The organism is Corynebacterium striatum ATCC 6940 (assembly GCF_000159135.1).
Classification (GTDB): Bacteria; Actinomycetota; Actinomycetes; order Mycobacteriales; family Mycobacteriaceae; genus Corynebacterium; species Corynebacterium striatum.
In genome coordinates, this window is record NZ_GG667521.1 from 60,459 (window position 1) to 108,837 (window position 48,379).

General features: G+C 60.4%; 37 protein-coding genes (1 of these 37 running past the window's edge). 22 read left to right on the forward strand and 15 right to left on the reverse strand.

All coding sequences use genetic code 11. The features are described 5' to 3' along the window. The 15 genes from HMPREF0308_RS05395 to HMPREF0308_RS05455 form a co-directional block, all read left to right on the forward strand. Positions 1-487: the 3' portion of a phosphatase PAP2 family protein gene (locus HMPREF0308_RS05395; protein WP_005529478.1), read on the forward strand. It extends 41 nt beyond the left edge of the window; only the last 487 of its 528 coding nucleotides appear in the window; its start codon lies beyond the left edge, outside the window; its stop codon occupies positions 485-487. Then, a complete protein-coding gene (locus HMPREF0308_RS05400) occupies positions 484-1,479 on the forward strand; it encodes a decaprenyl-phosphate phosphoribosyltransferase (RefSeq protein WP_005529480.1) in 996 nt (331 codons plus the stop codon). The genes HMPREF0308_RS05395 and HMPREF0308_RS05400 overlap by 4 nt, the downstream gene beginning before the upstream one ends. A gap of 57 nt (positions 1,480-1,536) precedes the next feature. Further along, a complete protein-coding gene (locus HMPREF0308_RS05405; protein WP_034657116.1) occupies positions 1,537-3,285 on the forward strand; it encodes an arabinofuranosyltransferase AftB family protein in 1,749 nt (582 codons plus the stop codon). 225 nt (positions 3,286-3,510) lie between these two features. Beyond that, entirely contained in the window at positions 3,511-4,533 is a 1,023-nt protein-coding gene (locus tag HMPREF0308_RS05410; RefSeq protein ID WP_005529483.1) for an alpha/beta hydrolase, read from the forward strand. A 228-nt stretch (positions 4,534-4,761) separates the two neighbouring features. Then, positions 4,762-6,729 (forward strand): alpha/beta hydrolase-fold protein, encoded by a 1,968-nt coding sequence (locus HMPREF0308_RS05415; RefSeq protein WP_005529485.1) that lies wholly within the window; start codon positions 4,762-4,764, stop codon positions 6,727-6,729. Between the two features lie 2 nt (positions 6,730-6,731). Next, a complete protein-coding gene (locus HMPREF0308_RS05420) occupies positions 6,732-7,241 on the forward strand; it encodes a DUF732 domain-containing protein (protein ID WP_005529487.1) in 510 nt (169 codons plus the stop codon). A 15-nt stretch (positions 7,242-7,256) separates the two neighbouring features. Then, positions 7,257-8,186, forward strand: coding sequence for a cutinase family protein (locus HMPREF0308_RS05425; RefSeq protein WP_005529489.1), 930 nt, complete (start codon positions 7,257-7,259; stop codon positions 8,184-8,186). Between the two features lie 87 nt (positions 8,187-8,273). Continuing rightward, positions 8,274-10,124, forward strand: coding sequence for a FadD32-like long-chain-fatty-acid--AMP ligase (locus tag HMPREF0308_RS05430; protein ID WP_005529491.1), 1,851 nt, complete (start codon positions 8,274-8,276; stop codon positions 10,122-10,124). Positions 10,125-10,322: 198 nt separating this feature from the next. After that, positions 10,323-15,083 carry a type I polyketide synthase gene (locus HMPREF0308_RS05435; protein ID WP_005529493.1) on the forward strand — a complete coding sequence of 1,587 codons (4,761 nt, stop codon included), beginning with the start codon at positions 10,323-10,325 and terminating at the stop codon, positions 15,081-15,083. Beyond that, positions 15,083-16,630: an acyl-CoA carboxylase subunit beta gene (locus HMPREF0308_RS05440; RefSeq protein WP_005529495.1), complete on the forward strand. Its 1,548-nt coding sequence runs from the start codon at positions 15,083-15,085 to the stop codon at positions 16,628-16,630. The genes HMPREF0308_RS05435 and HMPREF0308_RS05440 overlap by 1 nt, the downstream gene beginning before the upstream one ends. Positions 16,631-17,140: 510 nt before the next feature. Next, positions 17,141-17,449: a DUF362 domain-containing protein gene (locus HMPREF0308_RS14445; RefSeq protein ID WP_080548614.1), complete on the forward strand. Its 309-nt coding sequence runs from the start codon at positions 17,141-17,143 to the stop codon at positions 17,447-17,449. A 91-nt stretch (positions 17,450-17,540) separates the two neighbouring features. Continuing rightward, positions 17,541-18,995, forward strand: coding sequence for a hypothetical protein (locus tag HMPREF0308_RS13620; RefSeq protein WP_005529497.1), 1,455 nt, complete (start codon positions 17,541-17,543; stop codon positions 18,993-18,995). Then, the gene (locus HMPREF0308_RS05445) at positions 18,985-20,175 is read left to right on the forward strand and encodes an MFS transporter (protein ID WP_005529499.1); all 1,191 of its coding nucleotides are present in this window, start codon (positions 18,985-18,987) and stop codon (positions 20,173-20,175) included. The genes HMPREF0308_RS13620 and HMPREF0308_RS05445 overlap by 11 nt, the downstream gene beginning before the upstream one ends. A 64-nt stretch (positions 20,176-20,239) precedes the next feature. Next, positions 20,240-22,594, forward strand: coding sequence for an ATP-grasp domain-containing protein (locus HMPREF0308_RS12985; RefSeq protein WP_049146804.1), 2,355 nt, complete (start codon positions 20,240-20,242; stop codon positions 22,592-22,594). A gap of 61 nt (positions 22,595-22,655) precedes the next feature. Continuing rightward, positions 22,656-23,714: an ATP-grasp domain-containing protein gene (locus tag HMPREF0308_RS05455; RefSeq protein ID WP_005529503.1), complete on the forward strand. Its 1,059-nt coding sequence runs from the start codon at positions 22,656-22,658 to the stop codon at positions 23,712-23,714. Here HMPREF0308_RS05455 and HMPREF0308_RS05460 read toward each other — a convergent pair. The 5 genes from HMPREF0308_RS05460 to trmB are packed head-to-tail and all read right to left on the reverse strand — an operon-like array spanning position 23,711 to position 28,743. Beyond that, positions 23,711-24,058, reverse strand: a complete 348-nt coding sequence (locus HMPREF0308_RS05460) for a DUF3054 domain-containing protein (protein ID WP_005529505.1) — start codon at positions 24,056-24,058, stop codon at positions 23,711-23,713. The two genes, HMPREF0308_RS05455 and HMPREF0308_RS05460, sit on opposite strands and share 4 nt — an antisense overlap. Next, entirely contained in the window at positions 24,059-25,069 is a 1,011-nt protein-coding gene (locus HMPREF0308_RS05465; RefSeq protein ID WP_005529507.1) for a lysylphosphatidylglycerol synthase transmembrane domain-containing protein, read from the reverse strand. It abuts the gene before it with no gap. Next, positions 25,066-27,363, reverse strand: coding sequence for an MMPL family transporter (locus tag HMPREF0308_RS05470; protein WP_005529508.1), 2,298 nt, complete (start codon positions 27,361-27,363; stop codon positions 25,066-25,068). The genes HMPREF0308_RS05465 and HMPREF0308_RS05470 overlap by 4 nt, the downstream gene beginning before the upstream one ends. Before the next feature lie 7 nt (positions 27,364-27,370). Then, positions 27,371-27,967, reverse strand: coding sequence for an NYN domain-containing protein (locus HMPREF0308_RS05475; RefSeq protein WP_005529510.1), 597 nt, complete (start codon positions 27,965-27,967; stop codon positions 27,371-27,373). Further along, the gene (gene trmB, locus HMPREF0308_RS05480; RefSeq protein ID WP_005529512.1) at positions 27,967-28,743 is read right to left on the reverse strand and encodes a tRNA (guanosine(46)-N7)-methyltransferase TrmB; all 777 of its coding nucleotides are present in this window, start codon (positions 28,741-28,743) and stop codon (positions 27,967-27,969) included. Before trmB ends, HMPREF0308_RS05475 begins: the two co-directional genes overlap by 1 nt. Before the next feature lie 407 nt (positions 28,744-29,150). Between trmB and HMPREF0308_RS05485 the strand changes: the two genes are divergently transcribed. Further along, positions 29,151-30,968, forward strand: a complete 1,818-nt coding sequence (locus tag HMPREF0308_RS05485; RefSeq protein WP_005529514.1) for a phosphoenolpyruvate carboxykinase (GTP) — start codon at positions 29,151-29,153, stop codon at positions 30,966-30,968. Between the two features lie 70 nt (positions 30,969-31,038). Here HMPREF0308_RS05485 and HMPREF0308_RS05490 read toward each other — a convergent pair whose 3' ends face one another. Then, positions 31,039-31,779: a class I SAM-dependent methyltransferase gene (locus HMPREF0308_RS05490; RefSeq protein ID WP_005529516.1), complete on the reverse strand. Its 741-nt coding sequence runs from the start codon at positions 31,777-31,779 to the stop codon at positions 31,039-31,041. Positions 31,780-31,803: 24 nt separating this feature from the next. On the opposite strand from HMPREF0308_RS05490, the gene HMPREF0308_RS05495 reads away from it, so the two are divergent. Continuing rightward, complete coding sequence (locus HMPREF0308_RS05495; protein WP_005529519.1) at positions 31,804-32,901, forward strand: glycosyltransferase family 4 protein; 1,098 nt, start codon at positions 31,804-31,806, stop codon at positions 32,899-32,901. Here HMPREF0308_RS05495 and HMPREF0308_RS05500 read toward each other — a convergent pair. Next, positions 32,828-34,297 carry an MmpA family trehalose lipid delivery protein gene (locus HMPREF0308_RS05500; protein ID WP_005529521.1) on the reverse strand — a complete coding sequence of 490 codons (1,470 nt, stop codon included), beginning with the start codon at positions 34,295-34,297 and terminating at the stop codon, positions 32,828-32,830. The two genes, HMPREF0308_RS05495 and HMPREF0308_RS05500, sit on opposite strands and share 74 nt — an antisense overlap. Next, positions 34,284-35,378, reverse strand: coding sequence for a PorA family protein (locus tag HMPREF0308_RS05505; RefSeq protein WP_169305111.1), 1,095 nt, complete (start codon positions 35,376-35,378; stop codon positions 34,284-34,286). Before HMPREF0308_RS05505 ends, HMPREF0308_RS05500 begins: the two co-directional genes overlap by 14 nt. A gap of 106 nt (positions 35,379-35,484) precedes the next feature. Here HMPREF0308_RS05505 and HMPREF0308_RS05510 point away from each other — a divergent pair, with 106 nt between their 5' ends. Further along, entirely contained in the window at positions 35,485-36,615 is a 1,131-nt protein-coding gene (locus HMPREF0308_RS05510) for an acyltransferase family protein (RefSeq protein WP_005529525.1), read from the forward strand. Here HMPREF0308_RS05510 and HMPREF0308_RS05515 read toward each other — a convergent pair. From HMPREF0308_RS05515 to HMPREF0308_RS05525, 3 genes are read right to left on the reverse strand one after another with little or no spacing between them, the layout of a single operon-like run. Further along, on the reverse strand, positions 36,510-39,707 hold the full coding sequence (locus HMPREF0308_RS05515) for an alpha-(1->3)-arabinofuranosyltransferase domain-containing protein (protein WP_005529527.1): 3,198 nt from the start codon (positions 39,705-39,707) through the stop codon (positions 36,510-36,512). The genes HMPREF0308_RS05510 and HMPREF0308_RS05515 overlap by 106 nt on opposite strands. A 1-nt stretch (position 39,708) precedes the next feature. Then, the gene (locus HMPREF0308_RS05520; protein ID WP_005529528.1) at positions 39,709-39,906 is read right to left on the reverse strand and encodes a DUF2613 domain-containing protein; all 198 of its coding nucleotides are present in this window, start codon (positions 39,904-39,906) and stop codon (positions 39,709-39,711) included. A 60-nt stretch (positions 39,907-39,966) separates the two neighbouring features. Beyond that, positions 39,967-40,476, reverse strand: a complete 510-nt coding sequence (locus HMPREF0308_RS05525; RefSeq protein ID WP_034657125.1) for a universal stress protein — start codon at positions 40,474-40,476, stop codon at positions 39,967-39,969. A gap of 59 nt (positions 40,477-40,535) precedes the next feature. Between HMPREF0308_RS05525 and HMPREF0308_RS05530 the strand changes: the two genes are divergently transcribed. From HMPREF0308_RS05530 to HMPREF0308_RS05540, 3 genes are read left to right on the forward strand one after another with little or no spacing between them, the layout of a single operon-like run. After that, entirely contained in the window at positions 40,536-41,696 is a 1,161-nt protein-coding gene (locus HMPREF0308_RS05530) for a glycoside hydrolase family 3 N-terminal domain-containing protein (RefSeq protein WP_050765415.1), read from the forward strand. Positions 41,697-41,744: 48 nt separating this feature from the next. Next, positions 41,745-43,433 (forward strand): VanW family protein, encoded by a 1,689-nt coding sequence (locus tag HMPREF0308_RS05535; protein ID WP_005529533.1) that lies wholly within the window; start codon positions 41,745-41,747, stop codon positions 43,431-43,433. 13 nt (positions 43,434-43,446) lie between these two features. Continuing rightward, entirely contained in the window at positions 43,447-43,764 is a 318-nt protein-coding gene (locus HMPREF0308_RS05540; protein ID WP_005529535.1) for a hypothetical protein, read from the forward strand. Positions 43,765-44,114: 350 nt separating this feature from the next. On the opposite strand, the gene HMPREF0308_RS05545 is transcribed toward HMPREF0308_RS05540, so the two are convergent. Genes HMPREF0308_RS05545 through HMPREF0308_RS05560 form a run of 4 tightly spaced genes read right to left on the reverse strand, consistent with a single transcriptional unit; the run spans position 44,115 to position 47,719 of the window. Beyond that, positions 44,115-44,738 (reverse strand): response regulator transcription factor, encoded by a 624-nt coding sequence (locus HMPREF0308_RS05545; RefSeq protein ID WP_005529537.1) that lies wholly within the window; start codon positions 44,736-44,738, stop codon positions 44,115-44,117. Further along, positions 44,738-45,883, reverse strand: coding sequence for a sensor histidine kinase (locus HMPREF0308_RS05550; RefSeq protein WP_236251892.1), 1,146 nt, complete (start codon positions 45,881-45,883; stop codon positions 44,738-44,740). Before HMPREF0308_RS05550 ends, HMPREF0308_RS05545 begins: the two co-directional genes overlap by 1 nt. Before the next feature lie 31 nt (positions 45,884-45,914). Continuing rightward, the gene (locus HMPREF0308_RS05555) at positions 45,915-46,775 is read right to left on the reverse strand and encodes an ABC transporter permease (protein ID WP_034657048.1); all 861 of its coding nucleotides are present in this window, start codon (positions 46,773-46,775) and stop codon (positions 45,915-45,917) included. Then, positions 46,772-47,719, reverse strand: a complete 948-nt coding sequence (locus HMPREF0308_RS05560; RefSeq protein ID WP_005529542.1) for an ABC transporter ATP-binding protein — start codon at positions 47,717-47,719, stop codon at positions 46,772-46,774. Before HMPREF0308_RS05560 ends, HMPREF0308_RS05555 begins: the two co-directional genes overlap by 4 nt. Positions 47,720-47,960: 241 nt before the next feature. Between HMPREF0308_RS05560 and HMPREF0308_RS05565 the strand changes: the two genes are divergently transcribed. Continuing rightward, the gene (locus tag HMPREF0308_RS05565) at positions 47,961-48,179 is read left to right on the forward strand and encodes a hypothetical protein (RefSeq protein ID WP_005529544.1); all 219 of its coding nucleotides are present in this window, start codon (positions 47,961-47,963) and stop codon (positions 48,177-48,179) included. Positions 48,180-48,379: the final 200 nt, after the last annotated feature.

The window sequence follows — 48,379 nt, forward strand, 5'->3', positions numbered from 1 at the left end:
AAGCATCCAGAACGCAGCTTTCGACGTCCCTGGAGTTGTACCTGCCGCCCGCGGCTTGAGCCACCTTGGCGAGCACGCCCTCGGCTGGATGGGTGCTTCCGCAGTGATGTACGCGGTCAACCATGATGACAAGGCGCGGCGTCGCCAGTGGGCATACGTAGGCGTGGGTGCATTTACAGCCCACGCGGCGAGCGTTGTAATCAAGCGCATCGTGCGCCGCAAGCGCCCTGACTACCCCTACGTTCGCGTCGGCGTGGGCACCCCGTCCAAGCTGTCGTTTCCGTCCTCGCACTCGACGTCGACAACCGCGTTCCTCGTGGGCGTCGCACACCTAACCGGCAATCCGTTGCCGCTCCTTGGTGTGCCTGTGATGATGGCTTCGCGTATGGTGCTCGGAGTGCATTACCCAACGGATACCGCGGTTGGAGCTGCGATCGGTGCAGTCACCGCAGAGGCATTAACCCGCTATGAAAGGAAGACCGCGTGAGCGAGACACACCACGAAGACGGTTCGCAGCGGGTATTCCACTCTGAACCGCATACCTCAGGCATCGACACCGGCCGCAAGCGTAAGCCGCCGAAGAACCTCGTCGACGGAATGATCAAGGCGCTGCGCCCAAAGCAGTGGGTTAAAAACGTCCTCGTCCTCGCCGCTCCAGCAGCAGCGGGTGCGGACGCACTGTTCCATTCGCGCGTGCTTCTCGACGTCCTCCTTGCCTTCATCGTCTTCTGCATGGGCGCGTCCTCGATTTACCTCATCAATGACGCTCGCGACGTCGAGGCTGACCGGGCTCACCCGACCAAGCGCTTCCGTCCCATCGCGGCCGGCGTGCTGCCGGTGGGCCTGGCGTATGCGATGGCAGCGCTGCTCATTGTCGGTTCCATCGGCTTGTCCTTCTTGGCCACCGCTGGCCCACAGCTGGCAATCGTGATGGCTGTGTACATCGCTTTGCAGCTGGGCTACTGCTTTGGCTGGAAGCACATGCCGGTCATCGACATCGCGCTGGTTTCCTCCGGCTTCATGTTGCGCACAATGGCCGGTGGCGTGGCAGCGGGCATCGTGCTTTCCCAGTGGTTCCTGTTGGTGGCGGCATTCGGTTCGCTGTTCATGGCTTCCGGTAAGCGTTACTCGGAGATTCTTTTGGCCGAGCGCACTGGTGCGAAGATCCGTAAGTCCCTCGAGGGCTATACGCCGACCTACCTACGCTTTGTCTGGACCCTTGCGGCTACCGCTTTGGTTATGTCCTACTCGCTGTGGGGCTTCCAGCTTTCCAACGCCGCTGATGGCCCAGCTGGCGTCTGGTACCAGGTTTCGATGGTTCCATTTACGATTGCCGTGCTGCGCTATGCTGCCGACGTCGACCGCGGCAATGGCGGCGCACCTGATGAAATCGCGCTCGAGGATCGTGCCTTGCAAGTACTCGCCCTTTTGTGGCTGGCTTGTATCGCAATGGCGGTTTATATTATCCCAATGTTTTAACGCCGTGAGCGCCGCGAATACGGTCAAATCTAAAGGGGGATGTTAAACTTTTTCCCCATGAATAACACTGATAACAGGAATCTGCTTCGGTATAGCGCCGTTGCGTCAGCTCTTGTTATTGGTGTTTTTGCGTTTTGGGGTGGCTTCGCCCGCCGGTGGATTTCCGATGACGGCCTCATAGTCCTGCGCACGGTCCGCAACCTGGAAGCTGGGAATGGCCCAGTCTTTAACGCCGGTGAGCGAGTAGAAACCAATACCTCGACGCTGTGGCAATACCTCATCCTTCTCGTGCGATGGGTAACAGGTGCGGATCTGTCAGGTATCGCCATCTACTTGGGCTTGTTCTTCTCTGTCGCCGCGATGTTCATCGGCGCTTGGGCTACGAGCAGGGCCCACCGCACTGCCGTTCTAGCTCCAGCGGGCAGCCTCGTTTATCTAGCGCTACCGCCCGCGCGTGACTTCTTTACGTCCGGTCTCGAATGGGGATTGTCCATCTTCTATCTGGCGGTGCTGTGGTGGATGTTGGTCAAGTGGTCCCGCGGCGTCGACAATGCAAAAGAGTGCGCTAGTGACTCTATGCCGTACTGGCTAGCGCTGTGGGCGGGCATTTCCTGGCTTGTTCGACCTGACCTTGCCCTTTATGGCGGCCTGGTGGGACTTTTGCTGCTCGCTACCCACCGTGGGTGGAAAGCCTGGCTAGGAATCTTGGCCTCCGCGCTGCCCTTGCCGGGCGCATATCAGATTTTCCGCATGGGCTACTACGGCCTTTTGACTCCCCACACTGCGGTGGCTAAGTCGGCGTCGGAAGCTGCATGGAGCCATGGTTTCCGCTACCTTGGTGACTTCGCCCTCCCTTATGCCCTCTATATTCCACTCCTCGTGTTGGGCGGCTGGGCCCTGTGGACCTATCGCTCTAGCCTGCGCCCAACGCGGCTTCGCTCCCAAGCCAGCATTACATACTTGTTGGTGGGCGCAGCGGTTTTGCACTTTGTCTACATCTTGCGCGTCGGCGGGGACTTCATGCATGGTCGGATGCTCTTGCTACCGCTTTTTGCGATGTTGCTGCCAGTGTTTGTCCTCCCGTTGCGCTCCGCAGCGTCTATCAGTGCGGCACTCTTTTGCGCAGTTTGGTCCGTGGTGATTATCCTGCGCGGGCACCCCACGGATTGGAATACCTACCAAGGGAAAATCAATATTGTCGATGAGCGCGACTTCTGGACCTATTCCGTCAAGCGGGAACCAGGCGATCCGCCTCGCTCTGAGAGGGACTTCCTTCCTATGCGGCAAATGGAGGCCTACCAAGAGGGCATCGATGATCTTGAAAAAGGTGATGCTCTCGCTGTTCTATATGCGCTTCCACGCGAGGAGAACAAGTATGCGTGGAAAGGCGTTGCTCGCGAACCCGGCCGGGACGAGCCGCCTACTTTGTACTTCATCAACATGGGCATGACTTCGATGAATGCCCCGTTGGACGTGCGCGTGCTCGATAACATTGGCTTGGCGACGCCCCTCGCCGCCCGCCAGCCACGCATAGAAAACGGACGGATTGGCCATGACAAGGACCTGCCTTCGTACTGGCAGGCTGCTTTGACGGGCGTGGATATCGATTCGCTGCCACAGTGGTACGACAAGAAGGAAACTGCTAAGGCTCGTCAGGCGTTGCAAACGTCAGATTTCCAAAAGCTCTTTGCGACCTATAAAGACCCGCTTGATGCACACCGTTTCTTTGAAAACATCAAGTTTGCATTGACGGATGGGCGGACTCTGACTTTTTCGGCGGATCCTGACGATTACCTTGTGAAATAGCGGAGAGTTTTCCCAAACTTCGGCGTGTCGCCACCTATAGATGGATCGGCCACCGTAGTGCGCGGGGGGTACAAGGTGGGAGAAATCGGGCTGCGTGGGTTAAGCTGCTAAAGATTCCTCGTTATATTTCCGTGACGTTAACGTTTAGACATGTGGCGACGATAAGTGTGAATAGCACTAAAAATTTTTCTTGATCTCGAAGTTGAGAAGTACAAAAGGAGAGACATGACTGCACTGAGTTCGGGTCTCAAAGCGCGTGTACTCACAGTGGTAATGACCGTTGCGGTCGCGCTTGGCCTCGTCGTAGCTACAGGCACCCAAGAAGCCGAGGCAGCAAACCGTGACTGGCTGCGTCCCGATGCCACCGGTTCTTGCGAATGGGACGGCGTGGGTTGGTGGGTTCAGCGTTGTGACGTTTGGTCGCCAGCAATGGGCCGCAACATCCCAGTCCAGATCCAGCCTGCGAAAAACGGCGGCAACGCTGGCCTGTACCTGCTTGACGGCTTGCGTGCTACCGACAGTACCAATGCTTGGGTTAACGATGTGAATGCTGCCCGTACCTACGAGCCTCACAACATCACCCTGGTTATGCCGGTTGGTGGCGCAGGTTCTTTCTATGCTGACTGGAACGGCCCGGCTACCTATGACTTGGTTGCGCCGACCAACTACCAGTGGGAAACCTTCCTGACCTCTGAGCTGCCGGGCTACTTGGAGCGTAACTTCGGCGTTGCCCGCAATAACAACTCGATCGCTGGCCTGTCCATGGGCGCCACCGCTGCCATCACCTTGGCTGGTAAGCACCCGGATCAGTTCCGCCAGGTACTGTCCTTCTCCGGCTACCTGACCACCACCTTGCCAGGTGCGCAGACCTTCATGCGCCTCGCGCTTCTCGACGCCGGCGGATTCAACATCAACGCAATGTACGGTTCGCTGTTTAACCCGCGTCGCTTCGAAAACGATCCTTTCTACCAGACCGATCGTCTGCGCAATACTGACGTGTACATCTCTGCTGCAACGGGCATTCCGGGTGCCGGTGACGCTGGTTATCTCCCGCAGCACCAGCTTTCTGGCGCGGTCCTGGAGATGTTCTCACGTGCAACCACCCGCATGTGGGAGGCTAAGGCTCGTGCAACTGGTCTGCGCGTGACCACCAACTACCCGATGCAGGGTCTGCACAACTGGGCACAGTTTGGCTACCAGCTGGAGCAGTCCAAGCCGCAGGTTCTCAACGTGATGAACGCTTGGTAAACGCCAAGGAGAGTATCTAGCGAAGCTCTAAACAAGCCGGCCGTAGGAATTCCTACGGCCGGTTTTGTGGTTTTGGGCGTGTTCCTCTTCCAAAAGTCTCAAGTTCAACTTAAACTTGAGCGCACAATAGACAGCACTTCGTGGCCTAGTAGCGTCGTCCGGAGGAGGGGAACCTTCGGAAACCGTATTACTAGGGCGCTCCCTCGACATACCTACAAGGACTCATCCATGCGTAAAAATGCGTCTGCCCCTAACCTGCGCTCTCCAGGTTCCCCGACCAAGGCTCGCAAGGGTCTGGCCATCGCAGCTCTGCCAACCGCTGTAGCAGTTGGCCTCGCTCTCCTGCCGAACGCAACCGCTCAGTCTTCTCTCGGAGCCTTGACCCAGAACTTGGGAAGCTCCGGTCTTTCCGACTCCTTCGCACCGAGCAACCCGCCGCAGCGTACTCCGCTCAACACCGAGTACCCGACCATCGAGGGTCTGCCGGAGGGCGTTGCTGTCTCCCGTGTGGAGTACCTCTCCAATCGCCACCTCAAGGTCTACATCAAATCCGCAGCTATGCCGGATAAGGAGCAGATTGTTCAGATTCAGCTCGCCCGCGACTGGTACTCCAACCCGGAGAAGAAGTTCCCGGAGGTCTGGGCACTCGACGGCCTGCGTGCGCGCGACGATGAGTCCGGCTGGACCATCGAGACCAACATCCTGAGCCAGTACGCTGACCGCAATGTTAACGTCATCATGCCTGTTGGCGGCGAGTCCTCCTTCTACTCCGACTGGCAGCAGCCGGACAATGGCCGTAACTACAAGTGGGAATCCTTCCTGACCAAGGAACTCGTGCCAATCCTGGATAAGGCATACCGCTCCAACCAGAAGCGCGCCATCACGGGTATCTCCATGGGCGGTACGGCAGCCGTCAACTTGGCGGAGCGCAACCCGCACCTGTTCCAGTTCGTCGGTTCCTTCTCCGGCTACCTGGACACCACCACCCGGGGCATGCCAGAAGCAATTGCTGCAGCACAGATGGATGCAGGCGGATTTAGCTCCACCAACATGTGGGGCCCGCACTACTCGCAGGACTGGATCGACCACGACCCGAAGCTGGGTATCGAAGCCCTCAAGGACATGAAGGTCTACGTTTCCTCCGGCTCCGGCAAGGACGACTACGGCAACCTCTCCTCCGTGGCCAAGGGCCCGGCTAACGCTGCAGGCGTCGGTCTCGAGGTCATTTCCCGTATGTCCACCCAGACCTTCGTGGATTACGCCAAGCGTGCAGGGGTGCCGGTCGTGACACGCTTCCGCCCATCCGGCGTCCACAGCTGGGAATACTGGCAGTTCGAGATGAACGAGGCTTGGCCAACCATCGCTGACGCCCTCGGCATCCCGAAGGAAGACCGCGGTGCAGACTGCACCCCGATCGGCGACATCGCAAAGGTGACCGAGTCCGGAATTATCGGCGAATGCCTTAACAACGAATACGACGTCGCAGGCGGCAAAGCTGAGGACTTCCAGGCTGGCACTGCCTACTGGCACCCAGAAACCGGCGCTCACGCCATCTTTGGCCGCATCGGCGCCCGCTACTCCGAGATCGGCGGCCCGACCTCTTGGCTGGGCTTCCCAACCACCGGCGAAGAGAAGACCCCAGACGGCAAGGGACGCTTCGTTCACTTCCAGCACGGCTCCATCTACTGGACCGCCGAGACCGGTGCCTGGGCAATTCCTGCCGACATGGTGAAGGCATGGGGCGAAAACGGCTACGAAAACGGCGACCTCAAGTACCCGACCGCTGCAGTGGTCAAGGTCGGCGAAGGCTACGCTCAGGAATTCCAGAATGGTGTCCTGACCCGTAACCCAGACGAGTCCAACTCCGTGGTCCATGGTGCAATCGGCGCCAAGTACAAGGAGCTGGGTGGCCCTGCCTCCAAGCTAGGCTTCCCGAAGGGTGGCGAAAAGCCAGTCAAGGGCGGCTTCTTCCAGGAATTCGAGCACGGCAACATCTACTGGTCCGCAAACAGTGGGGCGCACTACATCCTCTACGGAGACATCATGGACGAGTGGGGTAAGCGCGGCTTCGAGCAGGGCGAGTTCGGCTGGCCAACCACCGATTACACCGAAATCGCAGCGGGCGGCCTTTCCCAGGACTTCCAACACGGTGTAATCCGGCAAATCATGGGCACCGTTCAAGTGGAGAAGAAGTAACCATGCGCATCAAGGTTCCCGCGGCGTGTGCAGCCGTGATGGCTGCCGCGCTTACGCTGGGCGCTTGCGGTTCCGCCACGGTCGAAAGCACGGACGATCCAACGGACACCAAGGTAGCCCCGCTTGAGCGTTCCGCAGCCCCAACTTCCGACGCCGCGTCGAGCTCGGCGGCTTCGGAGACGGCGTCGTCAAGCGCATCTGCGTCCCGCGCGCCGGCTTCCGACGCCCCGGAAGATAGCGGTGCGCGTGAAATCTCTGCCATCCCAACCCCGGAACAAAGCCAGGGTCCTGAGCGGGAATTCATAGCCGCTGTCCAGAAAGCGGGAGTAAACACGGATGGTGCCGAAGACCAGATCATCGGCGCCGGCCAAGCGGCATGCCGCGAAGGCGATGCCGTGACCATCCCCGCAGTGGCAGGTCAGCTCATCGAGCAGGGCCGTGCCACACTGCCGCACGAAGAGCTCACCGCTGTCCTGACGGACCAGGCGCGCGGCACCCTGTGCGCTAACTAAGATAGAGAAGTTTTTATGCGTAAAACACTTACGGTTGTTGCCGTACTCGTCGTACTTGCTGTCATCGGCGCTGGCGCGGTTCATTTCTTCAACTCCAATCAGGCACAGGAGAAGAACAACCTCGGTGAGCCGGCACCAGAGTCCGGGGAAGTCGAGGCCCCCGCGCAACCCGACTGGTGCCCGCGCGTAGAAGTTATCTCTGCTCCTGGCACGTGGGAATCCAAGGCCGATGATGATCCCATCAATCCGACCGCAAATCCCAATTCCTTCATGCTCTCCATCAGCAACCCGCTGAAGGAGGCTTATGTGCCGGAGGACGTAAAGGTCTGGACGCTGCCGTACACGGCGCAGTTCAAGAACATCAACGCCCAGCAGGAGATGAGCTACGACGAATCCCGCGATGAGGGAACCTCCCGCATGGAGGGCGAGCTCATCACGATGCATGAAACATGCCCGGCTACCAAGTTCATCATTGCGGGCTTCTCGCAGGGAGCGGTGATTGCTGGCGACGTCGCTGACCGTATCGGTGGCGATAACGGTCCGATTCCGGCGGATGCTGTCGCCGGCGTTGCTCTGGTGGCCGATGGTCGCCGGCAGGATGGCGTGGGTCAGAACCCTGGCGTGCACGTGGCGGGCGTGGGCGCGGAAATTGCTCTGGAGCCGCTCAACATGCTGATTCAGGGCATCGTTCCGGGTGCTACCATGCGGGGTCCGCGTGCAAATGGCTTCGGTTCTTTGGCGGACCGCACGTTCCAGATTTGTGCGCCGGATGACTCTATTTGCGATGCGCCACTCGACGGCCTGAACGGGCTTGAGCGCGCCCGCGGCCTCATTGAAGCAAACGGCGTGCACGCGATGTATGCCACGAACCCGAACGTGATTCCGGGCACCACGGCGAACCAATGGGTTACCGATTGGGCGCGGGAAATTATCGATAACACCTAGAAAAATCTGCGTGATGTAACGTATGAGACCTTGGCCCTGATATTTTTAATGTCAAAAGTAAACAATCTAAACCCAAAAGGAGATTAGATGGACCTCAATGCGTTGATTGGCCAGTTCTTTGACGAGAAGGGGCAAATAGCTCTTCCGCCACATCTGACCTTGGCAGGACTCAGTGAGCATGTCTATGGAATGGAAAAGCAGGCTGGGGTTCCGGATCGTCCGGTTCTACGCCAGTGGGTTTACTCCGAAGATCCAAACGGCGTTCCACGCGACTTCACGCGTTCCCAGGTCAACACTCGCATCAAGGTCGTGGCTGCGCGCTTGCAACAAGTCGGCGCAATGGGGGACCGCGTGGCAATTCTTGCCGGCAATTCCCCGGAGTACATTTTCGGCTTCATGGGGGCGATGTATGCGGGTATGACTCCGCTGCCTTTGTATGACCCGAACGAGCCAGGTCATACTGATCATCTGCGAGCCGTATTCGGTGATTCGAATCCATCCATCGTGTTGACGAACAACGTCTCTGCTGCGGCCGTGCGCAAGTACTTTGCCGACCGTCCGTCTGCGGAGCGCCCGCGCGTTATCTCTATTGATTCGCTGCCGGACTCTTTGGCGGCGTCGTGGGTGAATCCGTTGGAGACCGAGGCTGGCCAGGCCGCTGCTGCGAACCTGCAGGGCGCACCTATCGATCAGCCGGCGTTCCTGCAATACACTTCTGGTTCCACGCGAACTCCGGCGGGCGTGTTGCTGACGAATCGCTCCATCATGACCAATGTTCTGCAGATTTTTGCCGCAGTGCAGCTCAAGCACCCATCGCGAATTGTTTCTTGGCTGCCGATGCACCACGACATGGGCATTATCCTGGCTTCCTTTGTCACTATCATGGGACTCAACTTCGAGATTATGACTCCGCGTGACTTCGTGCAGCAGCCGAAGCGCTGGGTACGCCAGATCAGCCGACAGCCGATGGATGAGAACTTCGCCGCCACTTACTCGGTGGTGCCGAACTTCGCGCTCGAGCTCGCGGCTCGCTACGGTGCGCCGGAGGCGGGCGAGGAACTTGATTTCTCCAATGTCGATGGAATCATCATCGGTTCCGAGCCAGTTACCGAAACCGCGGTGGAGAGCTTCTTGGAGGTATTTAGCACTCTCAATCTTAAGCGCGAGGTGTTGCGTCCGTCCTATGGCTTGGCAGAGGCGTCGCTCATGGTGTCTACCCCGCAGGTGGGCGAGCGCCCGTTGATTTCTCACTTCGATCGCGAGCAATTAGCTGCTGGCAAGGCGGTCATTTCAGAAAAGTCTGCGGACACTGTAGCTTTCGCGTCGAATGGTCAGACGGTTCCGGTCCAGTTCCTGACCATCGTGGACCCGGAGACACGGGCAGAGCTTGGCGACGCCCAGATCGGCGAGATCTGGCTGCACGGCGAAAACATGGCTGCGGGCTACTTGGGTCGCGAGGATGAGACCGCCTCCACTTTCCACAACACTTTGGGGGAGCGCCTCGCCGAGGGCTCCCGCGTGGAAGGGGCCCCAGATGACAACAATTGGATGGCCACGGGAGACCTCGCTACCATCGTGGATGGCCAGCTCTACATCACGGGCCGTCTCAAGGATCTCATTGTGGTGGCAGGTCGCAACCACTATCCACAGGATATCGAGGGCACCGTCCAAGAGGCGTCCGAGCACGTGCGCCCTGACTCCGTGGCTGCCTTCTCCGTGGAGGGCGACAACACCGAGCAGCTGGTGCTGCTCATCGAGCGCGCTGACAACGCTGACCCGTCTGGTGACGAAGCTGCAACTGAAGTTGTCCGTACCGCCGTCTCGAAGCACCATGGTCTGACTCCGGATATCATCCGTTGGTTCGGTGCGAACGAAATCAACCGCACCTCCTCGGGCAAGATCGCTCGCCGAGTGGCGAAAAAGCACTTCGAAGCCTAACTTCTTCTAGTCCCCCTTGTTCCCGCGTGCGCAAGCTCGGTGGGAGAAGGGGGACTTTTGTGTCTCTTGGGCAGCTGCCTAGCGCAGGTGAGTTGTAAACGTGACGGAAGTTAACAAAATGAGACAATGAACCGATATATATTGCATGCGCCGATTTGTGCTGCGCAAAAACTTCCCAATTAAAGAAAGCTAAATTAGATGACTGTTGAAGAACTAAGGGGCTGGCTGCGCAACTGGGTCGCGCAAACGACCGGCTTGTCCACAGACGAGATCACGGATACCAAGCCTTTAGAAAACTTCGGCCTGTCCTCCCGCGATGCAGTTGTACTTTCCGGTGAACTGGAAAACTTGCTGGGTATGAAGCTCGAGCCTACTGTCGCTTACGAGTACCCCACCATTGCATTGCTGGCGGATCGTCTAGTCAACGGTGGTGGGGCAGCTGCGCTTAGCGACGCCTCCAGCTCCGCCACTCCCCGCAGCACCGGCATCATCGGTGGCGACATCGCAGTCATCGGTGAGGCTGGACGCTTTCCGGGCGCCGAGAATATTAAAGAGTTTTGGAACATGCTGGTGGAGGGCCGTTCGGGAACCGGCCCGCTGCCGATGGGCCGCTGGTCAGAGTATGCCTCGGATCCGGTGGTGGCGGACAAGATCGCGACCCAAAACACCGACGGCGGCTACATCGAAGACATCGCGGGCTTTGATGCTGAGTTTTTCGGTTTGTCTCCGCTAGAGGCTGCCAACATGGACCCGCAGCAGCGCATCCTCCTCGAGCTGGCATGGGAAGCACTCGAGGACGCAGGCCTGCCTGCCAACCAGCTGCGCGGCACCTCCACTGGCGTCTACATGGGCTCCACCAACAACGACTACGGCATGCTCATCGTCGCTGACCCAGCAGAGGCGCACCCTTATGCCATGACCGGCACCTCTTCTGCGGTGGTGGCCAACCGTATTTCTTATGCCCTGGACCTGCGCGGCCCGTCCATCAACGTCGATACCGCGTGCTCCTCCTCGCTGGTGGCCGTGAGCCAGGCCGTCAACGACCTGCGCGCCGGCGCTTCCGACGTCGCTCTCGCCGGCGGCGTCAACATCTTGGCTGCACCGCACGCCTCGACCGGCTTTAGCGAGCTGGGGGTTATCTCGCCGACCAGTGCTATCCACGCCTTTTCGGACGACGCTGACGGCATCGTGCGTTCTGATGCAGCGGGCGTCCTCGTGCTCAAGCGCCTTGCCGACGCCGAACGCGACGGCGACAACATCCTCGCCGTCATCAAGGGCACCGCGGTCAACTCTGACGGCCACTCCAACGGCCTGACCGCCCCGAACCCAGACGCGCAGGTCGACGTCCTCGAGCGCGCCTACGCTGACGCAGGCGTTGACCCGCAGCTCGTCGACTACGTCGAGGCCCACGGCACCGGCACCATCCTCGGCGACCCAATCGAGGCCACCGCCCTTGGCCGCGTGCTGGGTTCTGGCCGCACCATGGCTGCCCCGATGCTGCTGGGCTCCGCAAAGTCCAACATCGGCCACTCCGAGTCCGCAGCGGGCGTCGTGGGCATGATCAAGGTCATCGAGGCTATGCGCCACGGCGTCATCCCGCCGAGCATTAACTTCTCCGCGCCGAACCGCTACATCGACTTCGACAACGAGCACCTTGAGGTCGTCGAGGACCCACGCGAGTGGCCTGAATACTCCGGCCAGAAGGTCGCGGGCATCTCCGGCTTCGGATTCGGTGGTACCAATGCGCACGTGGTCATGACCGATTACCGCGGCCTGCCAGCAGAGACCGCCCCACAGGTAAGCGTGGGCGACGATGCCCCAGTCTCCCTCCCGATCTCCGGCCTGCTGCCTTCCCGCCGCGCCGCCGCGGCTGGCCAGCTCGCCGACTTCATCGAGCAGGAACACCCTGACCTCCTCTCCCTTGCGCGTACACTTGCGCGCCGCAACCACGGACGCTCCCGTGCGGTGGTGACGGGGACGAACGAGGAGGACGTCGTCAAGCGCTTGCGCCAAGTAGCCGACGGTAAGGTCTCCATGGGCATCGCCTCCGCGGACTCGCCGTCCGTGCCGGGCCCTGTGTTCATGTACTCCGGCTTTGGCTCGCAGCACCGCAAGATGATCAAGGACGTGCTGGAGATTTCTCCTGCGTTCAAGGATCGCCTGGAGGAACTCGACCGCATCGTGCAGTTCGAGTCTGGCTGGTCCATCCTGGACATCGTTGCTGACGACGCTCAGACCTACGACACTGAGACCGCCCAGGTCGCGATTACCGCCATCCAGATTGCGCTGACGGACCTACTGGCTTCCTTCGGCGTGCGCCCGGCGGGAGTTATCGGCATGTCGATGGGCGAAATCGGTGCAGCTTACGCTTCGGGTGGTCTGTCGGCTGAAGACGCCATGCTCATCGCCGCACACCGTTCCCGCCTGATGGGCGAGGGCGAATCCTCCCTGACCGAGGAGCAGCAGGGCGCTATGGCCGTAGTGGAGCTGACCGCCGAGGAGATCGAGGCACTCGACGGCAACATCGAGCCCGCCGTCTATACGGGCCCCGGCATGACCACAGTGGGCGGCCCGCGCCCTGAGGTCCTTGCGCTGGTGGAAAAGCTCGACGCAGAGGGCAAGTTCGCCCGTGCACTCAACGTGAAGGGCGCAGGACATACCTCAGCGGTGGAGCCGATCCTGGGTGAGCTCTATGCAGATATCGCTGGCATCGAGCCGCGCCCGCTGCACACGACGCTCTACAGCTCTGTTGATCGCGGCGAGATCTACCGCCCAGGCGCGGTGGTCCATAACGAGGACTACTGGATCCGCATGACTCGCCAGCCGGTGCTGCTGCAGGACGCCACGGAAGCGGCGTTTGCCTCCGGTCACACGCAGATTGTGGAGATCTCCCCGAACCCGATTGCGCTAATGGGCCTGATGTCCACGGCTTTTGCGGTGGGCAAGTCCGATGCGCAGTTGCTGTTTAGCTTGAAGCGCAAGGTCGACCCCACGGAGTCTTTGCTGGATCTGCTGGCCAAGCTGTACGTGGCAGGTGCGCCGGTTGATTACAGTGCGGTCTTTGGATCGGGCGCGCTTGTCGACGCCCCTCACACCCAGTTCAAGCGCCAGCGCTTCTGGACCAACGCTCGCCCGTCTTCGGGTATTTCTGGCCTGCCGGGCGCACGCGTGAATCTGCCGGAGGGCAAGGTGGCGTTCTCCACGAATGCTGACCAAGCGCCGTCTGCTCTGGCCATCTTGGAGGCCGCTGCGGAGGCAGTGAGCCCGGGTGCGCAGATTGTGGCTTCGGAGGAGCACGGGGACCTGCCGCCGCAGGGCGAGGTGTCCACGGTGGTTACAAAGTCGCTGGGTGGACTGTCCATTGCGGTGTACTTCGTGAATGGTCCGTCGACGCAGCTTATCGCGGAGGGGTTTGCATCGGCGCTGAGCTTGGGCGATTCCGGTATCCCGGGCGTGGCAGAGATTCCGGTTCCGGTTGAGGCTCCGGCTGCGTTCACTGAGGCCAACGACATCGAGGCCGTGCGCTGGGACCCAGCGACGGAGACCGTGGAGCAGCGCCTCTCGCTCATTGTCTCGGAGTCCATGGGCTACGACGTCTCTGACCTGCCGCGCGAGCTGCCGCTCATCGACTTGGGCCTGGATTCCCTGATGGGTATGCGCATCAAAAACCGCGTGGAGAACGACTTCCAGATTCCGCCGATGCAGGTGCAGGCGCTTCGCGACGCCTCCCTCGCCGACGTCATCACCATGGTCGAGGAGGCCGTCGCCGGCGGCTCTACCGAGCTGCCGGAGCCTTCTGTCGACGCAGCGGCTGACGCGCCAGCTGCCCCTGCTGCCGCAGAGTCTGCGGAGTCTTCAGGCGGCGAGGCTGAAGGCGTGGGCGTAGCCCCGCGTGATGCCTCGGAGCGCATGGTATTCGGCACCTGGGCCACCTTCACCGGCAAGGCCGCAGCGGGCGTGACGTCGCCGCTGCCGGAGATCGACGAGGCGACGGCCAAAGGCATTGCTGAGCGTCTCACCGAGCGCGCCGGGATTGAGGTCAGCGCCCAGCAGGTCCTCGAGTTCGATACTCTCGAACCACTTGCCGACCTCGTCCGCGAGGGCCTCGAAACCGAGGTCGAGGGCAACATCCGCGTGCTGCGCGAAGCCGACGGCCCCGCCGTGTTCATGTTCCACCCAGCCGGCGGCACCACCGTGGTCTACCAGCCGCTGACCCGCCGCCTGCCGGAAGACGTGGCGGTATACGGCGTCGAGAGACTCGAGGGCTCCCTGGAGGAGCGTGCGGAGGCTTATATCGAGGACGTCGTCAAGCATGCGCGTGGCCGTAAGATCGTGCTCGGCGGCTGGTCCTTCGGTGGCGCCCTGGCGTATGAGGTGGCTTATCAGCTCGCCCAGCGCAAGGCCCGCGGCGAGGAGAGCGTGGACGTGGCGTTCATTGCGCTTCTGGATACCACCCAGCCTTCCGACCCAGCACCAGACACCCTCGAAGAGACCAAAGCCCGCTGGGGTCGCTACGCAGCGTTTGCGAAGAAGACCTACGGCCTGGACTTCGAGCCGCCTTACGAGATGCTCGAGACCATGGGCGAGGATGCCCTGATGACGATGCTCGCCGAGTTCCTCTCCACCACCGACGCCTCCGAGCACGGACTGGCAGCGGGCGTGCTGGAGCACCAGCGTGCTTCCTTCGTGGACAATCAGATTCTGGGCAAGCTCGACATGCGCCGCTGGGCCGAGGTCGACGTCCCGGTCTTGTTGTTCCGCTCCGAGCGCATGCACGATGGCGCCATCGAGCTCGAGCCGCGTTATGCGGAGATTGATCCCGATGGCGGCTGGGGAGTTATCGTTAAAGATCTGGAAATTGTGCAACTGCAGGGTGATCATCTTGCGGTCCCTGATGAGCCGGCCATCGGTATCGTGGGCAAGCACATGAACGATTGGATCGAGGAGAAGATTCGGTAGTGACTACCACTGCTCATAAACTGGACGACCTGCGCCAGCGCCTTGAGCGCGCGCAGGACCCAGGCAGCGAGCGCTCCCGCAAGCGCCGCGACGACGCTGGCCGCTCAACCCCGCGCCAGCGCATCAACGCGCTGCTGGACGAGGGTTCCTTCGTGGAGACTGGCTTGCTGGCCAAGACCCCGGGTGACCCAGACGCGATTTACTCTGATGGCGTTGTGACCGGTTACGGCCGCGTCAATGGCCGCCCCGTGTGCATTTACGCGCATGACAAGACGGTCTATGGCGGTTCGGTGGGCGTTATCTTCGGCAAGAAGGTCACCGAGATCATGGACATGGCCATCAAGATTGGCTGCCCGGTTATCGGTATCCAGGATTCCGGCGGCGCCCGTATTCAAGACGCCGTGACCTCCCTGGCGATGTATTCAGAGATTGCCCGCCGCCAGCTGCCGCTTAGTGGTCGCAGCCCGCAGATTTCCATCATGATGGGTAAGTCTGCAGGTGGCGCGGTGTATGCGCCGGTGACAACTGACTTCGTCATCGCTGTCGACGGCGAGGCAGAGATGTACGTGACTGGCCCGAACGTCATCAAAGAGGTGACGGGCGAGGAAATCACGTCCCACGACCTTGGTTCGGCGCGCCAGCAGGAGCTCAACGGTAACGTGAGCGCGGTGGTTCCGTCGGAGGAGGACGCGTTCGATCTCGTGCGGGACCTGCTGGATCACCTGCCGTTGACCTGCTTTGACCCGGCACCTGAGTTCGATGCGCCTTCCGACGGCGAGGTGGCCGAGGACACCGAACTCAACGAGTTCATGCCGGATGACACCAACGCGGGTTACGACATGTTGGAGCTTTTGGCGCAGCTTGGTGACGACGACGAGCTCATCGAGATCCAAGAGAACTACGCCCCCAACATGATTACCGCCTTCGGCCGTATCGACGGCAAGGCCGTGGGCTTTGTGGCGAATAATCCGATGCACTTGGCGGGCTGTATTGACGCCGATGCTGCGGATAAGGGCGCCCGCTTTATTCGTATTTGCGATGCTTACAACATCCCGCTGGTGTTCGTGGTCGATACGCCGGGCTACCTGCCGGGCGTGGAGCAGGAAAAGGCTGGTCTGATTCACCGCGGTGCGAAGTTCGCGTTTGCTGTGGTGGAGGCGACTGTGCCGAAGGTGTCGCTGATTGTGCGCAAGGCTTATGGCGGTGCGTACGCGGTGATGGGTTCGAAGAACCTGACCGGTGACATCAACCTGGCGTGGCCCACGGCGCAGATTGCCGTGATGGGTTCGGCGGCGGCTGTGGTGATGATTGCGGGCAAGCAGCTCGACGCCGCGGAGACGCCCGAGCAGCGTGCGATGACCAAGAAGATGTTCATGGACTTCTACGACGAGACCATGACCGCGCCGTACGTGGCTGCCGAGAGTGGCTACTTGGATGCGATGGTGGAGCCGAATCAGTCGCGCTTGGCGCTGCGTCAGGCGCTGCGTCAGCTCGCTGGCAAGACGCAGCATGACCTGCCGAAGAAGCACACCATCTCCCCGATGTAAGTCCCTAGCTATGGGCTGTTGAAGCGGCGCCGTCAAGCAGGTGTGTAACGCCGAGCGGTGGGCTGCACGATATCTTTAAGTGAAAACATCCTCGGAAATAAGGAGTAGGAAAAATGCTGTCCAGCATTCTTGACCTCAGCGGCGACGTTATCAACCTCGTTATCATGCTGCTCAACCGCGTCGGCGTGACCATCTCTGGTTCGTCCCTGAGCTCGAAGTAGCGTTCGCGCGCACCCCTCTGCACGGGCCTCTTCTGGCCGTGTAGAGGGGTGCTTCGTTTTACGCTCGGTTGGTGGTTTCTGGTGTACACGACGGCACTAGACTTATGCTAGGCGAACTCGGGGCGGATCGGAGTTTGCCGGGCGTTATTCTGTCCGTCGAAGAAGCTCAATCCATGGTTTCGTTCAAGATAAATAAAACAAATCGCGTGTAATGATGGACACTAGCTAAGACGAGATGTAAGGTACATCACTATCAAAGGTGTTGTTAGAGGGATGGGGAGAATGCCTCATGGCGTTAGACTTGACAGCTCGTATTCAGCAGCGAAAACCTGATCCGCGCTGGAAACGCCTTCCGCGTTTTATTGCGGGGGGCGAATGTATAAATTGTCAAGAATGTGTTAGACGTTGCCCAGTTGCTTTTGCGGCAATCGTGGTTCTTGATCATGGACCTGTGATAATCCCCGAACTCTGCTCAGGTTGTCCGCAGTGTGTGAAAGCTTGCCCGATGGATTGCATATATGAAGATTTGGAGGGTCAGCGCAACGGTACCCCTGAAGAGCTTTGGAAAAAGGTAGAGCAACGTGAAAACGAATTTTAGCCGGCTTCCAAGCCGAAAAGGCGTGCAAGCCGGCGCATCAGAGCCGAACTGTTTGGACGTTGAGTCGAAGTTTCATTCACTCTGGTCTGCAATGGAACGTCAAGTAGGGGAAGGAATCGAGGTTTCTCGCTGGATAGACAAATTGCTTTCGTTTGATGGACGTTTGACCGGAAGTGAGGCGTTGATCAGTCTTTCCCCGCGTGAGAAAGTCTTACGACGATTGCTTCGCGATTCTGATTGGAACCCTTGTGGTGAAAAAGACGATCAGGTCGCGCTACGAATCTCCCTTCTAGTGCATGGAAAGATCAAGCTAGAGGTTTTCCCAACTGAGGAGAAGGTAGATTGCCTCCGTGAGGATGAAATCGGTTATCGAACTGTATTTTGCCCTGACCTGTCCCAAGCGGTTGAACGTGAATTAGAGAGCTGTCAGAGCAGTTCGATTTCCATTAGTCGTCGCGTATCGCTTGTGATCAAGGAATATCATCAACGAGGAGAGCTCGCCCGAAGGGTTCGAAGTGTGAATCAAGCGCTCCGGGAAATTCCTCCGGTTTGTTGCTATTGGAATGGCGAAGCTGTTCAGAATTTCAGGGAGCCTAGGTCTCTGCCGAGCCAGCAAGACTGCTCAGCTCATGTTTTAGACTTTACTGAAGAGGAGGTCCTAGGCCCGGTTACTGCACGAGTCCTGTATTTTTTCTGGGCCTGTGAGCTCTTGAAAGCTGGCGGTCCGAATTCGCTCGAAACTCTCAACGGTCAAGATCTTGGGAGTGTAACGAAGCGTCGGCTTCCGCAAGGTTTAGAAAATGAGAAGTGTCGACGGATCGAGGGCGTTACCCGTCGCAAGATTGTATCGGAAGTGGACATTACTAACTCTGCCGAGGGAGACACGAACCCCTCGAAGCTCTGCGAGGACCGAGAGTACACGCTCGCAGGTTTTGTCGAGCTGGCCTCTGAAACTATTGAACAGATAAAGTTTCAGACGCGAAGCGACGTTGTTATGACCAGGGGATTTCGGGAGATCGGGGCGCTAAGGAAGGCTCTTGATGAGGGGACGATTGAAGAGCTTTCCCGCTTTGACATGTACTCACATTACTGTTGGGTACTAGGCGGGGATCGGCATACTGAGGACGAGCTACACGCAATTTCGTCTCGAATGCGATACAACTCGTGGCATCTTCAGCCTTGGGGAAACACTTCGCCGGCGGAAATGTGTCCAATGAGGTATCACCCAGCTACTCTGCCAGATATTTCGTCTAACCTGGACTTTCACCATACTGGACACATTCGATACTCCGTAAGGCATGCGATTCGAGCCCCCTATTCTCTGAGCCATGGAGGAGAACAGCTTCTTGGTTTCGGTGATATTAGAGCAATGCGACAATCCGGAGAGCGCTATACCGATGAGGACCTCATGAATTGTGTCACGGCTTCGCGCCGAATGGGGGAATACCTCAGTGCACTGTTGGAACAATCATCTGTGACTGAGTTTTCGGCTGAAAGTTGTCGTTTTCCTGAATCCTTGGGCGATCGGATAGCAAATGGTTGTTGACGCACGTGTGACGCGGCTGGCTCGATATAGTTTTGTGTTTGACTATTTTCTGTCGCATCTCGGCTACTTCGCTGTGATGCCGATTCTGGCGCTCTGGCTTCCCGATAAGGTTTCTCCGTTCATCGCTGGTTGTGCGATGGCTGCCTTTGGCATTTCGGTAAGAGCATCAACCTTGGTGATGGGGAGACTCCTACGGTTGCTCCCCTTCGCTGCGGCCATGCAGATTGGTCTAGTTGCCGCGTCAGTTTCTTTCTTTATTATCGGATTGCAGCCTAATGTGGCGATACTCGTCGTTGCCTTGCTCTTGGCTGGAGCAGGAATAAACATGAATGGATCGAGTATTCGGCACTACCTTGTTGAATCTGAAGCATCTGAGACGACTAAGTTAGAGATTTTTGGATCGATCAATATTGCGGTGAACGTCTCGGCAGCGGTCGGGCCAGTCATCGGCAATGTCTTGTTCTCATCGGCGTCGAATGTGATCTTTTTTTATACCGCTGCGTGCTACTTGGCCGCTGCAGTTGTACCGGCGTTGACGTTGTCATACAAGCTAAGACCTCGGAAAGCTGACGTCCGGGGTTCCTTTGCTCGTAGGGTAATTCAGCCCCTAGGCAAGGCACCTGTGCGTTGGGTTGTTCTCGGCGTGGTGGTTGGGTACATGCTTTATAGTCAGCTCTTTTCTTCCATAGCGGTAGCAGTCAGTGCGCATTACACGTCGCCGGTCATCCGAGGAGCGGTATTTGCGGTAAATGCCCTTTCGGTGGTACTGCTTCAGCCTCTGGGTACGCGATTGATTAAGAAAGCACGAGATAGCGGACTATCGAATCAGACGTTGGTGCTGGTTTCTCCTTTAGTTTTTGTAATTGCCCTGGTCGCGGTGAAAATTAATCCATTTCTTGGGATCATCATTTTTTCTTTCGCGGAGACTCTTTTTATTCCGCTAGTGGATGCAGCGCTTCTTTCGTTACCAATGACGGGTTCTTTAGAAGCGGTTCAGGCGCGACAGTTAGTGGTTGCCACTGGGGAAGGAATCGGTCTTGGGCTTGGTGTCATCGTTGCTCCTCAATGGATCGCGTTGTCTGCTGCCGTGCTTATTGTCTGCTGCTTTGTTGTGCGCTTAATGAGTGGAGAACATGACGCTAAACAATGCGACAAGGGTCCATCCTCGGCTAAGCATTGAGAGCGCGGCTATTGACACTGAAACTGACAAACCAACAAACAGATCAATGAAAAAGGCGATGAATATGAAATTGAACGAACGCTTTGCAGATGGTTCCGGCAGTTCTCCTCGAACGCTGACGCTAGTGATGTTTGGCTATAATCACGAGGCACTTTGCGCTCTTGCCGAGGCAGACACAGAATTCTGCGTCATCGTGGTGGAGGAGCGTTCACTGTATGAAAAGAAGGGACTCGAAAAGCGATCTGCTGATCCTCGAATTCGATCTGTTCTTTCGCGGTGGGAGTGGTGCGAGTATCAGAACAACTCTGATGCAGCTGTTGAATGCATCCGTGAGCTTTTAAAGGATACGCATATCGATGGCATCGTGCCGGGCTTGGAGTATGCCGTAGGTGCTGCCAATGCTGCAGCTCGCGCCGTCGGCCTGCCGCATGCAGGGGAAGATGCTCCCTTACGAGATAAAATTGCGTTCCGCCGCTGTGTGGGCGGAGTTCAATGGACTGAGGTTAAGAGCGAAAGCGACATCTTCGAGCCTCCCTGTGTGATTAAGCCAGCGAACCGTCAAGCCTCACTTGGTGTCTCAATCATTCGTTCATCAGAAGAAATTTCGTCGGCGTGGACTCATACGTCGACCGCACGCGAACCTCGCCAGGAAGCGGGCCGACCATGGGATACTCGCTACATTTGCGAGAGCTTGATAGAGGGAGATGAGACGTCGGCCGAATGCCTCGTAGTCGATGGTGATGTGGTGTTTCTGAACATTACGAGCAAAGAGACTAGCGGTGCCGTGGAATTAGGACACGAAGTAGGACAGCACAATCCTGGGGTGGAGGAGGCCATGCGGGACTTGGTGTCGAAATTGGGGGTGCAGACCGCTCTACTGCATGCCGAATTCAAGGGCACCACACCCATCGAATGCGCAGGCCGCCCACCAGGCGACCGAATCATGCTTCTCATTGGTCGGGCGTGGGGAGTAAATCTCTATGAGCAGTGGGCACGTGCTATGTGCCAATATACGGTTTCAGTGCCACAACAACCTAGTTCTTCAGCAGCTATTCGCTTCATTCATGCGCCGCGGGGTTTGGTACGGAGCATTGAAGATCCAACGGGACATGGCGTTATCACAGTTGAACCGAATACCTGGGTCTCCGAACTAGCATGTTCGTGGGACAGAGTAGGTTTCGTGGAAGCTGATACGCATGCGGACGCAGTTCGCCGCGCATCGCAGGTTCGTTTCAAGATGGCCAACGATGTAGTTCTCTATCTCAACCACCGGAGGACTGCAGCGGAATGGACACCAGCGTTCGAAGCATCTGATGGTGCGGTGCTTCTCACTGACAAGGAAGTTCGACCTGCCGGCATCGTAGAGACAGTGCAGCTCGATACCAATGACCAAGATGCTGTCACTGCAACAGTGGATGAATTGTCATCCCGCTACGACATCCGTGGAGTTGTCACTTTCAGCGACCGTGATGTAGAGACGGTGTCCTTGCTTGCCGATAAACTCGGCCTTCCTGCACCATCGCAGGCCGCTGCTCTGAAGGCACGGAACAAATTTGAGATGCGAAAGGCCGTGCAAAGTATCGCACCGCATATGGTTCCTTCCTTTTCGTTTATTGAGCCGGGGGATAATGCACAATCGGTAATGGAGGGTGCAGGAATCACGGTCCCGTGTGTGGTTAAGCCAGTGGATGCTTCTGGATCTCGAGGGTTTTCCCTGTGCCATACGGCGGACGAAGTCTCGGCTGCGGTGTCCCGATGGGGCGGACCGATGGTAGTGGAGGAGTTACTGACCGGAAGTGAACACAGCGCTGAGGGATATGTGTACGAGGGGGACGTTCATCTCATAGGCGTGACAGATAAAACGACTACAGCTAAGTTTCGATTGGAAATTGGGCAGGTTTTTCCATCGGCCGTAGAGGGCATTCAGGATGCGGTGAAGCCGCTTCTACAAGCGACAATCAAAGCCCTCGGAATCAATAATTGTGCGTTCCATATGGAATTCTTCTTTGATGCTAGAACATCAACAGTTAAGTTGGTCGAGATTGCTGCTCGACCAGGTGGAGACTACATTGCCTCCCACTTGGTACCGCAGGTAACCGGTGTATCCTTCGCTCGTGATTTGGTACGCATTGCAACGGGGCAAAGACCTTCATTTGCAGTGCCCCGTGATGGCTATGTGGCGGCAACATTCAAGCTACATACTGATAAAGAGGGAGTACTTAAATCTATGGGTCAGCTTCCTACTGCTCCTATCGTCGTAGAATCCCAACAACACGTGCATGTCGGCGATGTGATTACGCAACCCCCTGCCGACACATTGAGTTCAATCCTTGCGGAAGTTGTAGTAGTCGCGGCGTCTCGGAGAGAGATTGAAGCTTTTGAATCGAGACTTCGGGAAGTGGAGGTCGTCGTTGAATAAGCAACGAATAGGCTTGGTCGGCGCATTCCCTCGGATGCCGCACGGTCATCATCAGCTAGGCATGCTTCGAGATGCCGCTGCTCGCCAAGGCGTAGAGCTCATCGAATTAGACGGGAAGAACCTCGACGAGGCGCTCGCTCGGAAGGAATCAACTGGATACAGTGACTGTGAAGGCTACGTATGCTTCCGCGAAGACTACACATATCAGACCGCTCTTCTCGACGATTCTGGTAACGCTCCAGAGGACGTAGCTAGATTGAAGCGGAAGGATGAGGCTCGTCAATGCTTGCGCGATGCTGGTTTCGAACAACCGGCGACGGCAGAGGAACCGCGAGATATACCAGGTCCTTGGGTCGTGAAGCCTCGCAGCGGATCAGGTAGTGCTGGAGTGAGTGTTCACACTGATCTCGAGAGTGCGAGGGAGGCGCTCCGAACACTGTCGGACGGCTTCGTCGAAACATTCGTCCAAGGCACTGAGTTTTCAGCGGAGGGATACTTCTACGCCTCCGAACCTGTCGTAGTCGGTATCACCGATAAGAGGCTTGAGGGCGTGGTGGAAATCGGCCACCGTTACCCTAGCGTCCTTCTCTCCGATCATGAAGAAGAGATAGCCGCATCTGTCATTTCTGCCCTAAACACATGGGGACTGAACGCGGGGCTCTTTCATGTCGAGGGCTGGTGGGTGGACGGCCAGGGGGTGGTTCTAGGTGAAGGGCATGTGCGCCCAGGCGGCGACTTCATTCACCTACTTGTCAGTTCTGTACATGGTGCAAACATTTTTGATCCTCTCATTGCAGATGCTTTGCGCCAGCACGGTAGAAAAAACGCTCTTAACGATGGATTTGTCTTTCCTCAACGGCGCGATGGTCACAGTAGCGCTGTTCGCTATATCCAAGTCCCTCCCGGAACTATCACAGCCGTTAGTGGGGTCGAAGAAGCGCTATCGGAGCCAGGAATTCTTGCTGGCTATTGCACAGCGGAACCTGGTGTAAGGGTGGAGACTGCGAGTTCTTCAACAGAGCGACTTGGTTGCCTCGTAGCGCATGCCTGCGGTGGAGAAGATCCGGAAGATATTCTGGATCGCGCAATGGGTAAGTTGCGGATTACCGTGAGCAATTAGGCACGCGAGCGGGACGCAAAGGCCGCGATGGCGCGCCAGCCAAAGAAGAATAGCGCGGACATCACGGTGGCCACGATGAGGAAGGACCAGTGCGGCAGACGCCCGTTGACCAGCATCCACAAAGCCATGCCGCCGATGACGGCGCTCAGCCACACCACGGCGCCCTCCTTCCACAGGCCGCTTAGCTTCGTGGCCATGATGATGACCCAGCCCACGAGCGCGCCCACGGTCCACGGCCAGAAGGCATCAACCCAGGAGCTAAAGCTCAGGCCACCATGCGCCAGGCGGGCGAGGATAGCGAAGAAGGCGAGAGCGAGGATGTCGATAAGCGGGGCAACGCGCATTTAGGATTCCTTCCGGTTCAACGCCGCGTAAGAAAAGCCATCGCGGGCGTAGTGAGCGAAGTAGATGACCCATCCAATGATAGTGATGAGCGCAAAAGAAATAAGCCGGTAGATGATGGCCGCGGAGGTGGCGTGCACCACGGTCAGGCCTGTCGCCACCAGAGGGGTGATGAGCGCGGCCTCCACCGTGCCCAGACCACCCGGGGTGACCTGCGCGGAGCCAGCCAGCTTCGCGGCGAGGAAGGCCAGTGCAACGCCGGCCAGGGTGGTGTCATCAGCACCCGCGCGCAGCCACGGAATCTCCCCGGTTACCGCCCACACGGAAGCCCATAGCGCGGCCATATCGGCCAGGCGGTGCACCAGAGACGCACCAGCAACCACAGCAAAGGGGCCGCGTGAAAGGTGGACCTCGCCGAGGTTGCGGACCTCCTGAATCGCGCGGTCCCGTTTCGGGCCGGGCCGTAGCTTGCGCAGCCAGCGCTCAAGGGTCACCGGGTGCGAGGTCAGCCAGAAGATGCCGCCGAGTGCCGCGAGCATGAGGACAACCGTGGTGATAAGCGATCCCAAGGCCATATCGGCATTGAGGAAAAACACCCCGCCGAGCCCAATGAGCGCGAGGAACATCGAGCTAACAATCGAGGACAAGAACAGGAAGTAGCTGCACAGCGCCACCGACGCGCCCCAGCGGCGCTGCACCTGAAAAGTGAGCACTGCGGAAAAGGCGGGGCCGGCGGGCAGGGTAGTGGACCACGCGTTGGAGGCCAGAGTAATGGCGTAGGTTTCACGCAATGGGACCTTGACGCCGCCGGCGCCGATGAGTCGCTTCATCACTTCCGCCATGCCCGCGATGGACAGCAGCGCGAAGAACACCACCAGCACCACGGGGAAAGGTTTGGCGTGGCGCAGACGGCGCAATCCCTCGGAGATGAAGTCCAGCTGGTCGCGGAAGAACCACGCCAGCGCGGCCAGAATCAGCAGGGAGATTATCCAGGTCAGCCAGTTCTTCTTCATCGACCATCCGTGGAATTGAGGCGCTTGACCAGCTCGGAGAAGGGGATGAGCTCCTCGTCAGTATCGGCACTGCGGTCCCCGCGTACGGCGGCTTCGTTCGCCGTGCTTGCCGACGCCCCCTCCTCCGCGAGTACCTGGCTGGCCGCGGGTGCTGGGGCCGGGGCTGCAGCCACAGCAGGATGCTGCGCAGCGACGGGCTCGGGGGAGTCGCCGCCCAGGCGGTGGGTCAGGCGGGTGAGGAAGCGCGGGGCCCACCAGTTGTCCTCGCGCAGCAGGTGCATGACGGCGGGGACGAGGAGCATGCGGACGATGGTGGCGTCGAAAGCCAAGGCGAAAATCATGCCGAACGCGATGTACTTCATCATCACGATGTCGGAGAAGCCGAAGGCACCCGCCACCACAATCATGATGAGCGCCGCCGCAGTGATGATGCCGCCGGTGTGTGCGGTACCGCTGGCGATGGCATGATCCGTGGACTGCCCCGCGCGCCGGGCCTCGACCATGCGCGAGACCAGGAAGACCTCGTAGTCCGTCGAGAGGCCGAAGACGATGGCGATAATCAGCACCAGAATTGGGCTCATGAGCGGACCTGCGGTGAAGTTGAGGGCGCCGGAACCGAAGCCGTCGACAAACATGAGCGTGAGGATGCCCAACGTGGCGCCGAGGGAAAGCAGCGTCATCAAGATGGCCTTAAGCGGCAAGATAAACGAGCCGAATACCAGCGACATCAGCAGGAACGTCGCCACCACCACGTACAGCGCCATCCAGGGCAGCTTGTGGAAGAGCGCGTCCAAAGACTCCACCTCCATCGCCGGCGTGCCACCGACGTAGAGCTCAACGCCCTCCGGCGCCTCAATCTGCTCCAGCTCGTGCACTATGCGGGCGTAATCGTCGCGGTCCTCGATACCTGCGGCCAGGACGGTGGTGCCGTCCTTAGTCGGCGTGGTCGGGCCCATGGGCTTGGTGAGGCCGTCGAGCTGCCGCACTTGCATGACGACGTCGACAAGCTGCGCGTTCGTCGCATTCGTCACCACGAGCTTGACTGGCTCCGTGCGGAAGGAGGGGAACTCCTCGTTGAACTTGTCCTGCGCCATGCGGGTCTCGTGCGTGGGCGGCAGGTAGGTCTCGTTGATGCCGCCGAACTTCACGCCGAGGACCGGCAGTGTGAGCGCGATGAGCAGGGCGCAGATGCCTACGGTCATCAGCTTCGCGTGGCGCATGGCCCAGCGTGGCAGCTTGTACCAGAAGGTGTCCTCGATGCGGCGCGCGCGGCGAGAGGTCTTGCGCACGGAGAACTTGTCGATGTTCTTGCCCAGCAGGCCAAACAGTGAAGGCAGCACGGTCACCGAAAGCAGCGCCGCGAGGCCGACCGCAGAGATGGAGCCGTAGGCCACGGACTTTAGGAACGCCTGCGGGAAGAGGAACAACCCAGACAGAGCCACGGCGACCATACCCGCGGAGAAGACCACGGTCTGGCCCGCGGTGGCGGTGGTGGTAGCCACGGCCTCGCGGACATCGCGGCCTTTGTCGAGCTCCTCACGGAAACGGGAGACCATGAACAGGCCGTAGTCGATGGCCAATCCCAAGCCGAGGAGCGTGACGACGGCCTGCGCAAAGACGTTGACCTGCTGGAAGCCGGCGAGGACGGACAGGATGCCCAGGGAACCGAGGATGGACAGGCCGCCGACGACAAGCGGCATAAACGCCGCCACGACAGAGCCGAAGACGAAGAGCAGCAGCAAGCCCACGAGGGGCAGGGCGGCCTTTTCGGCGCGGGAGATGTCGTTGGCCATGCCTTCGTCGAGGGCGTCCGCCACGGCGGTGGCGCCGCCTACTTCGAGGGGGACGTCGGTGGCAGTGAGGTCGTCCTCGATGGCGCGGAAGTCTTTGAGGGTCTGCTCGCCGTCGCCCTTGAGGCTGATGGCGGCAAACGCCGTGGTGTGGTCGCGGTTGACCAGGTTGGGGTTCTTGGTATCGAAGTAGCTGGTGATGCTCTCGATTTCCTGCGGGTGGTTGGCCTTGAGCTCGGCGAGGTGCGCCTTGGCGGCGTCGAAGTTCTTGTCGGGATCAGCAAAGAGCAAGACGACGTCGCCCGAATTGTCACGGCCGAACGTTTCTTGCTCGATTTTCGCCGCGCTTGTCGACGCCGCACCCGGGTCCTCCCAGCCCTCCTGGCTCATGCGCTCGCCTAGGCGGGTGCCGAAGCCGAAGAAGAGCAGCAGGATAAGTCCCACGATGACGAGTGGGACGACCTTGCGGTGGGCGTAGGAAAAACGGCCCCAAGCATAGAACATGGTTCTCCTAACGCTGTTTGAGCAGGGCGGTGAGTGGGCGGAATGGCTGCAGCCAGGCGCCGCCTTCGGGCAGATTGTCCAGGTTGATGCGCGGCAGCGGCTCGCGGAAGACGCCCTCGATGTCCTCGAGGTCGACGAACTCGATGTCTTCGTGGGTCACGGCCCAGGAGGCGTGCTCGTGGAAGCCGAGGACGCACACCGGCTTGCCCTCGGCGGCGAGTTCCTCGAGGAGGGACTGAAAGTTCTGGCCGTCGGCGGAGGCGACGATCACGCTGTCGAGGTTGTCGCGGTTTTCCTGAATGTAGGCGATCATGTCGGGATCGACGTCGTCGTCCTCGTGCAGCTTGGGCTTGGCAAAGACCGCGAAGCCCACGTTGCGGATGGCCTCGACCCAGGGGCGGATGACATCAGCGCCACCAGGGGTGACGTTGGTGAAGACCGCGGCCTCTGGGCGGGCGTCGTTTTGCAGGGCGATTTCTACGAGCCAGCGGCCGATGGCGTCGAAACGCGGGCGATGCGCCGCAGTGGGGCGGCCGCCCAGAATGGCGCCGAGCCCCATGTCCATGTTGGGGGCGTCCCAAACAAGCAGATAAGAGCCGGCCATTATTTCTTCTCCCACAGGTACTCGGTGATGACGTGGTCTTTTTCGAGGCCTTTGCCCTCGAACTTGGTGATGAGCTGGCGGTCGGTCAGCTGCGGGCATTCGGGCCAGGGCCAGCCCTTGAACTCGAGGCTGGGCTCGACGTCGACAAGCTCTGTGATCCACTCGGCGTAACCGGCGTGATCGGTGGCTACGTGCAGGACGCCGCCCTTCTTCAGGCGGGAGGCGAAGAGGTTGAGCGTGCCGGACTGGATGATGCGCCGCTTGTGGTGGCGGGCCTTGGGCCAGGGATCCGGGAAGAAGACGCGGATGCCATCGAGGGACTCTGGTGCGAACATGCGGACCATGACCTCGATGCCGTCGCCGCGGATCATGCGGATGTTGTCGATGTCGTTGCGCACAACGGAACCCAGTAGCTTGGCCAGGCCAGGTTTGTAGAGCTCAACGGCGATGATGTTGGTGTCCTGTTCTTTCGGCGCCATCGCGGCGGTGGAGGTGCCGGTGCCGGAGCCAATCTCAACAATGGTTTTGGCGCCGCTGCGGCCGAACCATTCGTCGAGGTCGATGCGCTCGTCGGCGAGCATCTTGCCCAGGCGCGGCCAGTGCTCTTCGAAGAGGGCGTTCTGGTTGTCGGTGAGGGTGCCGCGGCGGAAGGTGACGTTGCCGAGGCGTGGGTAATCAAGATCGTTGCCGAATTCAGCGTTGAAGTCGGTCTGCAGCGGGCGGCCGTGTGGCATCTCGCCAGCTGGGGAGTTTTGAGGATTATCTGCAGTATTCATTGCCCATATATTGTTCCCTGTGTCTGGGTAACTAACAAAGTGCCGCGCCGCTAGGCCAGGGGGCATTCGTACGCATATTACGCACCGGATATAACCGGATTGAGCTGCGAGGGGGTAAGTTCTTCCGTACAAAATAACGCGGCACTCGCGACATTTCAGCCCCATATTGGGGTGGGTAAAAGTCACATATGCTTAATGTCACACCGGCGTACGCTTGGTTAAGTTGTGGTGAACGGTGTGGATATAACCACATTGGCTTTGAATGCCAAAGTTTAGCGGTAATTCACACCGACGTGGGGTTAATCTTGAGGTGAATGACCCATGGGGGACGTGTGCTCTGACTGTGTGCAGCGCATGGCCCTTGGCGATATACAACCTCACGAACCGGACCACTAGGAGATTCTTAGATGACCGCCACCATTAAAGGCCTCGTTGGCGAGCTGCCAACGAGCAACGAAAAACTCATTTCTTGGATTAGCGAAAGTGTCGAACTATTCCAGCCGGAGCGAGTGGTCTTCGTCGACGGCTCCCAGGAAGAGGCAGATCGTCTCACAGCGGAGCTCGTGGAAAAGGGCACCCTCATCAAGCTGAACGAAGAAAAGCGTCCGAACTCTTACCTCGCTCGCTCTAACCCGTCTGACGTCGCACGTGTTGAGTCCCGCACCTTCATCTGCACGGAGACCGAGGAAGGCGCTGGCCCCACCAACAACTGGGCACCGCCGGCAGCCATGAAAGCAGAGATGACCGAGGCATTCCGCGGCTCCATGAAGGGCCGCACCATGTACGTGGTTCCTTTCTGCATGGGGCCTATCAACGATCCTGACCCGAAGCTGGGTGTCCAGCTCACTGACTCCGCGTACGTGGTCCTGTCCATGCGCATCATGACCCGTATGGGCGCACAGGCGCTGGAGAAGATTGGTGCTGAGGGCGATTTCGTCCACGCACTGCACTCCGTGGGCGCTCCACTGGAGCCGGGCCAGGAGGATGTGACTTGGCCGTGCAACGACACCAAGTACATCACCCAGTTCCCAGAGACCAAGGAAATCTGGTCCTACGGCTCTGGCTACGGCGGAAACGCCATCCTGGCCAAGAAGTGCTACGCGCTGCGCATCGCTTCTGTTATGGGTAAAGAAGAGGGCTGGATGGCTGAGCACATGCTCATCCTGAAGCTGACCAACCCGGAGGGCAAGAACTACCACGTTGCGGCGGCTTTCCCGTCTGCTTGTGGCAAGACCAACCTCGCCATGATCACCCCGACCATCCCGGGCTGGTCCGCGGAGGTTGTGGGTGACGACATCGCGTGGCTGCACCTGCGCGAGGACGGCCTCTACGCCGTGAACCCGGAGAACGGCTTCTTCGGCGTGGCACCAGGCACCAACTACGATTCCAACCCGATCGCCATGAAGACCATGGAGCCGGGCAACACCCTGTTCACCAACGTCGCGCTGACCGACGACGGCGATGTCTGGTGGGAGGAGATGGGCGACGCTCCTGCGCACCTCATCGACTGGCACGGCAACGACTGGACCCCTGAATCCACCACAAAGGCTGCTCACCCGAACTCCCGCTACTGTGTCCCGATTTCTCAGTGCCCAACTGCGGCACCGGAGTTCGACGACTGGAAGGGTGTCAAGATCGACGCCATCTTGTTCGGCGGCCGCCGCGCGGACACCGTTCCGCTGGTCACCCAGGCATTCAGCTGGAACCACGGCACCATGATCGGCTCCCTGCTCTCCTCCGGCCAGACTGCCGCAGCAGAGGGCAAGGTCGGCGCACTGCGTCATGACCCAATGGCGATGCTGCCGTTCATCGGCTACAACGCTGGTGACTACCTGCAGCACTGGATCGACATGGGCGTCAAGGGCGGTGACCGCATGCCGTCCATCTTCCTGGTTAACTGGTTCCGCCGCGGCGAAGACGGCCGCTTCCTGTGGCCGGGCTTCGGCGAGAACTCCCGCGTCCTGAAGTGGATCGTGGACCGCATCGAAGGCAAGGTCGACGCCGTCGAGACTGTCGTGGGCAACACCGCTCGCGCTGAGGACATCGACATCGAGGGCCTGGACTTCGACATCGAGGATGTCCGCGAGGCGCTGGCCGTCAACGCCGCTGACTGGGCTGGCGATATGGAAGACAACGCCGAGTGGCTCAACTTCCTGGGCGGCCGCGTTCCGTCCGAGGTCTGGGATGAGTTCCGCGCACTGAAGTCGCGCGTCGAGAACGCCTAAGCCAAAACTTAGGGCCTTCCCGCCCACCATCATGGTGAAGCGGGGAGGCCCTTTTGCATGCGAGAGAACTCTAGGCGCGCAGCACGATGACGAGGTTCGAAGTTAAGAATTCGCGCAGCACAGGCACGCGCGTTACCCACCACGCCCAGCTGGGGTGGTAGCGCGGAAAGGTGAGCAAAGCGTCATGCGCGGTGGCCCAGTCGAGGCCCTCGCGCGCGGAGACGTCGAAAAGCGAGGTGCCAAAGACGTTCTTTGGCGGGTGCCCGTGGCGGCGGGTGTAGCGGTCGCGGGCGAAGGCGCCGCCCACGTAGTGCTCCCACAGGCCCGTCTCGTGGCCGCCGAAAGGCCCCAGCCACACCGTGTAGCTCAAGATCACCAGCCCACCGGGCCGGGTCACGCGCAGCATCTCTTCTCCCATATCCCACGGATGCGGGATATGCTCGGCCACGTTGGAGGAGTAGGTGACGTCGAAGGTGGAGTCGGCAAAGGGCAGCTGCGTGCCGTCGCCGCGCACCGCGTTGGCCAGCTGGATTCCCGCGGCCGACATCTCGCACGCATCGGGCTCAACGCCAAAGTAGCGCGCCCCGCGCCCAGCGAAGGCCTCCGCGAAGTAGCCTGGCCCGCCGCCCACATCGAGCACGCGCGCGCCGGAAAGGGGGAGGCCGAGGTCGGTGCAGAGGGCGTCGACAAGCAGGGCGGTGTCGGAGGCCAGGCCACCGTAGAAGATGTCAGGCCGGGTCTGTTCGAAGCGGAAGGAGCGCAGCAGCCGCCACGAACGCGCAAGCGTGGCCATGGCGCGGGTTTGTTTCATAACCCACTAGGCTAGTAGCTCGACATGAAAATTCTTTTACTGTGCTGGCGCGATTCCACCCACCCACAGGGCGGTGGCTCGGAGCGCTACCTCGAGCGAGTGGGTGAGTACCTGGCGGCGCAGGGCCACGAGGTGGTCTTTCGCACCGCCCGGCACATGAACGCCGCCAAGCGGGAGCGCCGGGCGGGCGTGCTCTACTCCCGCGGGGGAGCGAAGTTCAGCGTGTATCCGCGCGCGTGGCTGGCTATCCTCGCCGGCCGGCTGGGGTTGGGGGATCTGAAGGGCGTGGACGTCATCGTCGATACCCAAAACGGCATTCCCTTCTTCGCGCGCTTGGTCTCGCCAGCGCCGACGGTTCTGCTCACGCACCATTGCCACCGCGAGCAGTGGCCGGTTGCAGGCCCCCTGCTGGCGCGCTTGGGCTGGTTCCTTGAGTCGAAGGTGGCGCCGCGGGTCTACCGTAATAGCCCCTACGTGACGGTCTCGCGGGCCTCGAAGCACGACCTCGAGGACCTAGGCATCAGGGGCGCGCGCATCATCGAAAACGGTGTGGATCCGCTGCCCGCGCACGTGCCGACGCTGGAGCGTGAGACCGCGATTCACCTGGTCACGCTCTCGCGGCTGGTGCCGCACAAGCAGATTGAGCATGCCATGGACACCGTGGCGCGCATGCCGGGCGCGGTCCTCGACGTCATCGGTTCCGGCTGGTGGGAGGCGCAATTGCGCGAGTATGCCGCGTGCATCGGGGTGGCCGAGCGGGTGCGCTTCCGCGGCCAGGTCACGGAGGATTACAAGCACGCTTTGCTCGCGCTTGCCGACGTCCATCTCATGCCCTCGCGCAAAGAAGGCTGGGGTTTGGCAGTGATGGAGGCCGCGCAGCACGGCGTTCCCACGGTGGGTTACACGTTTGGCTTGCGCGATAGCGTGGTCGCCGGGGAGACCGGCGTGCTCGTCGATACCGAGGACGAGTTCGCCCACGCCGTGCAGAAGCTGGTGGAAGACCCAGATGAGCGGCGTCGTTTGGGCGAGAATGCCCGGCAGCTGGCGGCTAGGTACTCGTGGGAGAAGACTGGCCAGGCTTTCGAGAAGCTGCTTGGCGAGCTAGTGGAAAAGCAGCGCTAGCAAGCAGGAGCCAGAGCGTGGTCAGAGCCCACGGCACCGCGGGGGCAGGCGCGGCGGTCTCGGCGACGATGCGGCTATCGACCACCACGGCTCCCACCCCGAGTTCCTCCAGGGCGTCCATATCGCGGCGCTGCCAGGCATCGTGGGCGGCGACGTAAGCCGGCTGGGCCTGGTCCACTACCACGCCATCGACGATGAGCTCGCCCGACTCGAGCTTGTTTAACGCCTTGGAATACGGGTCCACGGCCACGCCGCCGCCGCGCAGGCTCACCAGCGAGGGGCGGTCGGGGAAGAAGGCGACGCGGCCGTTGAGGGCGTCGACAAGCTGCTGGTCCACCACGGGTTGTTCGGAGCGCGGGGCGAGCACGGCGACGTCGCGCGGGGCGCCGGGGGCTTGCAGGAGGCAGGCGAGGAGCCCTACCGCGGCAGGCAGATTCGGCAGCGCCCCCAACCCCGCGACGTAGAGGGGGATGGCGAGGAGCGTGAGCTTGGAGGCGTCGCGAAGCAGGCCCGCGCCAGGAACGTGCGCGATAAACCACCCCAGCGCGCCGGGGAAGAGCCACGCCCCGCAGGCCAGGCCGAGGCCGAGGGCGGCGAGGAGGTAAAGGGGGCGCCGACAAGCATGCTCTAGGTGCCGGGACCCCATGAACGCCAAGGCCGCGACGGCTAGGCCCGCGAGCGCGAAGCGGGAGGCAGGCACGGCGTCGGCGCTCCAGATTCCGCCCAAGCCCAGCAGTGCGCCCCCGGTGCCCACGAAGCCTTCCGCACGGGGAGCAAAGGCGGCGACCTGCGCGGCTGCGGAACCAGGTGCGGAGTTGTTGGACAGCGCCGGCACCAGCCACGGCAACCAGAGCAACACGCCACCTGCGGCAAGCCGGAAGCGGCCGGTGACAAGCGCAATCACCACCCCGAAGACCCCGCCCGTGGGAGTCAGCGAGGAGGCCCAGAGCGCGAGCCAGGAGGCGGCGCGGCGTCGGTTAAGGCAGGCCCACGCCAGCACTGGCGCGAGCCACGCGGCTACCGCCAGCGACCACTGCCCCTGCAGAAGGCGCTCAAGAACGAAAGGATTGGCCACCGCACACGCCATCGCGGCAGCAGCCGCCAGCGGAGTGTGCGCCCACTTTGCCGCCCCCCACGCACTGGCCAAGGCGCTGGCCAGCACCAGAACACGCGCGAACCAATCGCCGCCCAGCAACGCCAAGACCCCATCTTGCGGTGCGTTGCGGGCAGGCAAGGTACCCAGCCCAAAGTTCGTGGCCGTCAGGCCCGGGTGGTGGAGTAACGCCATGTCACGCCACAGCAGCTCGCCCGGCACCAGGAAAGGCCAGCACACTGCGCCGACGAGCAGGAGACCCCACGCGACAAGGACGCGGCGGCTCCAGCTATGCGCGGTCACGGTGGCGGCGCATGTACAACGAGGCAGCATAGGCAAGCAAAACCACGCCGATAACCTTGCCGACCCACCCCACGATGCTCAGGATCTTCGCGCTTTCAATCGTGGTACGTACCGAATCGAGGCGCTCCTGCTTGGTGGCCTCGGACCACGACATGTCGGCCTGGAAGAGCGCGCGGTCTGCGGTGTCATTTTCTTCCACCATCTGGCGGGCTTGGTCGGCGTCGGTGGCGAGGAAGATCTTGATGTCCTCGTGCACGTCCAGGATGGTGCCGGTGGTGGGTTCAACCCATACGTCGCGCTTGACGGTGTAGAAGGGCTCGAGGATGACATGCTCGGTGGGGCTCAGCCCGAAGCGCTCGAGGGACTCCGGCTTAAACATCGCCTTCGCAGGGCCCGAGCGGCGCAGCTGCTCTAGGTTGTCCTGCTGTGCAAAGCTCAGCGAGTCCACCACTGAAACCGGGTCGATTTCCTGGTGGAAGGAGTACGTGGGGATGGTCTCCCGCTTCTCCGTGCCCGTGAAGTCGATGGGCGCGGCCGTCTGCGTCATCGGGTCGAAGTACGGGTAGCTGCGCTGTTCTGCCTTGGCAGGGAAGAAGTAGCTGATGCCGTCGCGCTCGAAGTCCATGGAAGAAGCACCCGTGCCCAGTGGCGTGATGTTGAACTGCTGAGAGCTATTTAACCCTGGGATGGGATAGGCAGATTCGCGGTTGAGCAGGGAACTCTCGTTGAACTCCGCGATGGTCTTACCGTCGGCCTCGACCTTGAGCGAAGAATTTGCGGAGGCCACGGCGTCGTCGTTAGTAGCGGAGGTGGTGGTGACGCGCTCGAGCGTGGTCACCCGGTCCTCGATATAACAATAAAGCGGAGCCTGCTCCGATTCGCAGGCCGGGTCGCCGTGGGGATCGGCAGGCTTCTCGTGGTGCAGCGCGCGCAGGATGTTCAGCGCGGGCCCGGTGGCGGGCTCGGTGGTGACCGTGAAATTAAGGTTGAGCGGCAGCGGACGGGCCTGATTCTTATACAGCGGCGGGAGGACGGATCCAAGTAGAAGGAAGACAGTCGCGGCGACGATCACCCTCGTCATCCGCGAGCTCCAATTAATCAGCCGCTTCATTACAGTAAAGTTCCAATCAGTTCGCTTGTGGCGTCATGGCCCTATGAATCTTAGCCGGAGGAAGGAGAAAACCGTTTTGGCTTCCTCAAAGACTGTACCCTGCCACCTTCCCGAGCTGGATGGATTGCGCGGATGCGCAGCCTTGGGGATCGTGGTCACCCACGTTTCCTTCCAAACTGGCACTGGATGGGGGATTGCGGAGCGCTTCGATTACTTCGTGGCGGTCTTTTTCGCGTTGAGCGCTTTTTTGCTGTGGCGCCGCCGCCATCTGCACACTACCCGGGATTATGCCTGGTCACGCGTGGCGCGCCTGGCGCCCGCCTACCTGGTGTGCGTGGCGCTGGTGCTCGCTTTGCTTCCCGACGCCCACTCCGTCACCCTCACCCAAGTATTCAGCAACCTCACGAGCACGCAGATCTACGTGGTCGATGGCCTCGCGCCGGGTCTGACCCAGTTGTGGTCGCTGTGCGTGGAGTTCGCGTTCTACCTCGTGCTGCCGGCCCTGGCCTGGCTCATGCGGGGGTGGAACCGGCAGCAGCGGATGGCGGCCTTTCTGGCTGCAGCAGTGCTGAGTTGGGGCTGGGGTTTTGTGCCCTTCGTGGCGGATTTCGACAAAGGCGACGTCAATTCGCAGATTTGGCCGCCGGCGTATGCGTCCTGGTTCGTGGTGGGGTTGCTCGCTGCAGAGGCGGAGGGCCTGCGCCTTCCGCGCTGGGTGGAGCGGGCCCTGCGCATTCGGTGGGCGTGGTGGCTGCTGGCGGCAGGTTGCCTGTGGCTGGCCAGCCGCGAGTGGTTTGGCCCGCGGGGGCTGGAGCATCCGGAGCCGGGCGAGTTCGCGCGGCGCATCATTGTCGGTGCGGTGTTCGGTGCGTGCGTGATGGTGCCGGTGGCGCTGGCCCCGCGCGCGGAGAAAAGCGTGTTGGCGAGCGAGGTTTTCCAAGCGCTGGGCCGCTGGTCCTATTCGCTGTTTCTGTGGCACGTTGCGGTGCTCGCGGTGGTCTTCCCGCTGCTGGGTGTGCCGATGTTTAGCGGCACGGTGGTCCACTTTGGCGTGGTCCTCGTGGCCACGGTGGCGTTGAGTCTGCTGGTGTCGGCGGTGAGCTATGTGGTGGTGGAGGAGCCGGGGCGTCGGTTGTTGCGCGGCCACAGAACGCAGGCCAAGGCCGCGGCGCACAGGCAGGTCACCAAGACGGAGTCGCCGGCGTAGGTGCCGCTTGCCCAGGGGGCGCGGGCGAGCATGGCGCCCGCGGCCAGTGTGAGGGCGGCCGCCAAAGGAGCCGCGCTTAACGACGTCCACCTCAGCACCGCCCATGCCGCCACCCCCGCCAGTACGGCGGGTAGCCCCAGCAGGGCGAGGGTGCCCAGCCCGCATAGCGCCGCCACGGTGTGCGAGGATGCGGTGTCGGCGGGCAGCCAGGGCTCGCGGGGAGGGCGGCGAAGTGCGAGCAGGCAACCGGCTACCGTGAGCAGTGCCAGCGCTCCGCCGAGACCCAGGGCCACCTGGTAGGCACGCTCGGCGACGAAGCTTTGGCGGAAGCTGCCGCTCGCGCCCGCCGGAATGACGTAGGCCTGGCCGCCGGCGTTGATCTCCCGGGGCTGCAGGTCCACGCTGCCGGTGGGGGAATCGAGGTGACCGCGCAGGCCCTCGTTGAAGGCGTCGCCGGTGATGAGGAGGCGCTCGGTGGAGGCGGCGGTGATGTCCCGGCCGGTGGCCGGGGTGGTGCTGGGCGGATTCCAGCCCTTTTCGCGCAGGCTTATCCACGTGCCCGTGGTGCGGACGCGGTGCTTGCCGGGGCGCAGGGTGAGGGTGTCGCCGGGGTTATAGCGCGCGCCGTCGACCAGCACGGTCTTTGTGGAATCGAGCGTGACCTGCATGGAACGCGGTGCGGTGAAGTCGCGGATGAGGATGCGGGAGTCCTGGAGCAGCTGCTGGAAGAAGAACTGCCGCACGTCCGGTGAGGTGTCTGGGACGGTGACCACGCGCTCTATGGGCGAGCCCATGACCTGTGCGTTGGCGATTCCCACCCGCTCTTTGAGTTCGATGCGGATAGAGTGCGTCGCACCGCCGGGCACGCGCACCTGGCGGGAGCGATAAGGCTTGAGCTTGACCTTGACCTTGGCGCTGCCCGAGCGCACGGTGACCTCGGTGTGGCCAGTGGCCATGAGATCGATGACGGGGGCGTCCCAGGCGGGCGTTTGGGGGTCCTTGTTGAGCTCGAGCCAGCCGGTGTCGCCAGGCGCTGGCCACCAGGCGGTGGAGTTCTCCCCGTCTACTGCGGAGGTGATGGAGCGCGCCGGATTGGCGCCGCCGAAGGAGTCGGCGTCGGCGGCAGACGAGGAGGCGCGGACCGTGCCGCCGTGGGACTCCACGGTGGTCAGCGGGCCTGCGGAGGGGTAGTCGCGCAGGCGGTTGTTCACGGTCGAGGGATCCTCAGCGCCCAGCGGGGCGGAGATGGGGCCGTCGAGGGTGCCGTAGTTGCGGTCGCTCAGGGTAGGGGTATCGGTGACGATGTCGGCGTTGCCCTCCACCAGCTCATACGCAGGCCGGTTGGCCGAATGCGCATCGAGGAAGGCCAAGGACTCGCCGCCGCCTGCGACGCGTACGGGCTCAGTGGTGCTGAGCACTCCCGCGGAGTCTTGGTGCGGCAGGATGATGACCTCAACCTCGTCATTGGGGCCGAAAGCGTGGACCTGGCCGCCGTAAGAGGAGGCGTTGCGCCAAGCAGCTAGCCGCGAGTCGTCGCGGCCGCTGGCCCCCTCGGTGGAGGCGAGGTCGTGGCGCAACAGGATCGCCCCGATGCCTTGGCGTTGGAGTGCAGCGGTGCCGGTGCGGGGATCGTCGTGAAGCGCGGCGACGACGCCATCGAGACCCCGGATGGCCTCGGGCGGAACCAGAGGGATGGCGTCGCGGACGGCCCAGGGGACGTCGAGAAGCGCCTGCGCCGGCTCATCGCGGGTCCAGCCCCAGTCTTGGCGCGCGAAGGAGGACTCGGGGAAGAGCAGCGTGCGGGTATCGCGGGCGGTGGCGTTGAGAAAGTTCGCGGCCTCGTGCCAGTAGTCGGGGACCGCGGAATAGGCGCCTTTGGGTAGGAGGCGGCCGGTCCACGCGGGCGAGAAGGAGGCACAGGCGAGCGCCGCCACCAGCACGGCAACCGCCTGCTTCCGGGAGGGACGCAGCCACGCGCGGCCCGAGTCAGGCAGCGAAAGGGGGGCGGTGGCCGCGGCGAATCCGAGCAGGAGCGGGATGCGAACTAGGGGGTCGAACTTGTGGAGGTTGCGCAGCGCCGCGAGCGGGCCGTCGAGAGCATGCAGGTACCACGCGGCGTGGGTGCCCAAGATGGCGATGCCCACGCACAGCATCACCGGCCATACGCGAGGCAGGCGGCTAAGCCCGTACAGGCCAACGGCCGCCACCGCGATGGTAACCAGAACGAAGAAAGGCTCGACGGCTAGGGCATATCCGGCGCTGCGCTCCGTGTCGACGAAGGGCGCCCAGCTGGTGGTGCCGCGCAGAATCTCCGGCAGGTTGAGCCAGCGGGTGGTGACAAAAGAGGACTCGATGAACTCGGTAAACGGAGGGGCATAGCGGCCGAGTACTAGCAGCGGAACGATCCACCAGACCGATACCGCGGCGCAGCCGGCAAGCCAGGCCAGCCCGGGGCGCCAAGCGCGGCGATAGAGCAGGACCACGGCAGCGGGCACGCAGGCCGCGAGCGTAGCCGTGGCATTGACCGCACCCATCAGCGCCACGGGAATGATAGCGGCCGCGGCGTCGCGCCAGTTCAGCTCGCGGCGCAGGAAAGGCAGCACGACCCAAGGCGCGAGCATGACCGGCCAAGTCTCCGAGGAGATGGCCCCCAGCGTGGTTAGCGCGCGCGGGGAGAGCGAGTAGAGCAGCGCGGCCAAGAAAGGCCACCAGCCGGGCGCTTGCCGAAGCGACGGCAGAGCGGCGAAAAGGAGCCGATGGAAGCCCCAAAAACCCACCCCGAGGACGAGCCACCACCACAGGCGCTGGGCTATCCAGTCGGGGAGGAAGTCAGTGAGGAGAAAAAACTGGCCCTGTGGAAACAAGTAACCGTAGGCCTGGTTCTGCAGCTGGCCCAAGGTGAAGACCTCGGTGTAAGCGTGCAGGGCGCCGCGCAGAAACCCCAGTGGGTTCGCGGCGAGGTCATGTTTGGTGTCGGCGACGGTCAGCCCAAAAGGCTGGCTAAAGACAATAAGCGCTAGCACTAGCAGGCCGACAAGGCGCCAGCGCAGCTGCGGGCGGCGGGCTATGCCGCGGGAGAAAAAGCCACGCACATTAGTTGCGGGAGCCGTACTCCGGGCCACCCATGACGGCGTCGGAAGTAGACACAGCGTTGCCTGCCGGGACCACGTCAGCGTTGGAGAACTGCGCGATGCCAATCACCGTAATGACGCCGAGGGCGATGCCCACGACGGTGCTGCCCACGGCTGGGCCGAGGGTGCGCTTGTTGAGGGAGTCCGTCTCGAGTGCCATGGTCCTAGATACTAGCAGCTACACGGCGCAATTCCTGTACGAATCGCGCCGGGGATGCGACTAGCTGTGGGCCTCGGGTTCCTCGTCGTCCTCGTCGTCGTCAAGCTCGGGCGGAACGATGAACACCGGAAGGCCCGCATTACGCACGATGTGCTCGGCAGTGGAGTTGGTCCACCAGCCGCGGAAGCCGCTGAGCGCGCGGGTGCCGGTGACGATGACGTCGACGTCGAGTTCTTGCGCGGCGTCGACAATGGCGGAAGCAATCGTGGTCACCGACTCCACCAGGTGAGCGCGGCCGCTCAGCCCCAGGCTCTCGGCGACCTCGATGCCCTGCTTGCAGATGCGCAGCGCCTCCTCGTAAGCGGGATCGTCCTCGACGTTATCCGGCGCTACGGTGGACTGGTGCAAACCCGTGCGGCTCACGGCACGCGCGGCCTGGCGGGCAACCGGCTCCCACGCCGTGAGGATTTCCACGCGGCGCGGGCGCAGCAGGCGGGCCGCATGCTCCATGGCGCGGGCAGCGCGAGTGGAGCCGTCATAAGCAATCAACATGGTCTCTGCGTTACTCATAGGGGCCATAGTAACCCCCTTCACGGCCGCTGCGTGGCCAATCGTGCACACTGGAGGGCATGCATCTTTTCCATTGCTTCCGTCCCGCGGCTGGATCTGCAGCCGCTTTTTCGCGTCCGCGGGTACGAGTGCGCGCAGCTGCCGTACTCGCCGCGGTGGGGCTCGGAAGTACCTTGGTGGCTTGCGCGGATGAGGAGGTCGCGCCGCCGGAAAACGCGGCGTCGTCAAGCGCCAGTGCTATCCCACAGACCAGCGCCGCGCCCGCCGCAACGGACCGCCGGCAGCTGGCGGCCTCCCTGCTCATGCCGCCGGCCGTCAACTACGACGACGCACGCCAGAAGCTCGAAGCCGGCGCGGGCGGCATCTTCATCCCCAGCTGGGCGGATCCGAATCTGCTCACCGAAGAGGGCCGCAACATCGTGGCCCTGCGAGAGGAGCTGGGCCGCGACTTCAAGGTCTCCATTGATTTTGAAGGCGGCCGCGTGCAGCGCTTCTCCGAAGTCCTCGGGGCATTCCCGGCCCCGCAGCAGATGGCCGCAGACGGCAGCCCGGAGGATGTGGAGAGGATCGGCGCGGAGATCGGCGGCGTGCTCAAGGCACACGGCATCAACGTGGATTTCGCCCCGGTCCTCGACGTCGACGGCGGCGGGCTCGAAGTGGTGGGGGACCGCTCCTTCTCCACCGATCCGGCGCAAGCCGGTGAGTATGGCGCAGCCTTTGCCCGCGGCCTTGAGTCGGCCGGCGTCGAAGCCGTGTTCAAACACTTCCCAGGCCACGGGCGTGCCTCGGGGGATACCCACCTGGCTGAGGCCGTGACCCCGCCACTGGAGGAGCTCTACACCCACGAGTTCGTGCCCTTCGAGGAGGCCGTCCCCGCGGCCCCTGGGGCCGGCCTGATGATGAGCCACCTCGCTGTGCCGGGCCTGGGCGATGGCCAAACGGCGGCTTCTATCAATCCGGCCGCTTATAAGCTCGCGCGCGAGCATCTGCATTTCGAAGGCCCCATTTACACCGATGACCTGGGCGGAATGGCATCCATTGCGGACACGATGGATGTGCCGCAGGCGGTGGTTGCTGCGATTGGAGCGGGCGCTGACATGCCCTTGTGGTCCACTGACGGGGGCTTCGACGCGGCTATCGACGCCGTCGTGGCAGCCCTCGATGACGGCACCTTGACCGAGGAGCAACTGCAAACTTCTGCCCGGCGTTTGGCCGAGTAAACGGGACCTTACTAGGAATGCTGCAGCTCGAACGATAGTCTTTAAGGCGTGAAAAAGGCAGTAGGACAGCAAACTGGCAAAGGCTGGCGCATCACCCTCGGCGTGATCGTCGGCCTTCTCCTGATCGCGGGCATCGCCTACACGTGGGACGTTATTGCTAATCAGGGCAAGGTTCCGCGTGCGACGTCCGTGGGCGGTGTGGACATCTCCAGCATGGAGCGCACCGCTGCGGTAGAGAAATTGGAGCGCGAGCTTGGCGACGTCGAGACCAAGCCCGTCAACGTCACCTCCGGGGAGAAGTCTTCCCAGTTAGTCCCTGCCGAGTCAGGCCTGACGCTGAACTACCAGAAGGCCGTGGACGGCATTCCGGATGCTTCCTATAATCCGGTGACTCGTCTGTTTAGCTTCGTAAAGGCCACACAGGAAATCCCGGTCGCCGTTGATATTGACGACACTGCACTGGATGGTGCACTGGAGCGCGTGAAGAACGAGCTCTCCTTCGCACCGAAGGATGGCATGCTGGAGCTCAACAACGGCCAGCTTAAGGTGACCAAGCCAGTGCTGGGCCAGACGGTGGAGCCGGATGATTTGAAAAATGGCATCACCGAAAACTGGCTCGACCCGGCGGGCGTTGAGGTAGAGCCTGTCGAGGTGGAGCCCGCTATCAACGACGACGCGATTGAGGCGATGCGCACTGGCGACGCCGCCAAGGCCCTCGACAACCCGCTCACCATCAACGGCGAGAACAACGTCGCGGGCACGCTGCGCAAGGACGAAATCGCGCAGTTCGTCTCCATTGAGGCGAAGGACGGCAAGCTGGAGCTGAAGGTGGATACGCCGAAGGCGCAGCAGCTTTTCGAGGAGCGCATGGATGGCGCGCAGGTGCCAGGCCAGAATGCCAAGATTTCCTTCAGCGGCGACAAGATGAATGTGACTCCATCGGTCGATGGCTCGATTATCGACTGGGAGAAGACCTTGAAGGACTTCGATAAGCGCGTCAAGGGCGACGAGCGCACCTGGGACGCGGACTACAAGCCGGATCCGGCGGAGTACACCACCGAGATGGCGGAAAAGGCCACCTTCAACGACACCGTGTCGGAGTTTTCCACCGGCGGTTTCTCTGGCGCATCGGGCGAGAATATCCGCCGCGTGGCGGCGCAGGTCGACGGCGCTGTGGTCAACCCAGGCGAGACCTTCTCCCTCAACGGCTACACCGGCCCGCGCGGCACGGCGCAGGGCTACGTGGAGTCCGGCATCATCATCAATGGACACTCCGGCACTGCGGTCGGCGGCGGCATCTCGCAGTTCGCCACCACGCTCTACAATGCCGCTTACTTCGCCGGCTTCGAGGACGTGGCCCACACGCCGCACTCTTACTACATCTCCCGCTACCCGGCCGGCCGCGAGGCTACCGTGTACGAGGGTTCCATCGACTTGCAGTTCAAGAACACCACGAACACCCCGGTCCGCATTGAGACCGACTTTGGCGGCGGCAAGATCACCGTCCGCTTCAAGGGCGTGAAGACCTACAACGTGGAGTCTGTCAACAACGGCCGCTGGGCTAAGACCGACCCACAACCTATGTCCGTCCCAGGCAGCGACTGCTCGCCTTCTTCCGGCGCGCCGGGCTTTACGACGTCCGATACCCGCATCATCAAGGATCTAGGCGGCAAGGAACTCTCCCGCGAGACCACCACTACGGTCTACGACCCACAGCCCATCGTCCGCTGCGGCTAGTAGCCTCGACGCCATGGAAGAGAAAACCCTTACCACGCTCATATTCGGCAACGTGGTCATTGAATCCAACCTGCGCGGGGCAGAACTTCGCATCTACAGCGAAGACTGGCGCGGATATCAGCTCCGCACCGATTGTGGGGTGACGTTCCGCGCCCCGCTAGATGACATCCGCGGCAACGTTCCTGAGCGCGATCTAGCCGCGCTCACAGAGAAATTCTTCGAACCGGCAGCCGCAGAGTTGGAAGCACACTATCCAGGCGGGGTAGCACGGGCACAAAATGAACTGGCCCAGTGGCTAAGCGCCACTGACCAGCACGATATTGTCCCCTGAAAGTTGGGGGTGCATGCCAGATACTGGGCCCATTGGCTCAAGTTCGTTCTAGACTCTCCAAAGCCTCGGCGGTTACAGCGATCCGGCTCTTTGGTAGGTCGGAATCTGGGGTCATAGATGAGACGCAGCGAAGATGGTCTTCGAACCTCGAATTCATCAACTGTCTGGGATGCTCAGTCGTTACTCGGAGCGTTTCCTTATTACTCAGCTTCGGATGCACGTCCATTTATTGGCATATCAAACATTCATGGCTACGAGTCAGCCAAAAGATGATCCACCTAGTTGGGTGTAGACCGTGACTACATACACGAGGATGCCGCTGACAACGGCGAGGGGATAGAAACCCTCGCCTAAATCCACCCTGATTCTCGGGCGCGCAAATATGCTTCGAATCGGTTCTGTGCACCGAGCTTTGCCATTGCTGAGGAAAGATAGTTTCTGGTTGTGCCGGTGGCCAGGAAGACCTCCTTGGCAATTTGTTCTATCGAGCCTCCATTACCAGCGGCTTCGATGACTTCGGCTTCGCGTTCGGTCAATGGGCTGGAATTTGCTGTGATAGTCGTAGCAGCAAGTTCTTGGTCGATGAAGCTTCTTCCCTTGTGTACCGTGCGAATCGCTGTGGCAAACTCTTCTGCGGTAGCGGTTTTCGGCAGAAATCCTTGTACCCCAGATGCCAACGCTCGTTTGAGTTGGTGTGGCCGCGAATGGCTCGTAACTATAACAATGGCAGTTTGGGGCGATAGGCGCGGAATTTCTTTTGCTAGTTCGACGCCATCCATGCCTCCGAGCTGCAGATCTGTCACTAGTACATCAGGAAGTGGGGAGTTGAGGGTGTAGGCCTTTTCCCACCGAGAGAGTAGTTCCTCACCGGAGGCGAAGGTCTCGGTCACCTTGAGATCGTCTTCTAGTTCTAACAAGGTGGCTAGCGAAGAAGCGATAAGCTGCTCATCGTCGACGATTGCAATGGAGAGCATTAGTCGGTGTCCTTCCACGAAAGTGTTGCAGTGCACTGATTGTTTTGACGGGTAAGGGAGATTGTGCCACCGATCTGTTTTGCTCGTTCCTGTAGGGCTTGTATGCCACCGAGCGGCCCGATAGAGCGCTCTACCCCATCATTGGTTAGTGATACCTCGTGTTCAGAGAGTTCGATGTTCACCACACTGGCGCTTGAGTGTTTCATCACGTTGGTGGTCGCTTCGCGGATGAACCAGGCAGCGGTCTGTTGGCAGGTGGATGGGATCTCCTTCGGTGATCCTGTTACGGTGACCGCGATGTCTGCTCCTCCCAGTAAGCTAGTAGCCTCATCAAGCTCTGAGCTTGGGTGTAAGGTGCGATATCCTGTTACTACTTGATGCAAATCCGTACGCATGAGCCGTACGAGCTTTTCAAGTTCGCGAAGTTCGCCATCTGTCCGGTCGTCGTTTTTCTTGTGAAGAGAGATGGCGAGCTGAGTTTTCAGGGACATCGCCGCTAGGCGTTGTCCTAAGCTATCGTGTAGCTCTTGGGCGAAGCGTAAGCGCTCCTCCTGTACTTTCAGTTGTGACTGCAGCTCTCGCGTCCGATATAGCTCTTTGACTATTCCCACCGACCAAACAGTAACCTTGCTAACCCAAACCAACACCAATGCGAAAACAACTATATAGATAGGGTGATCCAGTTCGGGGTGCTTAACCACGGATACGGTGACTACACTTAGTGCCGCAACGATTAGATAAGCGTGCTTTATGTGGATCGATAGCACGAACGCGAAGCTGCATAGCAAGAATACTGATAGTCCGCTAGTGGTACCCGTGAGATGGGGAGCGCGCTGCGTAGCAAGTAGCCCAATGGAGACAGCCCAGCATAATAGATTGACAGCGATAGCACTTGGATACAGCGCTCCGAGCGGTCGAGCCGCCGTTGAAAATGCCGGTGTTCGTTCGACTACCAATGTAGTGAGCCCCGCATTGAGTAATACGACCAGCAAGACCAGGCTAGGTTGAAAATCGTCGAACGATACCGATACCTGTCGGAAGCTTAAAACGGCTATTGCTAGCAGCGTTGCATGCATTGAGAGCCGAACGTAGGTGGAGAACTTATCGGTTTCCGGCTTCTCCATGAACCCCTGTAGCACAGTCATGCTGTCAGAGTACATTGGGTTCCATCAGTAATCAGCGGTTAGTTTCCCATTTCATGTACCGGAATGCTGCCCAAATTAGCGCGACACTCCAGACCAACATAAGCGCAAGCGGTCCCAAGGCTGTGGTCAGTGTGGCAGTTAGTTCGCCACGTGTAGGGTCTGCATCCGGAATATAAGGCTGCCCAGTCCACTCGATGAAGGTGAGATCTCCGAGCAGTGCGAACGGTGTCCGCGCTAACGGATCTTGGATCGGATCGGGCAACGTGGAACGGAGCGGAGACTGGGAAAGCATGGCCAAAACCATGACAGGGAGAGAAGTCATCTGTGCGGCTTCGGCATTGGCCGTAATCGAGCTAGTGAGCAGTGCTAAACCTGTTGAAATGACGATTCCTAAAATCATGGCCAGAAGTAGCAGAATGCCTGTACTCGGTAGATCGCCAGTGTAGACAACGAGTATGCCGGACATTAACGCGGTAAGCAGGAGCGACATAATAGCTCCGGGGGTGGCCAACGCGGCAAGGATCTCAGCGCTGCGAGCTTCACCAGTGCGTAACCGCTTAAGAACTCGTTCATCACGTCGCGTAGTAGTCATTGACAGAACGGAATAGAACTGGACGAACATCAGCGAGATTAGGAAAAATACTTCCATCGAAATTGCGGTGCGCATTCGTGTGCTTGTGGGCTGTCCGTCCTCACCCATGAATTGCATCAATAGGCCTACCCCTATGGGAAATACTATAGCCATGAAAAGTAGCGTTTTGTTGCGCAAGTATTGTCGGATTTCGGCCACAGCTAAAGCTCGATATCGATTCCAACTGGAACTCTGACGGTTGGAATATTCTGGAGCCGATGCGTTGCCTAGATTTACATGGTGGGAAGTAGAAGTAGTCACGATTGCACCCCTTTATAGTCAGGTTGAGGATTGTGTTCATTAGCTATACTCATGAACACTTTTTCCAAGGAAGCAGGGCGGGCGGAGAATCCCTCCAACTCAAGGCAGTTTTCACGTGCCCACTCCAAGACAGTGAGAGCATCTTGGGGAAGCTGCTTTGTAGAAATTGTGTGGCGTCCTTGCTCGGTGTTCACGGTAGTACCCGGAAGTTGGGGCGGGGTTTGAACACTGGAGACCGTGATCTCGGCAGAAACTGAATTCACCAGTTCGGAGAGCGTGCCCTCGCGAGCAATGGTTCCTTCATTCATGATGGCGATGTGATCGCAAAGCAGCTCGGCTTCTTCCAAATAATGGGTGGTAAGTACCATCGTGACGCCCTGCTCCTTAAGTCGTAGGAGCAGATCCCACACATTTCTACGAGATTCCGGATCGAGTCCAGTGGTGGGTTCGTCGAGAAACAGTAGCTCTGGGTTTCCGAGTAGGGCGCAGCCGAGGTCGAGCCGACGCTGCTCGCCACCGGATAGGACTCCTACCCGAACATCAAGCCGATGCAGTAGCTCGACGTCTGCTAGTACCTCTTCTGTATTGCGGGGATTCGAGCACGTGCCCTGCCACATCTTGATAGTTTCTTGCACCGTTAGTTGCGAGGGAAGCCCGCCTGACTGGAGCATGATGCCCATTCTTGGACGGATGAGAGACTTGTCAATGAAGGGGTCTCGCCCAAAGACTTCGATTTCACCAGAAGATGCAGGGGCCAGTCCTTCGAGAATCTCCAACGTGGATGTTTTTCCAGCGCCGTTGGTGCCAAGAAGGCCAAAAACCTCGCCACGGCTGACACGGAAGTCAAGGCCCTTAACAGCCCGAAACGCCTTCGTTCCCTTGCCGTAGCTACGGGTGAGGGCGCTGACTTGGAGGACTGTTTCACGTCTTGCTATTTCGTTCATGTTTCTATGCTGACAAAAATTGAGTCGTTTGAATGCGGGAATTGATCACTATCTTCTCTGCTAGCGATCATTAGCGCGCCATGACATTTGTCATTATTTGCAATGTGGAGTGGGCAGCTTTCCGCTGGCTACGCATGATAAAGCTCATATAGCCTACGTACATTTGGCACTAGGCTTCATGCGAGAGTACCGGCACAGTTGAAGCATAAGAATCATATGACCCCAAAGGGAAGGAATCTTCATGAAAGTTTTTCAAGACATGGTTCGATTGACTCCAGCGCCTACGGTTGGCCGCGAAGCAACTGTATTCTTCTTGACAATGACAGTTCTAGCAATTTGCGCATACTTAGCGATTGACTCTGTCAACAACACCTTGGTTTTTGTATTGGTGGGTGTCCTTGCTGTGTATGCGGTGGTCCGAATGGTTTACCGACTGCTTAATCCCGATGGCCAGTGCTAACCATGATTGAATGCGCTAAAAGTGGGGTTAAGTGGCAGAATGTGTGTCCGTGCGGCGTGTCGTGGGGCGGACACGGTTAGTTACTTCATGGGCCTTTTCTGATTCCTATCGCGTGTTCGTACTCGGTTGGGATAGCGTTGTCGTAGAAGGCTGGTCGTCCTGTTTCCTGGTCGGCTTTGTTGTGGTCTTCTTTGGCAAGA

What these genes read in the sequence shown, in the direction of transcription:
- HMPREF0308_RS05560 (WP_005529542.1), bottom strand. Translation starts at nt 47,719, where the DNA reads ATGAACGAAATAGCAAGACGTGAAACAGTCCTCCAAGTCAGCGCCCTC.
- HMPREF0308_RS05495 (WP_005529519.1), top strand. Translation starts at nt 31,804, where the DNA reads ATGAAAATTCTTTTACTGTGCTGGCGCGATTCCACCCACCCACAGGGC.
- HMPREF0308_RS05545 (WP_005529537.1), bottom strand. Translation starts at nt 44,738, where the DNA reads ATGCTCTCCATTGCAATCGTCGACGATGAGCAGCTTATCGCTTCTTCG.
- HMPREF0308_RS05405 (WP_034657116.1), top strand. Translation starts at nt 1,537, where the DNA reads ATGAATAACACTGATAACAGGAATCTGCTTCGGTATAGCGCCGTTGCG.
- HMPREF0308_RS05485 (WP_005529514.1), top strand. Translation starts at nt 29,151, where the DNA reads ATGACCGCCACCATTAAAGGCCTCGTTGGCGAGCTGCCAACGAGCAAC.
- HMPREF0308_RS05490 (WP_005529516.1), bottom strand. Translation starts at nt 31,779, where the DNA reads ATGAAACAAACCCGCGCCATGGCCACGCTTGCGCGTTCGTGGCGGCTG.
- HMPREF0308_RS05465 (WP_005529507.1), bottom strand. Translation starts at nt 25,069, where the DNA reads ATGAAGAAGAACTGGCTGACCTGGATAATCTCCCTGCTGATTCTGGCC.
- HMPREF0308_RS13620 (WP_005529497.1), top strand. Translation starts at nt 17,541, where the DNA reads ATGGAACGTCAAGTAGGGGAAGGAATCGAGGTTTCTCGCTGGATAGAC.
- HMPREF0308_RS05540 (WP_005529535.1), top strand. Translation starts at nt 43,447, where the DNA reads ATGGAAGAGAAAACCCTTACCACGCTCATATTCGGCAACGTGGTCATT.
- HMPREF0308_RS05470 (WP_005529508.1), bottom strand. Translation starts at nt 27,363, where the DNA reads ATGTTCTATGCTTGGGGCCGTTTTTCCTACGCCCACCGCAAGGTCGTC.
- HMPREF0308_RS12985 (WP_049146804.1), top strand. Translation starts at nt 20,240, where the DNA reads ATGAAATTGAACGAACGCTTTGCAGATGGTTCCGGCAGTTCTCCTCGA.
- HMPREF0308_RS05460 (WP_005529505.1), bottom strand. Translation starts at nt 24,058, where the DNA reads ATGCGCGTTGCCCCGCTTATCGACATCCTCGCTCTCGCCTTCTTCGCT.
- HMPREF0308_RS05415 (WP_005529485.1), top strand. Translation starts at nt 4,762, where the DNA reads ATGCGTAAAAATGCGTCTGCCCCTAACCTGCGCTCTCCAGGTTCCCCG.
- HMPREF0308_RS05550 (WP_236251892.1), bottom strand. Translation starts at nt 45,883, where the DNA reads ATGACTGTGCTACAGGGGTTCATGGAGAAGCCGGAAACCGATAAGTTC.
- HMPREF0308_RS14445 (WP_080548614.1), top strand. Translation starts at nt 17,141, where the DNA reads ATGGCGTTAGACTTGACAGCTCGTATTCAGCAGCGAAAACCTGATCCG.
- HMPREF0308_RS05505 (WP_169305111.1), bottom strand. Translation starts at nt 35,378, where the DNA reads ATGACGAGGGTGATCGTCGCCGCGACTGTCTTCCTTCTACTTGGATCC.
- HMPREF0308_RS05455 (WP_005529503.1), top strand. Translation starts at nt 22,656, where the DNA reads ATGCTTCGAGATGCCGCTGCTCGCCAAGGCGTAGAGCTCATCGAATTA.
- trmB (WP_005529512.1), bottom strand. Translation starts at nt 28,743, where the DNA reads ATGAATACTGCAGATAATCCTCAAAACTCCCCAGCTGGCGAGATGCCA.
- HMPREF0308_RS05445 (WP_005529499.1), top strand. Translation starts at nt 18,985, where the DNA reads ATGGTTGTTGACGCACGTGTGACGCGGCTGGCTCGATATAGTTTTGTG.
- HMPREF0308_RS05420 (WP_005529487.1), top strand. Translation starts at nt 6,732, where the DNA reads ATGCGCATCAAGGTTCCCGCGGCGTGTGCAGCCGTGATGGCTGCCGCG.
- HMPREF0308_RS05425 (WP_005529489.1), top strand. Translation starts at nt 7,257, where the DNA reads ATGCGTAAAACACTTACGGTTGTTGCCGTACTCGTCGTACTTGCTGTC.
- HMPREF0308_RS05435 (WP_005529493.1), top strand. Translation starts at nt 10,323, where the DNA reads ATGACTGTTGAAGAACTAAGGGGCTGGCTGCGCAACTGGGTCGCGCAA.
- HMPREF0308_RS05430 (WP_005529491.1), top strand. Translation starts at nt 8,274, where the DNA reads ATGGACCTCAATGCGTTGATTGGCCAGTTCTTTGACGAGAAGGGGCAA.
- HMPREF0308_RS05565 (WP_005529544.1), top strand. Translation starts at nt 47,961, where the DNA reads ATGAAAGTTTTTCAAGACATGGTTCGATTGACTCCAGCGCCTACGGTT.
- HMPREF0308_RS05525 (WP_034657125.1), bottom strand. Translation starts at nt 40,476, where the DNA reads ATGAGTAACGCAGAGACCATGTTGATTGCTTATGACGGCTCCACTCGC.
- HMPREF0308_RS05410 (WP_005529483.1), top strand. Translation starts at nt 3,511, where the DNA reads ATGACTGCACTGAGTTCGGGTCTCAAAGCGCGTGTACTCACAGTGGTA.
- HMPREF0308_RS05475 (WP_005529510.1), bottom strand. Translation starts at nt 27,967, where the DNA reads ATGGCCGGCTCTTATCTGCTTGTTTGGGACGCCCCCAACATGGACATG.
- HMPREF0308_RS05520 (WP_005529528.1), bottom strand. Translation starts at nt 39,906, where the DNA reads ATGGCACTCGAGACGGACTCCCTCAACAAGCGCACCCTCGGCCCAGCC.
- HMPREF0308_RS05530 (WP_050765415.1), top strand. Translation starts at nt 40,536, where the DNA reads ATGCATCTTTTCCATTGCTTCCGTCCCGCGGCTGGATCTGCAGCCGCT.